The organism is Streptomyces sp. AB3(2024) (assembly GCF_041862025.1).
Lineage (GTDB): Bacteria > Actinomycetota > Actinomycetes > Streptomycetales > Streptomycetaceae > Streptomyces.
This window is the reverse complement of the sequence record NZ_JBGWAB010000067.1, coordinates 1-41,254: the sequence shown is the minus strand read 5'-3', so window position 1 is coordinate 41,254 and position 41,254 is coordinate 1. Positions and strand designations below refer to the sequence as shown.

General features: G+C 71.3%; 36 protein-coding genes, 5 pseudogenes and 1 riboswitch. Of the genes and pseudogenes, 25 read left to right on the top strand and 16 right to left on the bottom strand.

Going from position 1 to position 41,254, the window contains the following annotated elements; translation table 11 throughout:
• Nucleotides 1-250 precede the first annotated feature (250 nt).
• On the top strand, nucleotides 251-688 hold the full coding sequence (locus ACEPPI_RS24220) for a nucleotidyltransferase domain-containing protein (protein WP_373917354.1): 438 nt from the start codon (nucleotides 251-253) through the stop codon (nucleotides 686-688).
• A gap of 105 nt (nucleotides 689-793) precedes the next feature.
• Here the strand turns inward: ACEPPI_RS24220 and ACEPPI_RS24215 are convergent.
• Nucleotides 794-1,798, bottom strand: a pseudogene (locus ACEPPI_RS24215) (IS5 family transposase).
• A gap of 73 nt (nucleotides 1,799-1,871) precedes the next feature.
• Between ACEPPI_RS24215 and ACEPPI_RS24210 the strand changes: the two are divergent.
• Nucleotides 1,872-2,290 (top strand): annotated as a pseudogene (locus tag ACEPPI_RS24210) (alpha/beta fold hydrolase); the annotation flags it as partial.
• Between the two features lie 450 nt (nucleotides 2,291-2,740).
• Here the strand turns inward: ACEPPI_RS24210 and ACEPPI_RS24205 are convergent.
• A complete protein-coding gene (locus ACEPPI_RS24205) occupies nucleotides 2,741-3,880 on the bottom strand; it encodes a helix-turn-helix domain-containing protein (protein WP_373917353.1) in 1,140 nt (379 codons plus the stop codon).
• Between the two features lie 86 nt (nucleotides 3,881-3,966).
• On the opposite strand from ACEPPI_RS24205, the gene ACEPPI_RS24200 reads away from it, so the two are divergent.
• The 5 genes from ACEPPI_RS24200 to ACEPPI_RS24180 all read left to right on the top strand — a co-directional run bounded on the left by ACEPPI_RS24200 (nucleotide 3,967) and on the right by ACEPPI_RS24180 (nucleotide 8,546).
• On the top strand, nucleotides 3,967-5,022 hold the full coding sequence (locus ACEPPI_RS24200; RefSeq protein ID WP_373917352.1) for a ferredoxin reductase: 1,056 nt from the start codon (nucleotides 3,967-3,969) through the stop codon (nucleotides 5,020-5,022).
• A gap of 7 nt (nucleotides 5,023-5,029) precedes the next feature.
• Nucleotides 5,030-6,148, top strand: coding sequence for a fatty acid desaturase (locus ACEPPI_RS24195; protein ID WP_373917351.1), 1,119 nt, complete (start codon nucleotides 5,030-5,032; stop codon nucleotides 6,146-6,148).
• Nucleotides 6,149-6,445: 297 nt separating this feature from the next.
• Complete coding sequence (locus tag ACEPPI_RS24190) at nucleotides 6,446-7,390, top strand: 5'-nucleotidase (RefSeq protein WP_373917350.1); 945 nt, start codon at nucleotides 6,446-6,448, stop codon at nucleotides 7,388-7,390.
• Nucleotides 7,391-7,521: 131 nt separating this feature from the next.
• Nucleotides 7,522-8,055 carry a GNAT family N-acetyltransferase gene (locus ACEPPI_RS24185; protein WP_373917349.1) on the top strand — a complete coding sequence of 178 codons (534 nt, stop codon included), beginning with the start codon at nucleotides 7,522-7,524 and terminating at the stop codon, nucleotides 8,053-8,055.
• Complete coding sequence (locus ACEPPI_RS24180; protein ID WP_373917348.1) at nucleotides 8,055-8,546, top strand: GNAT family N-acetyltransferase; 492 nt, start codon at nucleotides 8,055-8,057, stop codon at nucleotides 8,544-8,546. The genes ACEPPI_RS24185 and ACEPPI_RS24180 overlap by 1 nt, the downstream gene beginning before the upstream one ends.
• A gap of 2 nt (nucleotides 8,547-8,548) precedes the next feature.
• On the opposite strand, the gene ACEPPI_RS24175 is transcribed toward ACEPPI_RS24180, so the two are convergent.
• The 4 genes from ACEPPI_RS24175 to ACEPPI_RS24160 form a co-directional block, all read right to left on the bottom strand.
• Nucleotides 8,549-9,100, bottom strand: a complete 552-nt coding sequence (locus tag ACEPPI_RS24175) for an alpha/beta hydrolase (RefSeq protein ID WP_373917347.1) — start codon at nucleotides 9,098-9,100, stop codon at nucleotides 8,549-8,551.
• Nucleotides 9,101-9,110: 10 nt separating this feature from the next.
• A complete protein-coding gene (locus ACEPPI_RS24170; RefSeq protein ID WP_373917346.1) occupies nucleotides 9,111-9,683 on the bottom strand; it encodes an MBL fold metallo-hydrolase in 573 nt (190 codons plus the stop codon).
• A 260-nt stretch (nucleotides 9,684-9,943) separates the two neighbouring features.
• Entirely contained in the window at nucleotides 9,944-10,081 is a 138-nt protein-coding gene (locus ACEPPI_RS24165; protein WP_373917357.1) for a helix-turn-helix transcriptional regulator, read from the bottom strand.
• 99 nt (nucleotides 10,082-10,180) lie between these two features.
• Nucleotides 10,181-10,681, bottom strand: a complete 501-nt coding sequence (locus ACEPPI_RS24160; RefSeq protein ID WP_373917356.1) for a carboxymuconolactone decarboxylase family protein — start codon at nucleotides 10,679-10,681, stop codon at nucleotides 10,181-10,183.
• A gap of 107 nt (nucleotides 10,682-10,788) precedes the next feature.
• On the opposite strand from ACEPPI_RS24160, the gene ACEPPI_RS24155 reads away from it, so the two are divergent.
• The 3 genes from ACEPPI_RS24155 to ACEPPI_RS24145 all read left to right on the top strand — a co-directional run bounded on the left by ACEPPI_RS24155 (nucleotide 10,789) and on the right by ACEPPI_RS24145 (nucleotide 12,735).
• Nucleotides 10,789-11,730, top strand: a complete 942-nt coding sequence (locus tag ACEPPI_RS24155) for a pirin family protein (RefSeq protein WP_373917345.1) — start codon at nucleotides 10,789-10,791, stop codon at nucleotides 11,728-11,730.
• 25 nt (nucleotides 11,731-11,755) lie between these two features.
• Complete coding sequence (locus tag ACEPPI_RS24150) at nucleotides 11,756-12,100, top strand: GNAT family N-acetyltransferase (protein ID WP_373917344.1); 345 nt, start codon at nucleotides 11,756-11,758, stop codon at nucleotides 12,098-12,100.
• Between the two features lie 62 nt (nucleotides 12,101-12,162).
• Nucleotides 12,163-12,735, top strand: coding sequence for an antibiotic biosynthesis monooxygenase (locus ACEPPI_RS24145; RefSeq protein ID WP_373917343.1), 573 nt, complete (start codon nucleotides 12,163-12,165; stop codon nucleotides 12,733-12,735).
• A 498-nt stretch (nucleotides 12,736-13,233) separates the two neighbouring features.
• Here ACEPPI_RS24145 and ACEPPI_RS24140 read toward each other — a convergent pair whose 3' ends face one another.
• Nucleotides 13,234-13,851, bottom strand: a complete 618-nt coding sequence (locus tag ACEPPI_RS24140) for a GNAT family N-acetyltransferase (protein WP_373917342.1) — start codon at nucleotides 13,849-13,851, stop codon at nucleotides 13,234-13,236.
• Between the two features lie 169 nt (nucleotides 13,852-14,020).
• Here ACEPPI_RS24140 and ACEPPI_RS24135 point away from each other — a divergent pair, with 169 nt between their 5' ends.
• Both ACEPPI_RS24135 and ACEPPI_RS24130 read left to right on the top strand, forming a co-directional pair.
• Entirely contained in the window at nucleotides 14,021-14,545 is a 525-nt protein-coding gene (locus tag ACEPPI_RS24135; protein WP_373917341.1) for a hypothetical protein, read from the top strand.
• Nucleotides 14,546-14,704: 159 nt separating this feature from the next.
• The gene (locus ACEPPI_RS24130) at nucleotides 14,705-14,995 is read left to right on the top strand and encodes a transposase (protein ID WP_373917340.1); all 291 of its coding nucleotides are present in this window, start codon (nucleotides 14,705-14,707) and stop codon (nucleotides 14,993-14,995) included.
• A gap of 33 nt (nucleotides 14,996-15,028) precedes the next feature.
• Here ACEPPI_RS24130 and ACEPPI_RS24125 read toward each other — a convergent pair whose 3' ends face one another.
• Nucleotides 15,029-15,280 carry a hypothetical protein gene (locus tag ACEPPI_RS24125; RefSeq protein WP_373917339.1) on the bottom strand — a complete coding sequence of 84 codons (252 nt, stop codon included), beginning with the start codon at nucleotides 15,278-15,280 and terminating at the stop codon, nucleotides 15,029-15,031.
• Between the two features lie 268 nt (nucleotides 15,281-15,548).
• On the opposite strand from ACEPPI_RS24125, the gene ACEPPI_RS24120 reads away from it, so the two are divergent.
• On the top strand, nucleotides 15,549-16,610 hold the full coding sequence (locus ACEPPI_RS24120) for a PucR family transcriptional regulator (RefSeq protein WP_373917338.1): 1,062 nt from the start codon (nucleotides 15,549-15,551) through the stop codon (nucleotides 16,608-16,610).
• Nucleotides 16,611-16,646: 36 nt separating this feature from the next.
• On the opposite strand, the gene ACEPPI_RS24115 is transcribed toward ACEPPI_RS24120, so the two are convergent.
• From ACEPPI_RS24115 to ACEPPI_RS24105, 3 genes are all read right to left on the bottom strand, one after another.
• The gene (locus ACEPPI_RS24115; RefSeq protein ID WP_373917337.1) at nucleotides 16,647-18,572 is read right to left on the bottom strand and encodes an ABC transporter permease; all 1,926 of its coding nucleotides are present in this window, start codon (nucleotides 18,570-18,572) and stop codon (nucleotides 16,647-16,649) included.
• A gap of 140 nt (nucleotides 18,573-18,712) precedes the next feature.
• Nucleotides 18,713-19,525, bottom strand: a complete 813-nt coding sequence (gene modA, locus ACEPPI_RS24110) for a molybdate ABC transporter substrate-binding protein (protein WP_373917336.1) — start codon at nucleotides 19,523-19,525, stop codon at nucleotides 18,713-18,715.
• An 87-nt stretch (nucleotides 19,526-19,612) separates the two neighbouring features.
• Complete coding sequence (locus ACEPPI_RS24105) at nucleotides 19,613-20,017, bottom strand: molybdopterin-binding protein (RefSeq protein ID WP_373917335.1); 405 nt, start codon at nucleotides 20,015-20,017, stop codon at nucleotides 19,613-19,615.
• Nucleotides 20,018-20,306: 289 nt separating this feature from the next.
• Here ACEPPI_RS24105 and ACEPPI_RS24100 point away from each other — a divergent pair.
• Nucleotides 20,307-20,504: pseudogene (locus tag ACEPPI_RS24100) on the top strand (molybdopterin-binding protein); the annotation flags it as partial.
• A 143-nt stretch (nucleotides 20,505-20,647) separates the two neighbouring features.
• Here the strand turns inward: ACEPPI_RS24100 and ACEPPI_RS24095 are convergent.
• Entirely contained in the window at nucleotides 20,648-21,070 is a 423-nt protein-coding gene (locus tag ACEPPI_RS24095; protein ID WP_373917334.1) for a MarR family winged helix-turn-helix transcriptional regulator, read from the bottom strand.
• Nucleotides 21,071-21,245: 175 nt separating this feature from the next.
• On the opposite strand from ACEPPI_RS24095, the gene eno reads away from it, so the two are divergent.
• Both eno and ACEPPI_RS24085 read left to right on the top strand, forming a co-directional pair.
• Nucleotides 21,246-22,553: a phosphopyruvate hydratase gene (gene eno / locus ACEPPI_RS24090; RefSeq protein WP_373917333.1), complete on the top strand. Its 1,308-nt coding sequence runs from the start codon at nucleotides 21,246-21,248 to the stop codon at nucleotides 22,551-22,553.
• A gap of 409 nt (nucleotides 22,554-22,962) precedes the next feature.
• On the top strand, nucleotides 22,963-27,192 hold the full coding sequence (locus ACEPPI_RS24085) for a molybdopterin-dependent oxidoreductase (protein WP_373917332.1): 4,230 nt from the start codon (nucleotides 22,963-22,965) through the stop codon (nucleotides 27,190-27,192).
• 82 nt (nucleotides 27,193-27,274) lie between these two features.
• Here ACEPPI_RS24085 and ACEPPI_RS24080 read toward each other — a convergent pair whose 3' ends face one another.
• Nucleotides 27,275-27,739: a flavodoxin family protein gene (locus ACEPPI_RS24080; protein WP_373917331.1), complete on the bottom strand. Its 465-nt coding sequence runs from the start codon at nucleotides 27,737-27,739 to the stop codon at nucleotides 27,275-27,277.
• A 242-nt stretch (nucleotides 27,740-27,981) separates the two neighbouring features.
• Here ACEPPI_RS24080 and ACEPPI_RS24075 point away from each other — a divergent pair, with 242 nt between their 5' ends.
• Nucleotides 27,982-30,099 carry a SpoIIE family protein phosphatase gene (locus ACEPPI_RS24075; RefSeq protein WP_373917330.1) on the top strand — a complete coding sequence of 706 codons (2,118 nt, stop codon included), beginning with the start codon at nucleotides 27,982-27,984 and terminating at the stop codon, nucleotides 30,097-30,099.
• Nucleotides 30,100-30,161: 62 nt separating this feature from the next.
• Nucleotides 30,162-30,398: riboswitch (cobalamin riboswitch) on the top strand.
• A gap of 131 nt (nucleotides 30,399-30,529) precedes the next feature.
• Nucleotides 30,530-30,958 (top strand): acyl-CoA thioesterase, encoded by a 429-nt coding sequence (locus ACEPPI_RS24070; protein ID WP_373917329.1) that lies wholly within the window; start codon nucleotides 30,530-30,532, stop codon nucleotides 30,956-30,958.
• A gap of 142 nt (nucleotides 30,959-31,100) precedes the next feature.
• Here the strand turns inward: ACEPPI_RS24070 and ACEPPI_RS24065 are convergent, their stop codons facing one another.
• A complete protein-coding gene (locus ACEPPI_RS24065) occupies nucleotides 31,101-32,261 on the bottom strand; it encodes an agmatine/peptidylarginine deiminase (protein ID WP_373917328.1) in 1,161 nt (386 codons plus the stop codon).
• A 157-nt stretch (nucleotides 32,262-32,418) separates the two neighbouring features.
• Here ACEPPI_RS24065 and ACEPPI_RS24060 point away from each other — a divergent pair, with 157 nt between their 5' ends.
• Nucleotides 32,419-33,066: a TetR/AcrR family transcriptional regulator gene (locus ACEPPI_RS24060; RefSeq protein ID WP_373917327.1), complete on the top strand. Its 648-nt coding sequence runs from the start codon at nucleotides 32,419-32,421 to the stop codon at nucleotides 33,064-33,066.
• Nucleotides 33,067-33,142: 76 nt separating this feature from the next.
• Here ACEPPI_RS24060 and ACEPPI_RS24055 read toward each other — a convergent pair.
• Nucleotides 33,143-33,604: pseudogene (locus ACEPPI_RS24055) on the bottom strand (ATP-binding cassette domain-containing protein); the annotation flags it as partial.
• A gap of 138 nt (nucleotides 33,605-33,742) precedes the next feature.
• Between ACEPPI_RS24055 and ACEPPI_RS24050 the strand changes: the two are divergent.
• Nucleotides 33,743-34,764 (top strand): annotated as a pseudogene (locus ACEPPI_RS24050) (IS110 family transposase).
• A 187-nt stretch (nucleotides 34,765-34,951) separates the two neighbouring features.
• On the opposite strand, the gene ACEPPI_RS24045 reads toward ACEPPI_RS24050, so the two are convergent.
• Nucleotides 34,952-36,610, bottom strand: coding sequence for a serine/threonine-protein kinase (locus ACEPPI_RS24045; protein ID WP_373917326.1), 1,659 nt, complete (start codon nucleotides 36,608-36,610; stop codon nucleotides 34,952-34,954).
• A gap of 111 nt (nucleotides 36,611-36,721) precedes the next feature.
• On the opposite strand from ACEPPI_RS24045, the gene ACEPPI_RS24040 reads away from it, so the two are divergent.
• The 5 genes from ACEPPI_RS24040 to ACEPPI_RS24020 all read left to right on the top strand — a co-directional run.
• Nucleotides 36,722-37,315 (top strand): TetR/AcrR family transcriptional regulator, encoded by a 594-nt coding sequence (locus ACEPPI_RS24040; RefSeq protein ID WP_373917325.1) that lies wholly within the window; start codon nucleotides 36,722-36,724, stop codon nucleotides 37,313-37,315.
• A 214-nt stretch (nucleotides 37,316-37,529) separates the two neighbouring features.
• Nucleotides 37,530-38,693: an agmatine deiminase family protein gene (locus tag ACEPPI_RS24035; RefSeq protein ID WP_373917324.1), complete on the top strand. Its 1,164-nt coding sequence runs from the start codon at nucleotides 37,530-37,532 to the stop codon at nucleotides 38,691-38,693.
• Nucleotides 38,694-39,100: 407 nt separating this feature from the next.
• Entirely contained in the window at nucleotides 39,101-40,336 is a 1,236-nt protein-coding gene (locus ACEPPI_RS24030) for a M4 family metallopeptidase (RefSeq protein ID WP_373917323.1), read from the top strand.
• Nucleotides 40,337-40,338: 2 nt separating this feature from the next.
• Nucleotides 40,339-40,635 carry a protealysin inhibitor emfourin gene (locus tag ACEPPI_RS24025; RefSeq protein WP_373917322.1) on the top strand — a complete coding sequence of 99 codons (297 nt, stop codon included), beginning with the start codon at nucleotides 40,339-40,341 and terminating at the stop codon, nucleotides 40,633-40,635.
• Nucleotides 40,636-40,800: 165 nt separating this feature from the next.
• Nucleotides 40,801-41,254, top strand: a 454-nt coding sequence (locus tag ACEPPI_RS24020; protein ID WP_373917321.1) for a three-helix bundle dimerization domain-containing protein, incomplete at its 3' end; no start/stop codon positions are given.

Below are 41,254 nucleotides of genomic sequence, written 5' to 3'. Positions count from 1 at the left end.
CGACGTCCTGGCGGAACTCTTCCGGATAGGGCTTTGGCACAGCGACATCCTTCCCACCTGCCCCACAGGGCAAGCCAGTTCAGATGTCACCCGATCGTGCGGCAGACCCTCTCGCTCACCCCGGCCGCCAGTGCGACGGCCCGAACACCGCCGTGACCCAGGACACGGGCCTCGGCGGCCATCAACAACCGACGCTGCCGCTCGTCCATATGCGGGAACAACACCGCGAACTTCACTCCGGTGCTGGGTCATGGGTGGCTGGGGAGTCGATGCGCTGCTCGGCGCGCAGACGCGAGAGCACCACGACCTGGACGTACTGGTGCTTGGTGAAGACCTACCTCTCCTCGACGAGGTATTCCGCGATCACGGCTTCGGAGTCCAGCGGGTGTGGGAGGCAGAAAACCGATGGGTCGAGGTGGACGGAAACACCAGGCCGACCGCCTTTGTAGCGGGAACAGCGGAGGGCGTGGAGTTGGACGTCCACGTGATCGAGGTGGAGGCGGGCGTCGTCGTCCCATTGTGTGACGTTCCCTGGCCGTTCGATGCGGGCTCTTTGGAAGGACGCGGTGTCATTGATGGTAGGCCGGTTGCCTGCGTGTCGGCACAGACTCAGGTGGCGATGCATCGTGGCTACGAACTTCCGGAAGCCCACGAGCGCGACGTGGCCCTGCTACGTCAACTCGACTGACCGGTGAGGAGCCGCTCATCGGCATGACAGTGCGCCTGAAGTCGCTGCCCGTGACACGGCGTGAGTTCGGCGGAAGTACGCTCCAGGGCGCGTATTCGATTGTGGTCAATGAGCGGTCCGGGTGAGGTCCTTGATCCAGATCATCGCGCCACGGAGGTGGAGGCCAGCGAGGTAGCTTTCCGGCGTCTTGTCATATCGGGTGACGATGCCTCGCCAGGCCTTCAACTTCTTGATCAGGCGCTCGACGGTGTTGCGCTCCTTGTAGAGCTCGGCGTCGTGGCTGACGGGCCGGCCGCCCCGGCGGCCCTTCTTCTTCCGGTTGGCGCTTTGGTCCTTCTTCTCCGGGATGACCGCCTTGATCCGGCGCTTGCGCAGGTGGGCGCGGTTGCCGCGTGACGAATAGGCCTTGTCCCCGGCTACCGCGTCCGGCCGGGTGCGGGGCCGGCCGACGGGCCCGCGGACCCGGACCCTCTTCAGCACGGGGATGAACTGCGGGCCTGTCCGCGGCCTGGCCCTCGGTCAGGATGAGAGCCAGCGGGCGGCACTTTCGGTCGCCGGCGCAATGGACCTTGCTGGTCTGCCCGCCCCGGGAGCGTCCGAGCAGGGCTGCCTTCAGCCGGAGCCTGCGCCGACGCCGGATGCGTCGCCGTTCTTCCCGTTTCGGGTCTCCTGAGGCGTCCCGCCCGTCTTGTTCCTCCGGGCCTCCCCCTTTTGTCGGGCCTTCTCCGCCTCCTCGGCGGCCTTCTCCAGTGCGGCCATGGTGTCGGAGTCGAGGTGCATCCCGGCCGCGTCGTGGTGAGCCCGCACGGTGGTGGAGTCCACGCTGACCAGGGACAAGTCCACCTCGCCGCGCTTCGCGGCCTCCGCGATCAAGCCCTCCATCAGGGCTTCGAAGACGCCGGCGTCCCTCCACTGCCGGAACCGATTGGAGACGGTCGACCACGCCCCGAACTCCATCGGCATCTCCCGCCACTGCCCGCCCGTCCGGAATCGCCAGATCACGCCCTCGAACTGCTGTCGCAGCCGCTCCGGGTACGGGCCGTAGTCGCCGATCGGCAAGTACGGCTCGATCAACGCCCACTCCGCATCCGTCAATTGCGCTCGCGTCACGCACCACGGTCTACCGGATCAGGGCCCGCCGCGAAGGTGAATCGCACAGATTGATCACGACCGAATACGTACCCTAGCCGGCCGCGAGCGTGACTACGTCGGCTGGTTCTTGAAGGTCAAAGCCCTGTCCCCGAACACCTTCGACGGCGCCGAGATCGACCATTACGCCGCCGCCATCGCGGCTGAGGGAGGGCTTTCAGCGTCTCTCGCCTACTACCGCGACGCCACGGAATCAGCGCGCAGGAATCATGACGCTCTCGAACGGGGGCACTTGACCGTCCCGGTCCTGGGAGTCTCCAGCTCCCATGGCTCGATCCCCGACATGGCCGCCTCCGTCAGTCCGTGGGCAGAGAACGCGACGGCGTCGTCATCCCGCAAGCCGGACACTTCATTCCCGACGAGCAGCCCGACGCAACCGTGGACGTGTTGACCGCGTTCATCGATCACGAGCGTGTCACCGCTCATGTGCGGCACGGTGGCCGCATCCAATAGTGAGCCCGCGCCCGATCACTCCCAGAACTTCCCGTCCCACCCCATCCCCTCTGTGCCAGGACCGCCCGGACCAAGATCCGGACCATTTCCGGACCAGTCCACGCCGGGGGGCCGCACCGACTGCCGTTTCCGCTGGTCAGCATGGGCGCAGCTGCTGTACCACCAGCAGACGAAGAACCTCCTCGTCTCATACTCGCCGAAGCGGCTCGGCTTCTTCCAGGAGCACGACAAACGGCGCCTGACCTGGGCCTTTACCCGTCAGGCGCCGTTGGCTCGACCCGCTCGACACGGGTGTCGATTCTTCCGGTTCCTCCCGGCCTCTGCCGCCCCTTTCCCACTCCGGACCGGCTGCTGCGGACCAGTCGCGGACCAGGCCCAGCTCACCGGGCGGGAGGCACGCCCTCGCTGACGCGGTCTCGCGAACTCGGTCGCGGACGGTCGAAGTACGCGTCAGCCGACCCGAAGACCGACCGCCAGCGTCAGCTCGAGGACCCGGTGTGGCGATGCGAGATCCGGAAACAGCTCCCGCAGCTGCGACATCCGGTACCGGACGGTCTGGGGATGTACGAACAACGCCGCCGCCACCTCGTCCCGCCTGCCTTGGTGAAGCAGCCACGCCCGCAACGTCTCCTCCAGCCGCCATGCGGTCGCGACGGGCAAGGTCCGCAACGGTGCGAGGGCTCGGGCCCGCAGGTCTGCGAACGCGTCCACGTCGGCGCTCAGCACCAGCTCGGGCAGGTGGTCCTCGGTGTCGCGGATATCGGAGGAGAGGGAGCGCGCGCGTGCGGCTCGTGCGTACGAGGCGGACGCACGGGTCCATGGCCGGGCCGGGCCGACCACGGCGGTGCGGTCGGTCAGCTGCCGCAAGAGATGTGACCGGTCGGCATCGGGGACGAGCAGCACACCGGAGGCGTCCGGCAGATCGTCGAGGACGAGGGTGCTCGGGTCGAGCGCGCGGTAGGCAGGCCGGGCCTGGGCGGCGGGCAGCAAGACGGCGGTCAGTGAAACCGGAGGCTGCCACCCAGCCCGTTGAACAGAGGCCATCAGCACGTCCGGGCTCGCGCCGGCGAGGAGGTCGCGGGCCAGGTGTTCCAGGTGGCGCTCGTGGTCCCGGCCCCGGGCGGCCAGTTCGTCGGCGTGGCCCGCGGCGCTCGCGGCGGAGAGCTCGTCGATGTAGGCGAAGGTCAGCTCGGCGAACTTGGCGACCTCGGCGGCGGGCAGACCCGCGGGTACGGCACCCGCTGCCAGGCATCGCCAGGCCACGCGGGCGCCGACGCGGTAGGCGCTGAGCAGGGCGTCCATCGAACGCCCGTCGCGCACCTCGCCGCGGCCCAGCTCGTAGGCTGCGTCACCGGCGTCGCCGCCTGTGGCGTTCCCGCTCGCGAGGTCCAGGTAGTTCCCCAGGGCGGTGCGGACGGCTCGGCGGATGGTGACGCCCATGCGGCCCGAAAGGGCGTTGGCGTAGGGAGGGACCTCGTCGATGATCGCCTGGACGACCTCGTCGGCGGTGGTCTTCAGCTCGGCCCGAAGTGCGGTGACCGTTGTCCGATCCAGGGCCAGTTCGGTAACCCTCCGGATTGGATGGCTCATATTTTATTCCCTGCGAACAATTCAGCCGACCAAATTTACGTCTTACGGTCAGGACTTTACGCCTTGCGGCGCATCAAGCTGGGGGCATGACGAGTGCAGCCCTCCGCAGTAGGGCGTGGAAACTGCTGGAGATGATCACGACGCCGCTGCTGCCGTCGGACTACCTCGACCTGGTCAGCCCGCTGCGTGCGGGCGCTGACCTGCGTGGGCGCATCGAGGCCGTGCACCCGGAGACGGGTGACGCCGCGACCATCGTGATCAGGCCGGGAAGGGGCTGGCGCGGTCACACGGCCGGTCAGTACGTGCGGATCGGGGTCGACGTCGACGGGAGGCGCCTGTGGCGTGCCTACTCCATCACCTCGCCGACGAACCGCCGGGACGGCCGCGTCACGATCACCGTGAAGGCGATCCCGGACGGCAAGGTCAGCAACCACCTGGTCCGCAGGGCGAAACCTGGCACGCTGGTCCAGCTCGACCAGCCGACCGGTGACTTCGTACTGCCGGAGGCCAAGCCCGCCAAGGTGCTCTACCTGACGGCCGGCAGCGGCATCACGCCTGTGATGGGCATGCTGCGTGACATCGAGTTCGACGACGTCGTCATGGTCCACTGCGCGCCACAGCCGCAAGACGTGATCTTCCGCAACGAACTGCACGACCTGGTCGCGGACGAGAAGCTGCGGCTCACCGAGGTGCACACCGACACAGACGGCGTGCTCGACATCGCCCGTCTCGACGAACTGGTACCCGACTGGGCCGAGCGCGAGACCTGGGCCTGCGGGCCCGCGGGCCTGCTCGACGCCGCCGAAGAGTTCTGGAGCGAACACGGCATCGAAGAGCGCCTGCACACCGAACGCTTCCGCCCCGGCATCGTCGTCGCCGGTGACGGCGGCGAGGTCACGTTCAGCGCCACCGGCAAGACCGTCGACGCGAACGGCGCCACGCCGTTGCTGGACGTCGGCGAGGAGGCCGGCGTGCTCATGCCGTCCGGGTGCCGTATGGGCATCTGCTTCGGCTGCGTCACGCCGCTCAAGGCGGGCGCCGTCCGCGACCTGCGCACCGGCGAGATCACCGAGGCCGAGCCGGGCGTCCTCATCCAGACCTGTGTGTCCGCCGCGGCGGGCCCCTGCGATATCGAACGGTAGGAGCACCTTGACCGCCATCGACCCCACCGCCCACCTGACCGCGGAGCAGATCGAGGAGCTCGGCCGCGAGCTGGACGCGATCCGCGATGAGGTGATCGCCGGCCGCGGCGAGAAGGACGCCGCCTACATCCGAAAGGTCATCTCGGCGCAGCGCAAGCTCGAGCTGGTCAGCAGGGGCGTGCTGCTGTTCTCGATCTTCCCGCCCGCTTGGCTGATCGGCACCGCCGGGCTGTCCGTGGCGAAGATCATGGACAACATGGAGATCGGCCACAACGTCCTGCACGGCCAGTGGGACTGGATGCGGGACCCGAAGATCCATTCCACCACCTGGGAGTGGGATCACGTCTCGCCGTCCGATCAGTGGAGGCATTCGCACAACGAGCTGCACCACACGTACACCAACGTGATCGGCAAGGACAACGACCTCGGCTATGGCATCATGCGCGTCGACGAGGACCAGAAGTGGCACCCGTTCCACCTCGGCCAGCCGCTGTGGAACTTCATCAACGCCTGCTTCTTCGAGTACGGCATCGCGGCGTACGACCTGGAGCTCGGCAAGAACCTGCACAAGCGCCGCCGCAAGAACCCGGAATTCCGCGCACGGGCCAAGGCCGTGGGCCGCAAGATCCGCAAGCAGGTGCTCAAGGACTACGTGATCCACCCGCTGCTGTCGGGCCCGTCATTCCTCACCACCCTCGCCGCCACGTTCACCGCGAACCTGGTCCGCAACATCTGGTCCCACTCCGTGATCATGTGCGGGCACTTCCCCGAAGGCGTGCAAGTCTTCGAGCGCCGGTCGATCAAGGGCGAGACGCGCGGCCAGTGGTACCTGCGCCAGATGATGGGCTCGGCGAACATCAGCGGCAGCAGGGTCATGCACTTCATGACCGGCAACCTGTCGCACCAGATCGAGCACCACCTGTTCCCGGACCTGCCGAGCAACCGGTACGCCGAGGTCGCGGTGAGGGTGCGCGCGCTGTTCGAGAAGTACGAGCTGGAGTACGTCACCGGGCCGCTGCCCAAGCAGGTGTTCTCCGCGTGGCACAAGGTCTTCCGGCTCTCGCTGCCGAACAAGAAGCCCAAGGTCGATGCGCCGGACCGCGAGCAGGAGCTCGTCGCTGCCTGATTCCCGGTATCGGACCTCACAGTCCCCGTGCGTATGACGGCGGTCGTTCCCACTCACCGCTGCGGGGCAGCCCCGGATTCCCTCTTGCGACACTTGGCGGACGGGGCGAACCAGTTGCACGCGCCAGACTGGGCCGTGCGCCCGCTGGGCGACGGCCACCGTCCATTGTTCGGACGAGCGAACGAGACGCGGCCGCCCGGAGCGCAGCTGGTTACCGAGCAGGGGGCACACATGTTTTCGACATATTCGAACAGGCGATAACCATCTCGATGTGCACGTGTGCCGGCAGGGGGCGAGATGAAGTACGACCTGTCCGACCGCGTCGTCATCGGGATCGCCTCCAGCGCCCTGTTCGACCTCGCCGACTGCGACGCGGTGTTCCGGGAACAGGGTGAGGACGCGTACCGGAGGTACCAGGAGGCCCACGTGGACGACGTCCTGGACAAGGGGGTGGCCTTCCCCTTCGTCCGGCGCCTGCTGTCGCTGAACGACCTCGCGGAGCCCCTCGATCCGCTGGTCGAGGTCATCATCCTGTCGCGCAATGACCCGGACACCGGGCTGCGCGTCATGCGTTCCATCGCGGCGCACGGCCTGCACATCAGTCGGGCCGTGTTCCGGCAAGGCCGGTCGTCACACCGCTTCATACCCGCTCTGAACATGTCCCTGTTCCTGTCGGCCAACGGTTCCGACGTTCGGGAAGCGGTGGCCGCCGGCCTGCCGGCGGGGCACGTACTCGAGACCGAGCGAGTCGATGACGACACCGACCGGGAACTCCGCATCGCCTTCGACTTCGACGGCGTACTGGCGGGCGACTCCTCTGAGCGGATCTACCGAACCGCCGGCCTCGACGGGTTCCGCGCGCACGAAGTCCTCAATGCGGCCACCCCTCACGACCCAGGTCCCTTGAAGGACTTCCTCGCGGGCATCAACCGCATCCAGCGCCGCGAAGAGGAAGAACGCCGCAAGGACCCCGCCTATCAGCCCCGCCTACGGGTGTCCCTGGTCACCGCCCGGGACGCCCCCGCACACGAACGTGCCGTGCGTAGCCTCAAGCAGTGGGGACTGCGCGTCAACGACGCCTTCTTCCTCGGCGGCATCGACAAGGCCGCCGTGATGGGCGCCCTCGACCCGCACATCTTCTTCGACGACCAGGTCTCCCACCTGACCGGCACGGCGCCGGCCACCCCAAGCGTTCACGTACCGTTCGGAGTCGTCAATGCACCCCTTCCGGGGCCTGAATGAGTGGCGTACTTCATCGCATTGCACCGGGGGAACGCCCCTGATAGAAGCAGCGGCCCAGGGTGGCCGTAAGGCGAGCGGAGGTCAGCATGCCCAACCGGTACGTGCGGCTCTCAAGTTTCGACCATCCTCGGATGCACGAACTGAGGCTGTCCGACGGGGTCATCACGCTGTCGCCGCTGCGCCTGGACGATGTGGAGGCGCATCTCGCGGGCGAGGACGAACTGCTGGTTCGCTGGCTCAACGGCGGTCCGGGCACCCGCGAGGGCGTTGAAGCCTACTTCCGGCACTGCGGGGAACAGTGGAGCACTGCCGGTCCGCTGCGCGCCTTCGGCATCCGGGTGGGCGACGGCGAGGTGCTCGCGGGAACGGTCGACCTCCGGTTCGCCGGAGAGGGTCTGGGTCCCGGCCAGGTGAATGTCGCCTACGGCCTCTATCCGTCCTGGAGGGGGCGCGGCCTGGCCACCCGCGCGGTCCTCCTGGCTTCGCGGTACGCGGCCGCCGAGGGCGGGAAGGAGGCGGTGATCCAGGTGGATCCGGACAATCCCGCATCCGCGGCAGTAGCGCGGCGAGCAGGGTTCACCCCCGGCGGGCAGCAACACGGCAATGACACCGCACGGTTCGACTGCTACGTCCGGGACCTGCGCGACACCTACCGGGGGTACTGATGACGATCGATGTCGTGCTGAGGCTGTCGGCCCGTGATCTGGTGCACGCCGACCTGGCGTCGTGCGGGTGGGCAGGCTCCGAGCACCACTTGGCCGGCGTCGGTGAGCAGCTGGAACGTGCGCGGACCGGTGAGGTCGACTATCTGGCGGTCTGTCCCGCAACGGACATCCCTGTGGCGAAGGGCGGCGTCGACTACCAGGTCAAGGAGGGCGTCGGCACTGTGTGGCAGCTGGCGGTCCACCCCGCCTTGCAGTCGTGCGGGATCGGCACCTTCCTCATGGAGGCCGCGGAACAGCGGATCCGGAACCGCGGTCTGCGGCAGGCCGAGCTGGCCGTGGAGGAGAGCAACCCCCGGGCGTGTGCGCTGTACCGGCGACTGGGGTATGTCGCGTACGACCGCCGGCCGGACGCGTGGAACGTGCAAGCCCCTGACGGATCGTTGCGCCGCTACGAAACGATGTGCACGTTGATGCGGAAGGACCTCTCGTAGGCTCAGCCGAGGCCGCCGCCCACCGATGCGCCTCGGACCTGTTCGGCGATCCAGGACGCCGCGAGTTCCGTCCAGGTGGCGGCATCGCCTGAGCTGCCCTCGGCGAGGCCGAGGCTGTGCGGGCCGTGGGCGAAGACGTGCGCGGTGTGCGGTACCTCGTGTGCTGCCAGTGCGGAGGCCGGCCGGTAGGTGTGCTCCGGCGGTACGTAGAGGTCCTCGGCGGTGTGCCTGAGGATCGCGTAGCAGAGGACCGCGAACTGGACGGACTCGCGCGGATCGTCGAAGGGTGCGAGTGCGGCCATGCCCGCGAGGTGCCCGCCGGCCGAGAAGCCGATCAGCCCGATGCGGTCCGCCCCCTGTTCGCGCCTGCGGCGGATCTCGGCCCGCAGGGCCAGGAGGGGTTCGGGGTGCCGCGCCTGGAGCGGGTAGCGGAAGACGCTCGCCGACAGGCCCAGTGCGGAGAGCCACGCGACGATCGGCTCCGCCTCGTGCGGGGCGTGCACGGCGTAGCCCCCGCCCGGCAGGACGATCAGATGTGTCGTCGAGGGGTGCATGTGACCGCTCCTAGAACCAGCCGCCCACGGCGGCGGCGATGGGGTCGGCCCCCGGCTCGCGCAGCGCGTAGAGCGTCTTCGCGCCGAGCCACAGGAGAGTCCTGCCGTAAGGGAGGTCGGGGTGGCGGTCGACCATCGTGTGGACGAACTCGGTCGCGGAGGAGCACTCCTGCAGCGCCGCCTCGGCGTCGTCGAGGTACCGGCGGGTCTCCGCGATCACGCGCGTGGCGTCGTCGTCGAGGTCCTTGTTCTTGTGGCCGGCGACGATGTGCCGGGGCGCGAGGGCCTCTACGGTGCTGATGGCGGCCCGCCAGACGTCCAGGCCGCCTCCGGCCGACTCTCCGATGTACATGTGGGCGCCGTTGTAGAGAACGTCGCCGGCGACCACCAGGCCGAGGTCGGGGACGTGCACGACGCTGGTCTGCCCGGTGTTGGTGTGGCCGACCTCGACCAGGTGCAGGGCGCACCCTTCGAGGGTGAGGGTGTTGTCGGGGACGGTGACGGCGGTGACCGGGGCGTCGGGGATCTGACCGGGCCAGAGCTTGCCCCAGGCGAAGGGCCGTGCTTCCACGTTGCCGTGCATGACGGCGATGGTGCCCGCGGTCGCCACGACGGGCGCGTCGAACCGGTCGTGGCGCTGCTGTCGGTGGTGCCGGTGGCCATGTGAATGCCCCGATGGGATGTCTTGCGACCACTGGTTCCGCAGGCCTGGTGAGGATGGCCCGAGGCCACCTCCCAAGTCGGTCTCGGAGATACGGGGACACTGTCACACCTGGAGGGCCTCCGGACCCTCACTCAAACACGTGAGACGGCGGCCGGTGGTCAGGCCGCACCGGCCGGGGCTCAGGACCTCCCGGGGCTGCGGCGGGCTCGGGCGCTCCGGCGCCACTGCCTGGGCGACTGCCCGCACTCCGCGCGGAAGGGCTTGTGCAGGTAGCGCGACGAGATGTGGTGCTCCTCGGCGAGCGAGCGCGGGGACAGTTCCGGTTCGCCGAGCCGGGTTCCCGCGGAGGCCTTGATCGGTGGTGCTGTGGCGGCTGCCGGTCCCGGGCGCGAGATGGGCGGCGTGCACGTAGGGGTTCAGCGGGCGGGTGTGGCGGGTGTCTCCCGTACCGGGTGCTTGCTGAGGATCGAGACACGGTTGAAGGCGTTGATCGTGATCGCCACCCAGATCACGGCCGAGATCTCGTCGTCCTCCAGGACGTCGCGCGCCAGCGCGTAGGCCCGTTCCTGGGCGAGGGCGTCGGCGGGGTGGGTGGTGGCCTCCGCGAGGGCGAGGGCGGCGCGTTCACGGGTGGTGAAGAGCTCGGTGTCCCGCCAGGCGGCGAGCACGCCCAGACGCCGGGTGGTCTCCCCGGCGCGCAACGCGGCCCGGGTGTGGACGTCGAGGCAGAAGGCGCAGCCGTTGAGCTGGGAGACCCGGAGGTTGACCAGCTCGACCAGGATCCGGTCCAGGCCGGCCTCGGCGGCCGTCGCGCGGACGGCGTCGGTGGTCTTGACCAGCGCCTGGTACGCGGCGGGGCTCTGCTTGTCGAGGTAGACCCGGCCGTCGGTCCGGGGAACCGCCGCGGTCTGTGCCATCTCGCTCACCCTGTGCTCCTTCGCCTGTTGTCGTGGGTTGCCTTCGGGACTATGATCACCCAAGTTCGTTGAAAGCGAAACTACTTTGCTGGGAGAGGGGTCGGGAGATGGATCACACGGAGGTCGGGGTCGAGGCCGAGGTCGAGGTCCTCACCGCTCGCGACGTCCCGCTGGGCGGACCGCGGGCGATGACCGTACGGCGCACCCTGCCGCAGCGGGCCCGGACGCTCATCGGGGCCTGGTGCTTCGCCGATCACTACGGCCCCGACCGGGTCGCCGACTCCGGCGGAATGGACGTCGCGCCCCACCCGCACACCGGGCTCCAGACCGTGAGCTGGCTGTTCAGCGGGGAGATCGAGCACCGCGACAGCCTGGGCACGCACGCCTTCGTACGGCCCGGCGAAATCAACCTCATGACCGGGGGCCACGGCATCAGCCACACGGAGGTCTCCACCCCCGGCACCACCGTGCTCCACGGCGTCCAGCTCTGGGTGGCCCTCCCCGGCGAACACCGCCACGCACCACGCGAGTTCCAGCACCACGCGCCCGCGCCGCTCCGCGTCGACGGCGCGCAGCTGCGGGTCTTCCTGGGCACCCTCGCCGGCGCCACCTCCCCCGTGCGCACCTTCACCCCGCTCCTCGGCGCCGAGGTCCTCATCGACGCCGGCGCCACCGTCACCCTCGACGTCGACCCGGGCTTCGAACACGGACTCCTCGTCGACGAGGGCGACGTCCGCCTCGGCCGAACTCCCCTGCGCCCCGAGGAACTCGGCTACACCGCCCCCGGCCGCAGCACCCTCACCCTCACCAACGACTCGGACCGCCCCGCCCGGACGGTGCTCCTGGGCGGCCCGCCCTTCGAGGAGGAGATCGTGATGTGGTGGAACTTCATCGGCCGCAGCCACCAGGACATCGCCCTGGCGCGGGGGGACTGGGAGCGCGCCTCCGACCGCTTCGGCACCGTCGACGGCTATCCCGGCGAGCGGCTGCCCGCCCCCGCCCTGCCCAACGCCGTCATCGCACCCCGCAAGAACCCCGCCCGCCACTGAATCCCGCACCGAAAGGACCTCCGCCATGAGCGAGCAGACCACCACCGCCCCCGTCGTCCGGCACGTCGACGAACGCCACCGCTATGAAATCCTCGTCGACGGCCACCGCGCCGGCCTGACCGCCTACCGCGACCGCGACGACCGGCGGGTCTTCTTCCACACCGAGATCGACGACGCCCACGCCGGCCAGGGACTCGCCTCGACCCTCGTCGAGCGGGCCCTCACCGACGTCCGCGCTTCCGGGATGCGGATCGTGCCCGTCTGCCCGTACGTCGCCAAGTTCGTCACCGGGCACCAGGAGTTCGCCGACATCACCGACCCCGTGACCCCCGAGGTCCTCACCTGGCTCGACGCCCGGCTGGGACGCTGAGCCCCCGCGCCGGAACAACGCGTAGAGTGTGCCCGGGCGCGGCGTGATCACAAGGAGTACGTGTGACCGCGGTCAGCCCTGAGCGCTCTACCGTCCCCGCCGACACCGGCGAGGTGACCCTTCTGATAGCCCGCCGGGTCGACCCCGGCCACGAAGCCGACTTCGAGCGGTGGGCGAAGGGCATCCTCGAAACCGCGGCAACCTTCCCCGGCCACCTGGGCTACGGCCTGTTCCGCTCCTCCGGCGGCGACGCCCCCTGGTACCTCGTCCACCGGTTCCGGGACGCGGAGGCCTGCAGCGCCTGGCAGGAGTCCCCCGAGCGGGCGGCCTGGTTCACCGACTGCAAGGGACACCACCACACCGAGATCGCCCGGCGCGCCCTGACCGGCATGGAGACCTGGTTCGCCAAACCGGGCTCGACAGGGCCGGCGCCGCCCCGGTGGAAGATGGCCATCAGCGCGACCCTGGCGATCTACCCGATCTCCGTACTCGGCGGCCTCCTCCTCATGCCGCACCTCACGGCACTCCCCCTCCTGCTCAACAGCCTGATCACAGCCGCCGTGTTCAACGTGCTGATGACGTACGTGGCGATGCCCGCCGTGAGCAGACTCCTGCGCGGCTGGCTCACGCCGTAACGCTCCTCGCCGGTGCGCTCAACACCTCATGCCCGCCGGATCGTTGCCCCCCGCGGGCAGGTCGGACCCGCGACACCAGGGGGCCGGTCCCGGCCGGGCCGCCCATCGCCGTGGGAGCGAGGAGTGATACGCATGCAGCCCCGACCGTTACGCGGCCGCAGCGAGCCGCTGGAACGCGCGCCGGCAGTGGTCCGCGCTGCGAACCCGCCACGGCTCCGGTGGAGTGGTGCTGGTCAGCAAAGCGGCAGGCATCGGGAAGACCGCACTGCTCGCGGAGGTGTACCGACAGGCCGAGCGGATGGTGGTCCACGAAGACCAACTGGTGATCCGGCCCCGCCCCGGCCTCCCGCAATCGGTCATGGCCACGCCGTTTGGCCAGCTCAGAGTCTCGGGCTGCGGTCCACGGCCCGGCCAACTCGGGGATCGGTGCACCCAGGTGTTCCTTGGAGGTCCCGCACAGGGCAGCATCAGAGCAGGCCGCGCGGGCCCAACCTGACTTCACCCTCCAGATGATCCCGCGCGGCTCTTCGCCTCCGGCACCAGGGCGGCTGCCGGAGCCTGACCACCGATACCCCGATCACTCAGGCCCGGGCCGGTGCACCATTCCCGGTCGAGGATGCTGAAGACTTCGGAGTCACGCCAGCCGTCCCGGATCCGCGCGGTGTGCCGGTGTCGGCCCTCGTGGGTCATGCCGAGCTTGCCCAGCACCCGGGCCGACGCGACGTTGCGAGGATCGCAGGTCGCATAGATCCGGTGCAGTCCCATCAGCCCAAACCCTCTGCCGAGAAGTTCCCCGCCGATGGCTGTGCCCACGCCTCGGCCCCACAGCCGAGGATGGACGAGATAGGAGATCTCGCCCTGGCGGTGGGCCAGGCTACGGACCTTCAACTCGCCGATGCCGACGAGTTCACCGTCGAGGCAGGCCGCATACACGAACCTCGTCTGCGGGGACTGCAACCGGGCATCCACCGCGCCTTGGACGAAGTCCCGCGTCTGTACCTCGGTGTTCGGCCCCCACGCCTGGTAGCGGCAAGCCTCCGGCAGGCTGGCGAAGGCATGTACAGCGTGGCAGTCACCGACAACGAGCTCGCGCATAGTCACCGAGGTTTCGTTCACGAGCCGATCTTCTCAGGCCGGCATCGCCGAATACCAGCACTCAAATCGCGGGGCTCCTACACGATCAAGATCGCGTCATTGTCGTGCGGCTACTCGTAAACCCCGGCGCGCCGGGGTTTACGGCGCTGAGTGCGGGTCGCGCGCAGCCGCGCAGGGCAGGCCCGATACGGTGCCGGAGGAGTTCGGCACCGCGATCGCCCGTCGGCTCGCCGGCCTGCCCGACGCATCACGCGACTTCGCCGAGGTGGTGGCGGTCAGCGGCCGCGCGCTGGCTGTACGGGAGGCACGGCAGCTGGTCGGGGAACCCGGCGGCTCAGGACGGGGTGGCCCGCTTGCCGCCGCGCTCGGTTCCGGGCTGGTAATCGTCGCCGACCGAACCGTGATGCCCCGCCACGACCTGGTGCGCGAGGCGGTGCTCGCGGCCATGCCCGACCGGACCGTACGTACCCTGCATCGCCGCTTCGCGGAGCACCACCCGGGTGCCGGGCAGGCCCTGCCGGCGGCGCCCCGCGCCCGGGCGGCGGCGACCCGCGGAGACGTTGCCGGCGCGCTGATCCTGATCACGGCCGCGGAGCAACCGGCCACCGCCGGCCCCCAGGACGCGGGCGACCTGGCCGTGCTCGCCTTCCGCACCATGCTCCCTGAGCAGACCGAACGGCTCGACGTCGGCCGGCGCTGCTTGTCCTTGCTCTGATGCTCCCTGGCCAACACCAGACTGACGGCCGGCGAGCCCGCGGCGCGCGAGGCCGGAGCAGCGCTCGAACGCGCCGGGGCATGCGCCGACAGGGACGCCCTCGTCCCTGAGGTTCCCCTCGTAGCGTGGAGTCCGTGACAGCAGGGGATGTTGGTTGTCATGGCGGAGAAGCGTCGCAAGTTCACGGCGGAGTTTCGTGAGGGGGCGGTACGGATCGTGACGGAGACCGGGAAGCCGGTCCCCGAGGTCGCGGAGGACCTGGGGATCAACGAGACGACGCTGGCGAGCTGGGTCTCGCGGGCAAAGCGGGCCGGGAAGGCGACCGTCGAGGACAGGGACGCGTTGATCGCGCGGCTGACGGCGGAGAACGCGGCGTTGAAGAAGGAGAACAAGGAGCTGGGCATGGAGCGCGATGTCCTCAAACGCTGCATGGTCCTGTGGGTGAAGTAGCTGCGGCGGACCCGGCCGCCGTGGCCGGGGTGATCAGCGACAACAGGACCGGGCACGGCATCCCGCACACCGCCTCGTGCCGCGCCCTCGGCGTGAGCGAACCGAGACGGAGACGGCGACCGGGACACCAGGCGCCCCCAGGGCGCCGGACCCGGCGTCGGATTCCCACGCGTCGTGCCCGACGACCCCGAACAGGACGACCAGCCAGTACACGACGACGACGGCCAGCGCGACGCTGAAGATCCCGGCGGGGAATCCCAGGGCGGCGTCGATGAACTCGTCCACCGGTCCCGCCCCTTCGCTCTCGACCGCATGCCGGGCCGGGCGCCGGGCGGGACCCGGCACCGGGCGGGACTGCGCACCCGGCACCGGGACCGTCCCCCGTGTCCCCCTGCAGCCATCCTGGCAAGGGGGCACGGCCCTCGGCACTGCCGGACACCAGCAGTCTTTACGGCATCTTGATGCCGAATGCAGGCTGGACGTGACGGTCTGCCAACCTTGACCGCTGTACGTCAAGAACGCGCAGGCAACGCATCAAGATGCAGGAGATTCCGTGGCAGGGCGGGAAATACCCGAGGACTATCTCGACGGCTTCGTCCGGATCCTCACCGAGGTCTGCGGGACCGGCCGTCGGCTCACGCGCGAAGAGCTGGAGTCGCGCCGGGCGGTGGGCGAGCGGGCCGCCGAGGCCGGTTTCGGGCTTCGGCCCCTGGTCCGCCAGTACCTCTCGACGACCCGTACCGCCTGTCCCGACCTGCCCCGCGCACCCGTCGACCGGGTACTCGCCGCCGTCGAGCAGGTGGTCGACGCACTCGCCGAAGGGCACGAGCGGGCGCAGTCGGCGGCCGTACGGAAGGAGGAGGCGGCCCGGAGGGAGTTCATCGACGACCTCCTGTACGGCCGCAGCGATCCCGGGCGTCTCGCCGAGCGCGCGGAGCGGTTCGGGCTGCTGCTCTCCCACACGCACGCGGTCGCGGTCGCCGAGGGGCCGCAGGCGTACGACGACGCCCACCCGGCGGTCCGGCGGGTCGAGCGGGCGCTGGTGGGACGGTTCGGGAACCGGCGCATCCTGCTCACCACCAAGGAGGGCCGCCTCATCTGCGTGGCTCCGGGCGACCAGGACGACGTCCTCATGTACTTCGCCGAGCAGACGCACGCGGGGACCGACGGCGGCCGGGTGGCCATCGGCCGCCCGCACGCGGGCGCGGGCGGGGTCGTCCACTCCTACGAGGAGGCGCTGAACGCGCTCGAACTGGCCGGCCGCATGAGCCTGGACGACCCGGTGCTGCGCGCCTCCGAACTGCTGGTGTACCCGGTCCTGACTCGGGACCGGCAGGCCATGGCCGATCTGGTGCTGAGCACGCTCGGGCCGTTGACGCGGGCGCGGGGCGGGGCCGGCCCGATGCTCGACACGCTGATCGCCTATTTCGACTCCGGCTGCAACGCGACCGAGGCGGCGCGGCGGCTGAGCCTGAGCGTGCGGGCGTTCACCTACCGCCTGGAGCGGATCCACCAGTTCACCGGCGCCGACCCGGCCGACCCGGCCCACCGCTACACGCTCCAGACCGCTGTCATCGGCGCCCGCCTCCTCGACTGGCCCGCCAAGGACCTGTGACCTCGCCGAGGGGCCGCCGGAGCCCCCGGCACGGGTTCAGAGTTCGACGAGGGTGATCTCCGTGGCCTTGAGGCCGGCCCAGATGTCGGTGCCGTCGGCGAGGGCGAGCTCGGTGGCGGCCTGGGGGGTGATCTCGGCGATGAGGTCCGGGGTCCGGTCCGAGGTGATCAGGATGCGCAGGCGGCTGCCGACGACGGTCATCTCGCGGACGGTGCCGGGCCACACGTTGCGGGGGCTGCCGGTGGGCTTGTCCCGGTGGAGGGAGACGGACTCGGGGGCGATGATCGCCAGTGCCCTGGCGCCCTCGGGGAGCGGGTCGGCGGCGACCAGGATGCCGCCCGTAGCGAGGGTGAGGCCCTCGCGGGTGGCGGTGCAGGGCCAGGCGTTGCGGCCGAGCATGCGGGCCACCCACGGGGAGCGGGGGTGGCGGGCGACCTCGGCGGGCGGGGCGTCCTGGAGGGTGCGGCCGTCGGCGAGGACGAGGACCCGGTCGGCGAGCGAGACGGCTTCGACCGGGTCGTGGGTGACGATGAGGCAGACCCCGCCGAAGCCGGCGAGGTGGCGGCGCAGGGTGTGGCGTACGTGGGCGCGGGTGGTCTGGTCGAGGGCTGCGAGGGGTTCGTCGAGGAGCAGCAGGCGGGGACGGGCCGCGAGGGCGCGGGCGAGGGCGACGCGCTGGGCCTGGCCGCCGGAGAGTTCGGCGGGCTTGCGGTGGGCGAGGTGGCCGACGCCGAGCCGGTCGAGCCAGCGGCGGGCCTCCGTGCGGGCCTCGGCCTTCGGCATGCCGTGTGCGCGGAGCCCGTAGGCGGTGTTGGCGAGGGCGTTCAGGTGCGGGAAGAGCGCGCCGTCCTGCGGGACCCAGGCGACCTGCCGTTTGTGCGGGGGCAGGGCGGTCACGTCGAGGTCGCCGAGCCTGAGTTCGGCGTGGGCGCGCGGGGTCAGGCCGAGGAGGGCCCGGAGCAAGGTGGTCTTGCCGGCGCCGTTCTCGCCGACGACGGCGATGGTGGTGCCCGGTTCGGCGTCCAGCGTGAGCTCGTTGAAGCCGGTCACCTCCGCGTGCAGCGACCAGGGCTCGCTCCGGTGCGGGGGGGCCGGCGGTTCGGTGGTGGCCAGGACCGCGGCGGCCGGCTCCGGCTTGGCGGTGGCGGCGCGGGGGCGGCCGATCGCGCCGGTCCAGCGGCCGCGCAGGGCGACGAGGACGCCCATGGCGATCGCCAGCAGGAGCAGGGAGACGGAGGTGGCGGCCTCGGGGGCGTCCTGGAGGAGCAGGTAGACCTGGAGCGGCAGGGTCTGGGTCTCGCCCGGCAGGTTTCCTGCGAAGGTGATCGTGGCACCGAACTCGCCGAGCGCGCGGGCCCACGCGAGGGCCGCTCCGGCGACGAGACCGGGGGCGACCATCGGGAGGGTGACGGTGAAGAACACCCGGACCGGGGAGGCGCCGAGGGAGGACGCGGTCTCCTCGTAGGTGGGCTTGAGACCCGCGAGGGTGCCCTCCAGGCTGATGATGAGGAACGGCATCGCGACGAAGGTCGCGGCGAGGACCGCGCCGGAGGTGTGGAACGGGAAGACGATCCCGAAGGTGTCCTCCAGCCAGGGGCCGAGCAGTCCGCGCCGTCCGAAGCCGAGGAGGAGGGCGACACCGCCGACGGTCGGGGGCAGCACCATCGGCAGCAGGACCAGGGACCGTACGAGGGTCTTGCCGGGAAACTCCACCCGGGCCAGCAGCCACGCCAGGGGCACGCCCAGGACCAGGGAGAGGCCGAGCGCGGCGAAGGAGACGATCAGCGACAGCTTGAGCGCTTCGACCACGCCCGGACTGGTCAGGTGCGTGACGAGTTCGCTCCACTGGGTGCGTACCAGGATGCCGACGAGGGGCAGCAGCAGGAACGCGATGGCCAGCAGCGCGGGCAGCGCCAGGGCGATGGAGGGGCGGGTGCCGGATATCCGGCGGCCACGGAGCATGCGGGGCGGTCCTCGGCGGGAGTCGGGGCGGGGCGCGGTGAGCGGCCTGGGGGCGGCGAGCGGCCTGGGGCTGGGGGCGCGGCGAGCCGTCTGGGGGCCACCCGCGGGGCGGCCCCCGTCCGGCGTGCCGGCCGGGCCGGCTACGGCTTCTGGAAGCCCGCGTCCTGGAGGTACTTCTGGCCCTCGGGACCGGAGAGCCACGTCACGAAGACATCGGCCGCGGCGGGGTTCTTCGAGCCCTTGAGGGAGGCGGCCGGGTAGGAGGCGACCGCGTTCTGGTCGTCGGGGATGTCCACGGCCACGACCTTGTCCTTGGCGGTGGCGGCGTCCGTCTTGTAGACCAGGCCGGCGTCGGCCTCGCCGAGCTCGACCTTGGACAGTACGGCCCGCACGTTGGGTTCCTGGGAGACCGGCTTCACGTCGATCTTCTGGGCGTCGAGGATCTGCTTCGAGTAGCGGCCGGCCGGGACCTCGGGTGCGGCGAGCACGACCTTGACCTTGGTGTCGGCGAGGTCCTTCAGGTTGTCGATCTTGTAGGGGTTCCCCTTGCCGGTGGCGATGACCAGACGGTTCCTGGCGATGACCTTCGGGTCGTTCGTGTCACCCTTCAGCCCGTCCATGGTCTTGGTGTCGGCCGTGACGAGTACGTCGGCGGGCGCGCCCTGCTTGACCTGCGCGGCCAGCTCCTGCGAACCGGCGAAGGAGAAGGTGACCTTCGTGCCCGGGTGCGTCTTCTCGTACTCGGCGCCCGCCGCCTTGAAGACGTCGGTGAGGGAGGCCGCGGCCAGGACCGTCAGGTTCGCCTTCGGGACCCCCGACGCGGAGCCGGCGGCGCTTGCGGAGCTCGTGGCGCCCTTGCCGTCGTTGCCGGAGCAGGCCGCCAGCACCGGGATCAGGAGCGCACCTGCGAGCAGGCCGGCGGCGGTGCGGCGGGTGATGTGGATTCGGGGCATGGTCGCGGTTTCTCCTGGGCTGAATGGGGACCGGCCCGCGAGCGGGGCGGGCCGGCACCGCACGGAAGGGACGGAGGGACTGCCCGGTCAGGTCCGGTCGATGTGCACGCTCGTGGATTTCACCCGGACCGTGGCCTGCATTCCGACCTCCAATCCCATTTCCTCGACGGCTTCCCGGGTCAGCAGGGAGACCAGCCGGTGGGGGCCCGCCTGGATTTCCGCCTGGGCCACCACGTCACCGAGTTTGACGGCCGTGATGATGCCGGGAAAGGAGTTCCGGACGGAGCTGTGGATCGACTCGTCGTCGTACTGGACGCGCTGTGCGAGACCGACGGCGAACGCCGCCGGGTCCCGTCCGTCGATGAGGCGGCGCCCCGCGCCTTCACCGCCCTCCCGGTGGGTGGGGACCTTGCCGGCGTCGGCCCAGCGGCGTGCGGTGTCGGGGCTCACACCGAGCAGACGTGCGGCCTGACCCACGGTGTAGTGCTGCATGTGCGACACGTTGGGGAGGGATAGTCCGCATCTGCAATGTGACCATGCCTCTGCCTATCAGAAGCAGATGCGACGAGGCGAGCCGAAATCCCCCGAACGAGTGGGGTCCGACGTCCCGAATTGTCATGACGTTCGACCGGGCCGAAAACGCCATGCCCTCTCGGCCATTCACCTGGCGTATGAGATGAGTCCCCGCACGGAGCTGCATTTCCGCGGCTAGCGTGACCCGTGTGACGGCCGACGGGTCGCTTTCCCCCGCCGATCAGAGTGAGGCGCTCCTTCCATGAGCCTGAGCATCCGCAACCAGATCGCGGGCCCCGTCACCGATGTCGCGACCGGCGGTGCCATGGGCTCCGTCAAGGTCTCCGTCGAGGGCGGTGAGCTGACCGCCGCGATCACCAAGGACGCCGTCGAGGCACTCGGCCTCGCCACCGGCTCCTCCGTCGTCGCCCTGATCAAGGCGACCGAGGTCTCCCTCTCCGTCTGATCACCCCGCACCCCGCGCCGGGGCCGGCCGCGGTCCGCCACGTCGTGCCGCACCTGTACGGGCATCCCCCTGGAAGCGGGTAGCGACCGGACGCGCCGGTGCCTTTCGGCCGGTACGGCGAAGGGGACGTCCCCGCCGGCGCTCTAGCGGGTGGCGAGCCGCTCCAGCAGGGCGGCGCTCCGGGCCAGCAGCGCCCGCTCGTCATCCGTGAGCTCGGCCTCGATGGCCTGGGCGAGCCAGCCGGCCCTGCGGCCGCGCTCGGCTTCGAGGGCGGTCCGGCCCGCGTCCGACAGCTCGACCAGCGACTTGCGGCCGTCCGTGGGGTGCGCCCGGCGCGTGATCAGGTCCTGTTCCATGAGCAGCCCCACCGCCCGGGCCATCGACTGGGGGCGTACGCGCTGATCGGCGGCGAGGTCGCTGGTGGTCATGGCGCCGTTGCGGTCGAGTGCACCGAGCACCGCGGCCTGGCCCAGCGGGATGCGGTCCTCGTTCTTGACGCGTCGGGTGAGTTTGCCCATCGCGGTGCGCAGTTCTGCGGCGATGGCGGCGGCTTCCGAGGTGGGCATACGGCACTTTACCCCGCTGTACAGCATGGCTGCGCACCTGACCTGCACAGCCATGCTGTACAGCAATGCTGTTCAGCAAAACTGCACAGCATTGCTGTACGGTTTGGGCTTGTCGGGCCCAGCGCCAGCGCTGTCGCAGCCGGGGCCCGGCACATGACAACGGGGAGGAACCACCATGTCCGCACAGGCAGCCGGGACCGTCGACGCCCGCATCGAGACCGTCACCGCACGCCGGATCATCGACAGCCGGGGCAACCCCACGGTCGAGGTCGACGTCGTCCTCGCGGACGGGTCCCTGGGGCGGGCGGCCGTCCCCTCCGGCGCCTCCACCGGCGCCCGGGAGGCCGTGGAACTGCGCGACGGAGACCCCGCGCGCTGGCACGGCAAGGGCGTCGACCGCGCGGTCGCCCACGTCAACGGGGAGATCGCGGCGTCCGTGCGCGGCCGGGACGCGGCGGACCAGGCGGGTCTCGACGCCGCGCTGGTCGACCTCGACGGCACCGCCACGAAGTCGCGGCTCGGCGCCAACGCGATCCTCGGCGTCTCCCTCGCCGCCGCCAAGGCCGCCGCGGCGGCCCACCGCCAGCCCCTCTACCGCTACCTCGGCGGCGCCGACGCCCACCTCCTGCCGCTGCCGATGATGAACATCGTCAACGGCGGCGCCCACGCCGACAATCCGCTGGACTTCCAGGAGTTCATGATCGCGCCCGTGGGCGCGGACACCTTCGCCGAAGCCGTCCGCATGGGCAGCGAGGTCTTCCACACCCTGCGCCGCGACCTGCTGGCCGCCGGGCACTCCACGGGCGTCGGCGACGAGGGCGGCTTCGCGCCCGCGCTGCGTACCGCCGAGGAGGCGCTCGACTTCGTGGTGGCCGCCATCGAGCGCACCGGCTACCGCCCGGGCACGGACATCGGCCTGATCATGGACCCGGCGTCGTCGGAGTTCTTCCGCGACGGGGTGTACGACTACGCCGGCGAGGGGGTGCGCCGCACCCCCTCCGAGAACGCCGACTACCTGGCCAAGCTCATCGACGCCTACCCGATCGTGTCCGTCGAGGACCCGATGGCGGAGAACGACCTGGACGGCTGGCGCGAGCTGACCGCCCGCGTCGGCGACCGCTGCCAGCTCACCGGCGACGACGTGTTCTGCACCAACGAGACGCTGCTGCGCGAGGGCATCCGCACCGGCGTCGGCAACTCGATCCTGGTGAAGGTCAACCAGATCGGGACCCTGACCGAGGCCCTGTCCGCGGTGGCCACGGCCCACGAGGCGGGCTGGACGGCTGTCATGTCGCACCGCTCGGGCGAGACGGAGGACACCACCATCGCGGATCTGGCGGTGGCGACCGGCTGCGGCCAGATCAAGACCGGCTCGCTCTCCCGCTCCGACCGCACGGCGAAGTACAACCAACTGATCCGGATCGAAGAGGAACTGGGCGACTCGGCACGCTACGCGGGCCGCTCCGCACTGCGCCGGGCGTGACCGGCCGGCGGACGTAGCGACCACGCGGGCCCCCGATCACGGTCGGGGGCCCGCGTGGTCGCAGAACGGGGAGGGCGTGAACGCCACCCCGCGTCCGTCGGCGTCCGGTTCGTGCCGCTCGGCGGGAAAGGCGTCCACGGTCAGGGTGCCCGTGCCCGCGTGCCACCGCACGCCGGACCGACGCCAGATCGTCCGCATCGAGCCGGAGCAGCAACATTTGGCCCACACCGTGGCGCTCACACCGGGGGAACGGGCGATGTGCGGGCCGGTTTACACACGGCACCCGCGGGGCGTGATCGCCCGGTAATGCGGTCTTCCTACGGTCTTGGCCGTGGGGATCTCCCCACTCCTGCCGCGGCTCACCCTGCTCGCGCGGGGCGAGGACGGTGGCCCTGGGAAGGGAGTCTCGGTGACGACGCCGGATGCGAAGGCGGAGAGCGTACGGACGGTCTGCTCGTACTGCGGAGTCGGCTGCGGCATCCTGCTCGGCATCGGCCGGGACCCCGCCACCGGCCGGCGGACCGCCGAGAAGGTCTCCGGGGACAAGAGCCACCCGACGAACTCCGGGCGGCTCTGCACGAAGGGCTCGACCAGCGCCGACATGATGGCCGCCGCCGGGCGGGCCACCACGGCGCTGGTCCGCGCCGAGCGCGGCGCCGAGCCCGTGGAGACGCACGTGGACTCGGCGATCACCGCCGTCGCCGGTCGGCTGCGTACGATCCTCGACGAGCACGGCCCCGACGCGCTGTCCTTCTACGTCTCCGGGCAGATGTCGCTGGAGGCGCAGTACCTGGCGAACAAGCTGGCGAAGGGGTTCGTGCGGACGAACCAGATCGAGTCCAACTCCCGCCTGTGCATGGCCAGCGCCGGCTCCGGCTACAAGCTCTCGCTGGGCGCGGACGGACCCCCCGGCTCCTACCGGGACTTCGACCGGGCCGACGCCTTCTTCGTGATCGGCGCGAACATGGCCGACTGCCATCCGATCCTGTTCCTGCGGATGATGGACCGGGTCAAGGCGTCCGGCGCGAAACTGATCGTCGTCGACCCGCGCCGCAACGCCACCGCGGAGAAGGCCGACCTGTTCCTGCAGATCGAACCGGGAACGGACCTGGCGCTGCTGAACGGGCTGCTGCACCTGCTGGTGGAGGACGGGCACACGGACGAGACGTTCATCGCCGAGTTCACGGACGGCTGGGAGGAGATGCCCGGCTTCCTGGCGGGCTACCCGCCGGCGAGGGTCGCCGAGATCACCGGGATACCGGAGGCGGACATCCGGCGGGCCGCGCGGTGGATCGGCGAGGCCGGCGAGTGGATGAGCTGCTGGACCATGGGGCTCAACCAGTCCACGCACGGCACCTGGAACACCAACGCCCTGGTCAACCTCCACCTCGCCACAGGGGCGATCTGCCGCCCCGGCTCCGGCCCCTTCTCGCTGACCGGCCAGCCGAACGCGATGGGCGGCCGGGAGATGGGCTACATGGGCCCGGGACTGCCCGGCCAGCGATCCGTCCTCGTGGACGAGGAGCGCGCCTTCGTCGAGGAGCTGTGGGGCATCGAGGCCGGAACGCTGCGCACCGAGGTGGGGCGCGGGACGGTGGAGATGTTCGAGCGGATGGCCGCCGGCGACATCAAGGCGTGCTGGATCATCTGCACCAACCCGGTCGCCTCGGTCGCCAACCGCAAGTCCGTCATCGCCGGCCTGGAGGCCGCCGACCTGGTCATCACGCAGGACGTGTTCGCCGAGACGGAGACGAACGCGTACGCCGACGTGGTGCTGCCCGCCACGCTGTGGGCGGAGTCCGACGGCGTCATGATCAACTCGGAGCGGAACCTCACCCTCGTCCAGGGCGTCGTCGATCCGCCCGGGCAGGCGCTGCCGGACTGGCAGCTGATCGCCCGCGTCGCCCGCGCGATGGGCTTCGCCGAAGCCTTCACCTACGCGAGCGCCGAGGAGGTCTTCGACGAGCTCAAGCGGGCCTGGAACCCGAAGACCGGCTGGGACCTGCGCGGCATCGGCTACCGGCGCCTGCGCGGGACCCCCGTCCAGTGGCCGGCCCCGTCCGAGGACGGCGACGACCGCAACCCGATCCGCTACCTCAACGACGGCGTCAGCCAGACCCTCCTGGAGCGCGCGGACGGGACCCGGCCCAGGCTGGCCTTCCCCACGGCCACCGGCCGCGCCCGGTTCTTCGGACGCCCTCACCTGCCCGCCTCCGAACTCCCCGACGACGAGCATCCGTTCGTGCTGAACACCGGCCGTCTACAGCACCAGTGGCACACCCTCACCAAGACCGGCAAGGTGGCCAGGCTCAACAAGCTGAACCCGGGCCCGTTCGTCGAGCTCCATCCCGAGGACGCCGCCGCGATGGGTGCCGAGGACGGGGACCCCATCGAGGTCGCCTCCCGGCGCGGTCGCGCCGTCCTGCCCGCCGTCGTCACCGATCGCGTACGCCCGGGGAACTGCTTCGCGCCGTTCCACTGGAACGACCTGTTCGGGGAGTACCTCAGCATCAACGCCGTCACCAACGACGCCGTCGACCCGGTCTCGTTCCAGCCCGAGTTCAAGGCCTGCGCCGTGGCGCTGCGCGTGGTGGCCGCCCGGGAGCCCGAGGAGGCCGTTGCCGTGCCCGCGCCTGCCACCCCGTCCGTCGCACCCGTCGCACCCGTCGCGCCCGTCGTGGCACAGCAGTCGCAGGCCGGAGGCGCGACCACGGCCGTGACCGCCCTCACCACCCTCTTCGGCCTCACCGACCTCACCGGACCGGCGCTGGAGGAGCCGGAGCGCACGTACCTCTCCGGATTCCTGTCGGGCGTCACCCTGGCACCGCCCGGCGGCGTCCCGGTACTGCCGGCGACCGCGCCCTTCGCCCCCGCGACGGCGCGGTGGGTGGACGGCGTGCTGGCCGGCATGTTCTCCCGCACGGACGCGCCCACCACGGCCTCCGCCCCCGCCTCCCCCGAAGTCGTCACGACCCGGAAGCTCATCGTGCTGTGGGCCTCGCAGACCGGTAACGCCGAGGAGTTCGCCGCCGGCGCGGCCGCCCGTCTCACCGAGACCGGGCATGCCCCGTCCCTGCTCTCCATGGCCGGCTTCACCCCCGCGCAGCTCACCACCGACAGCGATCTGCTGATCGTCACCAGCACCTTCGGCGACGGCGACAGTCCCGACAACGGCGCCGGCTTCTGGCAGGGGCTCGCCGCCCCCGATGCCGCCCGGCTGGAGGGCCTGCGCTACGCCGTGCTGGCGTTCGGCGACTCCAGCTACGACGACTTCTGCGGCCACGGCCGCCGCCTGGACGAACGCCTCGCGGAACTCGGTGCCACCCGCCTGCACCCCCGCACCGACTGCGAACCCGACTACGACGAAGCCACCGGGCAGTGGCTCGACCGGATCACCGCAGCCCTCGCCGCCCCGGCCGACCGGCAGCCCGCGCCGGTCGTCACCACAGGTGCGGCGGCGCCCCCTCCGGCGGGGTCCGTGGCCGCACCGGCCGCCGCGCGGCCCGCCGCGTCCGGCGGCTACTCCAAAGCCTCCCCGTTCGCGACCCTGCTGATCGGGAACCGGCTGCTCAGTCTGCCCGGATCACAAAAGGAGGTGCGGCAGTTCGCCTTCGACACCCGCGACGGCGAGCTCGCCTACGAGCCCGGAGACGCCCTCGGCGTATGGCCGGCCAACGGCGCGGGCCTCGTGGCCGAATGGCTCGCCCTCACCGGCCTCGACCCCGACGAGGGCATCGCCTTCCCCGACGGTGCGCACCTCCCCCTCCGCGAGGCACTGCGGACCCGCTTCGACATCGCCCGCGTCACCCCGGAACTCCTCAGGTTCGTCGCCGCCCGCACCGGAGAACGAGACCTCCAACGGCTGCTGCGCCCGGACAACAAGGGCGAGCTGGCCAAATGGAGCTGGGGACGGCAGGCCGCCGACGTCATCGGCGCCTTCCCCGTCCGGGCCTCCACCGCCGAGTGGACCGGCGTCCTCAAGCGGCTCCAGCCCCGCCTGTACTCGATCTCCTCCAGCCCGCTCGCGCACCCGGGGGAGGTCCGCCTGACGGTGTCCGTCGTCCGCTACACCAACGACGCGGGCCGGGACCGCATGGGCGTCTGCTCCACCTATCTGGCGGACTGCGCCGACGACGGCCCCGTACAGGTGTTCGTCCAGCGTTCGCCGCACTTCCGCCCGCCCGCCGGATCGGCCACACCCATGATCATGGTCGGCCCGGGCACCGGTGTCGCACCGTTCATCGGGTTCCTCGAAGACCGCCTGGCGAAGCGGCACACCGGCCCCAACTGGCTGTTCTTCGGCGAGCAGCGCGAGGCCACCGACTTCTACCACCGTGAGACGCTGGCGGCCTTCCGCTCCTCCGGCCACCTCGACCGGCTCGACGTCGCCTTCTCTCGCGATCAGCGCAACAAGATCTACGTACAGGACCGGATGCGCGAGCACGGCCCGCGTCTGTGGCGGTGGCTGCGGGACGGCGCGCACTTCTACGTCTGCGGCGACGCGGGCCGTATGGCCAAGGACGTGGACCGGGCCCTGCACGAGATCATCGCGGCGCACGGCGGCATGGACGAGGATTCGGCCGCCGCGTACGTCCGGCAGATGGCCGGCGACAAACGCTACGTCCGTGACGTCTACTGACCCGCCCCCCGTGCGTCCCCCGCCCCGCGACCGGACCTCGTTCGACGGGCGGGACGTACGTCAATGATCCCGATCGAGGACCTCACCCCCGGGTCCCGCCCCGCAGCCGTTCGGCGAACGCCCGCGCGGCGGCCAGGTCCCCGGCGTTCGGCCGCTGTTTGTTGATGCCGCCGACGAGCTTGAAGGGCGCCCACGTGTCGAACGCCCGGCAGGAGAAGCTCCCGTCCACCTCGAAGCCCTTGCCTTCGAGGAGCCGGACCAAGGGGCGGGTGAAAGGCGCGAACGGCTTCTCGGGGAGCCCGCTCGTGGCGAACACGAACGCCCGGCCCCGCCCGGCGGGAAGTGCCTCGACGAAGTCGGTCAGGCGGGGGTGGAGCCTGCCGTGGAAGACGCCCGAGCCGAATCCCACGAGGTCGGCACCGGCCGGCTCCGCCGGGCCGGCCTCCTCGGGGGAGACGACCTTCGCGCCCAGTACCAGGGCCATGGTGTCGGCGACACGACGCGTATTGCCGTGCGACACGGAGGCGCACACGATGACTGCCTTCATCCCGTCGATCCCTTCTCTGGCTTCTGCAGGGGGGACAAGGCAGCGGCGCCGGACGTGACACCCGCGCGATGTGACGGCGGCCACACCCTGACGGCGCCCCCTCCGGGGCCCGGTCCCGGTCGGCGGTGCCGCCGGTAAAGGATGTCGTCCCGGGTAGGCGGGAGGAGGATGGGGCCGACGGGCGAGCGGGGACCGGGTCGTCGGGTCCGAGACCTGCCGCAGCGGGCGAAGGAGGTCCGGTCATGGTCACGTCCGAGCCGTTGCGGGCCGGGCCCGGCCCCGTGGGAGTGGTTCCCTCCGAGGCCGGCGGCCTGCTGGACGTGCTGAGCGTGGCCGCGGTGGTCCTGGACGCCGAGGGGCGGATCACGCTCTGGAGCCCCCAGGCACAGGACCTCTTCGGCTGGTCGCCCGAGGACGCGCTGGGCCGCCACGCGGCCGGGCTGCTGGTCGCCGACGAGTACGTCGACCTGGTACTGGAGCTGTTCGCCAAGGTCATGGCGGGTGGCGGCGCCTGGGCGGGCGTCTTCCCCGTGCGCCACAAGGACGGCTCCTCGCGCCTGGTGGAGTTCCGCAACATGCGGTTGGAGGACGAACACGGCGGCGTGTACGCACTGGGGATCGCCTGCGACGAGACCGTCCTGCGGGGCGTGGAGCGCGACCTGGCGCTGTCCGTGCCGTTGGTGGCGCAGTCCCCGCTCGGGCTGGCGGTGCTGGACACGGGCCTGCGGTACGTCCTGGTCAACCCGATGCTGGAGCGGATCAACGGCCTGCCCGCCGAGAAGCTCCTGGGCCGTACGCCCCACGAGGCACTGCCGTTCCTGGACACGGACACGATCGAAGCCTCCATGCGCCAGGTCCTGGACACCGGCGTACCGCTGCTGGACCAGTACGGCATCGGGCGCACACCCGCGGACCCGGACCATGAGCATGCCTGGTCGGGCTCGTACTACCGGCTGGAGGACCCCGGCGGGCGGGTGATCGGTGTCGCCCTGGCGGTCGTGGACGTCACCGACAGCTACCGCGCGGCCCGGGAGGCCACCGAGGCCCGCAGGCGCCTCGGCCTCATCGCCCGGGCGTCGGTGACCGTCGGCACCACCCTGGACCTGGAGCGCACGGCCCGCGAGCTCGCCGACCTCGTCGTGGCCGACCTGGCCGACCTCGCCTCGGTCGACGTCCTCGACTCCGTGCTGGGGGGCGGCGTGGCGACGACGCCCGGACCCCGGACGGGGCAGGCGCTCTTCATGGCCCTCGCGGTGGCGACGTCCTACGGGACGGACGCCGTCCGCGCCGCGGACCCGGTGGGCGAGCGCACCACGTATCCGGCCGAGCGCCTGGTCACCCGCTGCGTGAGCACCGGGCGCCCCGTCCTGGTGCCGCGGATCACCGGGGCGGACCTGGCGCGCATCGCGCGCGACGAGGCCGCCGCGGACCTCCTCCGCCGGGAGGGCGCGCACTCCTACCTGGCCGTACCGCTGACCGCCCGCGGACAGGTCCTCGGCGCCGTCGGCCTCCTGCGCACCCGCAATCCGCTCCCCTTCGACCAGGACGATGTCACCCTGGCCGGCGAGCTGGCCACCCGCGCCGCCATCGCCATCGACAACGCCCGCTGGTACCAGCACGCCACCGACACCGCCCTGACCCTCCAGCGACATCTCCTCCCCCACCCCCCGCCGCGTGCCGCCGGTCTCCAGATCGCCTACCGCTACCAGCCCGCGGTGGCGGCCAGCGGGATCGGCGGCGACTGGTTCGACGCGATCCGTCAGCCCGGGGACAAGACCGCCCTCGTGGTCGGCGACGTGATGGGACACGGTGTCCACGCCGCCGCCACCATGGGTCAACTGCGCACGGCCACCCGTACCCTGGCGGACCTCGGTCTCGACCCGGCACGGGTCCTGCGCCACCTCGACCACATCACCGCCGAACTCGACGGGACCATGGCGACCTGTGTCTACGCCACCTGGGACCCGCACCGCTCGCGCTGCCGCGTCGCCCTCGCGGGCCACCCGCCCCCGGTCGTCGTCAGGTCGGGGCAGGCGCCGGCGCTGGCCGACCTTCCGGCCGGGGTGCCGCTCGGCGCGGGCGGCCTCGGCGACGCCGGGTTCACGTCCACCGTCCTCGACCTGCTGCCCGGTGACCGGCTGGTCCTCTACACCGACGGTCTCGTCGAAACCCGTGACGAGGCCCTGGACGACCGCCTCGACCTGCTCCTCAGCCTCCTCGCCGATCCGGATCTCCCCCCGGAGGCGACCTGCGACCGCCTCCTGGCCGCCCTGCGTCACCGTGACGCCACCGACGACGTAGCCCTCGTCATCGCGCGGGTACTCCCCCGTCCGCCCACCACCGGGGCGCGCCCGCACTGAACGGCGCTCCATCGGCGGTCGGTGGTGCCCCGGGCGCCGTGCGCGGGGCGCGGCGACGCCCCTAAGGTGTGAGGGCAGCTGGTTCGCCCCGTCCGCCAGGCGGGATGCGTCGCAAGAGGGAACCCGGTGGGAATCCGGGACTGCCCCGCAGCGGTGAGCGGGAACGACCGCCGTCATACGCACTGGGACCGGACAACGGTCCTGGGAAGCGACGGCCAGTAGGTGCCCGCCGGCGGAAGCAGGAGTGCCGGCAGGTGTGCCCGTGAGTCCGAAGACCTGCCGCTGCCCGTACGCGAAGACCGCGTACGGAGATCCCGATGGCCTCGTGGGCGGGCCGGCGGCAGCGGGCGCCTCGCGCGGCCCGCCGCTCCTGCGCGTCCGCGTCCGGCCCGTCGGGACCGCATCCGCACGACTCGCGAAGGAGAGTTCCGTGACCGCGGACATCACCACGGGCACCCGGGCCCACAAGTCATCTGCCGACTCCCGTGTCACCCTCGCCCACATCATGAGCGAGCACGACACCAACCTCTACGGGACCATCCACGGCGGTGTGGTCATGAAGCTGATCGACGACGCGGCCGCCGCCTCCGCGGGCCGCCATGCCGACGGTCCCGCCGTGACGGTGTCCGTGGACCGCATGACCTTCCTGGCCCCCGCCCGCGCGGGCGACCTCCTCACCGTCCACGCCACACTGGACCGCGCCGGCCGGACCTCCATGACCGTCGCCGTACGGGTCACCGCGGAACGCTGGAACGCGACGACCAGCCCGGCCACCGAAGTCGCCACCGCCCGCCTGACCTTCGTCGCCATCGACGCCGACGGGCGGCCGCGCCGGGTCCCGGGCCTGCTGGAGGGATAGCGGGGCGAGCCGGGCCCCGCGGCCCACCGCGATCCGCTCCGCCGGGACCTCGGTCTCCACGGCGGCCGCGCGGGCGCGTGAGCGCGGTGCCCGGCCGCGGGGTCGCGGGCCGGGCGCCGCGCTCCGTCGGGCGGTGGGGCCGTTACGGCACCGGCTGCTGCTGGGTGACGCAGTGGATGCCGCCGCCACCGGTGCCGAGGCGGTCGATGTTGAGCCGTTCGACGACGCGGCCCGGGAACAGGCGCGTCAGCGTGGCCCGGGCCGCCGCGTCGGCCTGGGTGTCGCCGAACTGGCCGCTGATGACGGCGCCGTTGCACACGTAGTAGTTGGCGTAGGAGGCGAGGAAGTCCCGGTTGGTGGAGCGGATCAGGTTGTAGTCGGGGCCCTGGAGCTTCTCGGCGGTCATGCGGGCACCGCCCGCGGTCGTCGCCCCGGACAGGACCTGGAACTGCTGGCGCGCGTCCTTGGCGTAGGCGTCGTTGTCCGAGGCCAACGGCATCTGGACGAGGGCCTTCCCGGGCGCGAGGAAGCGCGAGGTGGCGTCGACGTGGTCGTCCGTGATGTCCTGGCCGGTCACGCCGTCGAACCAGATCACCTTGGAGGCGCCGTAGGCGGCGCACAGCGCGGCTTCGATCTGCGCCTGCGACGCGTTGGGGTTGCGGTTGCGGTTCACCAGGCTGCTGCGGGTCGCCATCAGGGTGCCGGCGCCGTCCTGCTCGACCGCGCCGCCCTCCCCCACCAGGCCGGCGGCGGTGAACGGGACGCCGACGTAGGAGGCGATCCGCCCGGCGACCAGGGCGTCCTTGGAGTGGGTCTGCTTGTTGCCCCAGCCGTTGAAGTTCAGGCCGACCGCGTCCAGTCCGCCGGCGCCGTCGGTACGGAAGACCGGGCCGCTGTCGCGCATCCAGCAGTCGTCCACGGGGATGGTGGTGACGACGGTGACCGTCGAGCCGCACAGCTGGCGGGCCCTGGCGGCGCTGCCGGAGTTGGCGCACATGTAGACCGGCTCGTACTTGGCGATGGTGCGGGCGATGAGCGCGATGTCCGACTGGACCCCGCTGAGGCTGCCGCCCCAGATGGAGGTGCTGTCCGGCCAGGCCATCCAGGTACGGGTGTGGCGGACGTCCTCGATCGGCACGCTGAACGCTCCCGCCGCCGCGCGGGCGGGGCGGGGCGCCGCCGAGGCGCGCCCCTCGGCCGCGGTCAGCGCGGTGGCCGCGGCGGCGGCGGTGAGACCGGCGGCGGCGAGGAACTTGCGCCGGTCCATGCCCTGGGCGGGCGGCCGGAATGCGTGATCGCTCATGGGGTCTCCTTGGGGGATGCCAACTCCCCCGCCTGGCAGCGGGGTTGACCCGAAAGGTAAAACTGGCCAAGCGCTCGGTCAATACTTTGGACAAGGTCGTTCCGGAGGATCGGGAAAAGCCCCAGGTCGCGGCCTGGAGCCTCGTTAGAGTGACGCCATGGCACCTTCCGCACAGGGCTCTCCGGCCCCGACCACACCCCCCGCCCGCGCGGGACGACCCCGGGTCTCCGCGAAGGGCGAGCAGACCCGGGCACGGCTGATCGCCGCCGCACGGACCCTCCTCGCCGGAGGCATGAGCGAACGCTTCACCACCCGCAACGTGGCGGCGCTGTGCGGCGTGTCGCACGGGATGTGCCACTACCACTTCCAGGACCGGACCGATCTCGTCCTGGCGGTCATCGCGGACATCCGCCCGGAGTGGATCCACCCCCTGGAGGCGGCCGTCTCCGGGGAAGGCTCGTTCGAGCGGCGTTCCGAACGGGTGCTGGAGCTGCTGTCCCGGCCCGAGGGCGCGGAACTCTCCCACCTGCATTCGGCGTTGCACTGGCACGCCCTCAACGACGCGCGGGTCCGGGAGTCCCTGGAAGCCGAGTACTCCCGCTGGCGGGGCTGTTTCGTCACGCTGTTCGGGGTGTTGGCCGACGAGCGGGGCGGGGACGTCGACCCCCGCCCGCTGGGCGAGGCGGTGGCCGCGGCCGTGGACGGCCTGGCCGCCGCGGAGTCACTGGGCTCCGAGGTGGATCCCGGTCCGGTGCTGCGCGCGCTGATGCGTACGATCGCCGCCGGCGTCCGGCCCGGCGTCTGACCGGACCGGGCGCGGGGCCCGGCCGGGAGCCGGCCCGGCCGGGAGCCGGCCCGCTCCGCCCGGGTGGCCGACGCCCCTACAGCGCCCGTCGGGCCGCGGCGATGGCCTCCGGATCCCACCCCGGTCGGGGCACGGACTCCAGGAGCAGCCGGGTGTACGGGTGGCTCGGAGCCGCGAGCACCCCCTCGGTGCTCCCCTGTTCCACGACGGCCCCGTGCCGCATCACGACGATCTCGTCGGTCACGCACCGGACGACCCCGAGGTCGTGGGTGATGAAGAGGAAGCCGATCCCGGTCTGCTCCCGGATGTCGGCCAGCAGGTTGAGGATCTGCGCCTGGACGGAAACGTCGAGCGCGGCGACCGCCTCGTCCAGGATGAGCACGGCCGGTTCGACGGCGAGGGCCCGGGCGATGGCGACGCGCTGGCGCTGGCCGCCGGAGAGGTTGCGCGGGAGCGCGTCGGCCGCCCGGGTGCCCAGGCCCACCTGGTCGAGCAGTTCCCGTACCCGCGGGGTGTGATCGCGGCCGGGGAAGTGCAGGCCCTGATGAGAGACCCGGCCACCGTCCGGTCCGGCGCAATGCCGGGCAGTACGCGGGCGGCAGGTCTGCATAACGTGGATGCGCGAGCGCGGTGCCAACGCCGAGGCCAGCACGGTCAACCACCCTGGAGAGGTGCGATGTTAGACACCGGCGATGTGGGCGTCTTCCTGGGCATGGACGTCGGCAAGACAGCTCACCACGGCCACGGGCTGACCCCGGCGGGCAAGAAGGTCTTCGACAAACCGATGCCCAACAGCGAACCGAAACTGCGGGCCGTCTTCGACAAGCTCAAGGCCAAGTTCGGCACCGTGCTGGTGATCGTGGATCAGCCCGCCTCGATCGGGGCTCTGCCGCTGACCGTCGCCCGGGACGCGGGCTGCGAGGTCGCCTACCTGCCCGGACTCGCGATGCGGCGGATCGCCGACCTCTACCCGGGAGAGGCGAAAACCGATGCGAAGGACGCCGCGGTAATCGCGGACGCGGCCCGGACGATGCCGCACATCCTGCGTTCGCTGGAGCTGACCGACGAGATCACCGCCGAGCTCACGGTGCTGACCGGCTTCGACCAGGACCTCGCCGCAGAAGCCACCCGCACCAGCAACCGGATACGCGGCCTGCTGACTCAGTTCCACCCGTCGCTGGAGCGCGTGCTCGGGCCCCGACTGGACCACCCGGCCGTCACCTGGCTCCTCGAGCGCCACGGGTCCCCGGCCGCTTTGCGGAAAGCCGGCCGCCGCAGGCTCGTCGAACTCATCCGCCCGAAGGCGCCGCGGATGGCCGCGCGGCTGATCGACGAAATCTTCGACGCCCTCAACGAGCAGACCGTCATCGTTCCCGGCACGGGCACCCTCGACATCGTGATCCCGTCCCTGGCCGCCTCTCTCGCCGCGGTCCACGACCAGCGCCGAGCCCTGGAAGCGCAGATCAGCACCCTGCTGGAGGCCCACCCTCTTCACCCGGTCCTGACCTCGATGCCGGGAGTCGGGGTCAGGACCGCCGCCGTCCTGCTGGTCACCGTCGGAGACGGCACCAGTTTTCCCAGCGCCGCCCACCTCGCCTCCTCCGCCTTGCCCGCCAACGCGTCAGCGTCCTGTTCGCCATGCTCCGCGACGGCACCTTCTACGAGTCCAGAGTCCCCGCCGTCACCCTCACCGCATGACCATCCCAAACAGCCTCATACCCGGCACCGCGTCCTTGACGAAAGACATAGAGACACCCCCGGGAGGACACCGTCGGGGCCGAGGGCGGCCCGGCCGGTCGAGACCTTCATCCTGACCTTGACTGAAAATTCAGTCAAACCCTTGGAACGCATCGCTCCGGCATGCCGGCCCGGTTCGGCACGAATGTCAGTTCCGCAGGAACTGGTCCACGACGACCGTGACGGAGCCGTCCGCGGGCGCCTCGACCAGCCGCACGATCGCGATCTTGCTCCGGTCCGGGCTGCGCACGCAGAAGGGGCGCCGGTCCGCGAGGGCGTCGAAGGGCAGGGCGGCGACCGGCTTCGCCTCGATGCCGCGGACACAGTCGGCGGCCGTCAGCTCCCCGGTGCCGGACACGAAGGCGTCCGACTCCTCCGACGGCACGAAACCCCGGCCGTCGCGCGCGAGGTACCAGTCCACCGTCGTCTCCGCCGCGACCTTGCCCGAGGTCAGGTCGAACTCGTAGCCCGAGTCCGGGGCGGTGAGCTCCGCCTTCGCGTAGCCGGGACGGTATTCCGGGGCCGCGGCGGCCCCGGAACCGTCGGTCGCGTCCACCCCATCGTCGGCGGGACCGTCCAGGAAGTACACGGCGCCGGCGCACACCAGGAGGGTGGCGGCCACCGCCGGCAGCACCGTCCGTACGCGCCGCCGTCCGCGCCCCCGCGCACGCCTGCCGGATTCCGGCGTCGGCGCCGACACCGGAGACGGTGACGCGGCGGGCGGCGCGACCGGCGGGGCGGCGGGCGCGGGCGCGGCCAGGGCCGTCGGGGCATGGTTCACCGCCCCGTACGGGGCCGGGGCCCCCGGGGCGTGCCGGTCCGGGCCGGGACGGGTGTGGCCCCGGTCTCCCGGCCGGTCGTGCCCCGAGTGCGAGCGGCCCTCGCCCGACCGCTCTCCGATGTCGTCCAGGACCGGCCGGGGCAGCCAGCCCCCGGTGAACTCCGGCCGCGGCCCCACCGCGGGGTGGGCGTGCACGGCAGCGATCAGCGCGGCGGTGCCCGGCCGGTCCTCGGGGCGCTTGGCCAGGCACCACGCGACCAGGTCGTGCAGGTCACGCGGGATGCGCGTGAGGTCGGGATGTTCGTGGACCACCCGGTACAGGGCCCCGGACTCCGGCCCTTCGCCGAAGGGCGGGCTGCCGCTCGCCACGTACGTGGCCAGCGCTCCGAGGGCGAAGACGTCGGTGGCCCCCGTCACCTGCAGCCCCAGGGCCTGCTCGGGCGCCATGAAGGCGGCGGTGCCGATCCGCAGGCCCGCACCGGTGAGGGCGACGGCGTCGGCCGCGCGCGCGATGCCGAAGTCGATCACCCGGGGCCCGTCCCCCGCGATCAGCACGTTGGCGGGCTTGAGGTCCCGGTGGACGACACCCGCCCCGTGGATGGCCTGGAGCGCCTCGGCGATGCCGGCGACGAGCAGCAGGACCGTGCGGACCGGCAGCGGTCCGTGCCGGTGCACCACCTCGTGCAGGGACGGGCCCGGGACGTAGGTCGTGGCCAGCCACGGCGTGTGGTCGTCGACGCCGGAGTCGACCACCTGGGCCGTGAAGAGCCCGTGGATCCGGCGGGCGCTGGCGACCTCCTGGGCGAACCGTTCGCGGAACTCGGGATCCGCCGCGAACTCCCTGCGGACGGCTTTCAGGGCGATGGGGCGCCCGCCGGGCGTGTAGGCCAGGTAGACCACGCCCATGCCGCCGGAACCGAGACGGGCGTGGAGGCGGTAGCCGCCGATGTAGCGGGGGTCGTCGGCGGACAGTGCCGCGGACAGGGGGCCCGTGCCGGGTGGGGCGTCGGGATGGCGCTCAAGCATGGGCGGGCTCTTTCGATGCGGGCGGATGGCCTGCGCGCATCGTGCATGCTGACTAAACTTTCAGTCAATGTGCGACCATACGAGACGAACACGGCAGGGCGGGATCGGACTGTGACCGACAACAAGAGAGCCATCCTCACGGGCGCCGCGCGGGTCATCGCACGTCAGGGCGTCCGGGGGCTTCGCGTGGCCGACCTGGCGGCCGAGGCCGGGGTGTCCACCGGCCTGGTCTACTACCACTTCAAGGACCGGCCCGGCATCCTGCGGCACGCCCTCGCGTTCATCGGGGACCGCGCGGACCGCTACACCGTCACCACGGAGGGTTCCGGGGCGGCCCACCCGCCCGACCGGCGGACACTCCTGGAGCAGACCCTGCTGCTGGAGTTCCAGGACGTGCCCGAGGTTCGCGAGAACAGCACGGCGTGGGGCGAGCTGCGGGCCCACTCCGTCTTCGATCCGGAGCTCCGGGACGAACTCGCGGCGGCGGGAGCGGCCTGGGCGGCGGAAGTCGCCGGCCACCTCGCCGCCCTCTGCCCGCACGCGCCCACCGACGCCGTCACGACCGCCGCGGAGCGGCTGACCGCCCTCCTGGAGGGGCTCAGCGCCCGCTGGCTCAGCGGCCTGCTCCCGCTGGAGCACGCCCGCGGACTGCTGCGCGAAGCGATCCGAGTGGAAATCGGCCGTTTAGGTTCCCTCGGGGGGTAAATTGACTGAATTTCCAGTCAGTGCCACAATTGACTGAATTTCCAGTCAGTGCCACAGTGGCGGTACGAGGCCGCGTCACTCTTCGCGCCGACCGGCCGTTCGCGACGCGGATCGCGCACTCTTGTCCTTAAGGACTGTTTTGTCGGTCTATGTGACGACTGCGCCCCGCCCCAGCCGATGCGGCGCATCGGCCGGCCCATGATCGGAGTTCCCCGTGCCCTTCAGGCCCCCCACCCGCCGGACCGTCCTTCGCACCCTCGCCGGCATCGGTGCCGCGATCGCGGGCGCCTCGGCCTGTGGTCCCGCGGCGGGCGGAGCCCAGGCCGGCGCCGCCGGTGACTCCTCCCCTTCCCCCACCGCGGGCGGCAGGCGCCGTCTCGGCGCCGAATGGGAGAGCCACACCCGTACCTTCATGTCCTGGCCCGCGCTGTCCTCGGTCTGGCACGAGGACCTGCCCTACGTACGCGAGGACATCGCGCGGATCGCCCGTGCCGTCGGACAGTACGAGGCGGTCGTCATGATGGCCCGGCCCGAGCAGGTGGACGCGGCGCAGCGCGCCTGCGGCAAGGACGTCGAGGTGATCCCGCTGGCCGTCGACGACCTGTGGGCCCGCGACATCGTCCCCGTCTTCGTGGAACAGGGCGGCAAGGTCACCGGTGTCGATTTCAACTTCAACGGCTGGGGCAACAAGCAGGAGCACACGAACGACGCGGCGGTCAGCCGCAATCTGCTCCCGAAGTACGGGATCCCGCGCGTCCAGGCGCCCCTGGTCGCCGAAGGCGGCTCGTTCGAACCGGACGGCGAGGGCACCCTCCTGATCACCGAAAGTTCGATCGTCAACGACAACCGCAACAAGGGGAAGTCACGCGACACCATCGAGGCCGAGCTCAAGCAGACCCTGGGCCTCGAAAAGGTGATCTGGCTGGCCGGCGTGCGGGGCGAGGACATCACCGACGCCCACGTGGACAGCCTCGTGCGCTTCACCGCCCCCGGTGTCGTCCTGCTGGACCGCGCGCACCCCTCCACCCCGCCGGACTCCTGGTCCCGCTCCGCCGACCAGGCGAAGTCCGTCCTGTCCCAGGCGACGGACGCCCGCGGCCGGCGCTTCGAGGTCATCGACCTGCCCCAGCCCGACCTGGACAGGATCACGGGCCGGGGCGACGACTTCGTCTCCACCTACGCCAATTTCTACATCGCCAACGACGCGGTGTTCATGCCCAAGTTCGGCGACCGCCAGGCCGACGACCGGGCCCGCGGCATCCTGCGGGAGCACTTCCCCAAGCGGGACGTCGTGGCGATCCCGATCGACACCATCGCCTCGGGCGGCGGCGGCATCCACTGCTCCACCCACGACCAGCCCGGCAGGCCCGCGGCCTGACCGCCCGGCCTCCCGGCCACCTGCCCCGACGGCAGTCCGGAGCAACGGTCGTCCCTCGTGTTGCGTTTGCCGGTCGCTACGGACCGCAGGAGACTGGTGATGTCAGCGTGACTGCTCCGCCGGAAACCGGGTTGGTCGGCGCCGACGCTCCTCCCGCCGCTTCCACAGCGGCGGAAATCCGCGGTCCGTCCGCGATCGGCCATGTTGAACGTCGAAGTACCGTCCACAGGTTGACGGATTGATGATTGAACGTCGACATGGACACTCCTTCGGTCCCTTCCGTGGCCCCGGATCCGGTGCAGGCCCCCGTCACCCGGTCCGCGACGACCGGTGACCCGTGATCAGCCGAGCGCGCAGTCGCATTGATGAAGGCTCAACCGTCGGTCCTCTCTCTCAGGAGGTGTCCTATGAGCAGGACCCGACCCATCAACTGCATCGTTCCGCCGTACATCCTCGAAAAGCTCCTCAAGAGCGAGGACAGCGAGGTGCGCCGAGCCGCCCTGGACACCCTGCTGATCACCGCCCGCCTGCACGGTGAGCGGATGGTCCGGGCGGCCTTCGCGGGCGCGGACGCCCCCGGCAACGGACGGCGCACCGTCTTCGACTGCGAGCAGGAGGAATTCCTCTCCAACGCCGTCCTGGCCAGGACGGAGGACGGTCCGGAGTCCGCGGACCAGGCCGTCAACCGCGCGTTCGACGGACTCGGTATGACGCGCGATTTCTACAAGGAAGTGTTCCATCGCAATTCGATCGACGACAGGGGCATGCGCCTGAACGGATTCGTCCACTTCGGCTTCCAGGTCAACAACGCGTTCTGGGACGGACAGGAGATGCTCTTCGGCGACGGGGACGGCATGGAGTTCAGCAACCTCACCGGATCCTCCGAAGTGATCGGCCACGAGTTGACGCACGGAGTCACCGACCACACCGCGGGGCTCGTGTACCACGGCCAGTCCGGGGCACTGAACGAGTCGATGTCGGACGTCTTCGGATCGCTGGCCAAGCAGTGGTCGCTGAAGCAGTCGGCCGACGAGGCGGACTGGCTGATCGGGGCCGACATATGGACCCCGGGAATCGCCGGCGACGCCCTGCGGTCGATGAAGAACCCGGGGCACGCGTACAACAATCCCCAGTTCGGAAAGGACCCCCAACCCGACCGCATGAGCAGGCTCGTCCACCTGCCCGACACCAAGCCCGGAGACTTCGCCGGGGTGCACATCAACTCCGGAATTCCCAACAGGGCGTTCTTCCTGACGGCCTCACACATCGGCGGATTCGCATGGGAGGCCTCCGGCAGCATCTGGTACGAATCGCTCAAGGCCACCGGCGCCCATGACCAGTTCGAGGACTTCGCGAGCACCACGTTCCAGAAGGCCGGGGAACTGTTCGGCACCGGCAGCACCGAGCAGTCGGCGGTGCTGTCGGCATGGCAGGAAGTGGAAGTCCAGATCAGGGGCGTCCCGAACGGAGTGGCCCGGGTGCGCAGCTTCGCGGTCAGCGGGAACGGCCACGCGAGCGGCAACGGACACGGCGGAGCGGGCCAGGACGACGGCCTGGCAGCCCTGACCCGGCAGATCGGGACACTGACCGACAAGGTCACGGGGCTGGCGAGAGAGGTAACCGCGATGAAGAGCACCAGGTGAAGGTGTCCCTGGAGACATTCGGCGGGCTGGCGGCGGCGGCCAACCTCCGCCGCCCGCCTCTGGTACTGGACACGGTCACGCTGCCCGAGGACGTCTCGGCCGAGCTGGCCCGGCTGGTGGCGGCGGCCGTCTCGACGCCCGGGGAGGAGCCGGACGGCCGTGCCCGGGACGCGATGAGCTACACGATCACGGTGGAGGAGGGCGACCGCGCGACCGTCCTCGAACAGTCGGACGGCGCCATGACCCCCGCGTACGCGGCCCTGCTCACATGGCTCAGGAAACACTTCGCGCGGCAGTGACCCACGACCACCCGGGAGCCCCGCCGACCGGCGGGGCTCCCGGCCCGGGGGGCGATCTTGTCGGGGCGAGCACACAATGAGCGCTGAGGATCCTCCTCGTGTCGATGGCGGGACGCGTGCTTGCGCGGTCGGGAGGTCACGGGCCATGGAAGCGGTGCAGCGGCCATGACGGTCGAAGAACGGGCTCCCCGAGTCGGCGGGTACCCGACCGCCGAGGGCCGCAGCCGCCCCTGCGGGCCGGTGGAGAGCGCCGGCCCCGTGGCCCCGCCGGGCCTTCCTCCGCCCGGACCGCCGGACGAACCGATGACCGTACGGAACCTGGTGGCGCGATTGACGGCCTCCTACCCGACGGTGGACGCGGTCACCGTCGAGGCGGCGGTCAGGGCCGCGTACGACTCGTTCCACCGGGCCAGGGTCAGGGCCTACATTCCGATCCTGGCCGAACGCCGGTCCCGGAAGGCGCTCGACGCCGCCTGCCGCGCCGCCCCCGACGGGGCCGGGGGGGGGGGGGGGGGGGGGGGGGGGGGGGGGGGGGGGGGGGGGGGGGGGGGGGGGGGGGGGGGGGGGGGGGGGGGGGGGGGGGGGGGCGGGGGGGGGGCGGGCCCGCGGGAGACTCGTA

Bases quoted from the DNA above. Each gene is read 5' to 3' on its own strand.
- ACEPPI_RS24220 (WP_373917354.1), top strand. From the start codon at position 251: ATGGGTGGCTGGGGAGTCGATGCGCTGCTCGGCGCGCAGACGCGAGAG.
- ACEPPI_RS24205 (WP_373917353.1), bottom strand. From the start codon at position 3,880: ATGAGCCATCCAATCCGGAGGGTTACCGAACTGGCCCTGGATCGGACA.
- ACEPPI_RS24200 (WP_373917352.1), top strand. From the start codon at position 3,967: ATGACGAGTGCAGCCCTCCGCAGTAGGGCGTGGAAACTGCTGGAGATG.
- ACEPPI_RS24190 (WP_373917350.1), top strand. From the start codon at position 6,446: ATGAAGTACGACCTGTCCGACCGCGTCGTCATCGGGATCGCCTCCAGC.
- ACEPPI_RS24185 (WP_373917349.1), top strand. From the start codon at position 7,522: ATGCACGAACTGAGGCTGTCCGACGGGGTCATCACGCTGTCGCCGCTG.
- ACEPPI_RS24180 (WP_373917348.1), top strand. From the start codon at position 8,055: ATGACGATCGATGTCGTGCTGAGGCTGTCGGCCCGTGATCTGGTGCAC.
- ACEPPI_RS24175 (WP_373917347.1), bottom strand. From the start codon at position 9,100: ATGCACCCCTCGACGACACATCTGATCGTCCTGCCGGGCGGGGGCTAC.
- ACEPPI_RS24170 (WP_373917346.1), bottom strand. From the start codon at position 9,683: ATGCACGGCAACGTGGAAGCACGGCCCTTCGCCTGGGGCAAGCTCTGG.
- ACEPPI_RS24160 (WP_373917356.1), bottom strand. From the start codon at position 10,681: ATGGCACAGACCGCGGCGGTTCCCCGGACCGACGGCCGGGTCTACCTC.
- ACEPPI_RS24155 (WP_373917345.1), top strand. From the start codon at position 10,789: ATGGATCACACGGAGGTCGGGGTCGAGGCCGAGGTCGAGGTCCTCACC.
- ACEPPI_RS24150 (WP_373917344.1), top strand. From the start codon at position 11,756: ATGAGCGAGCAGACCACCACCGCCCCCGTCGTCCGGCACGTCGACGAA.
- ACEPPI_RS24130 (WP_373917340.1), top strand. From the start codon at position 14,705: ATGGCGGAGAAGCGTCGCAAGTTCACGGCGGAGTTTCGTGAGGGGGCG.
- ACEPPI_RS24115 (WP_373917337.1), bottom strand. From the start codon at position 18,572: ATGCTCCGTGGCCGCCGGATATCCGGCACCCGCCCCTCCATCGCCCTG.
- modA (WP_373917336.1), bottom strand. From the start codon at position 19,525: ATGCCCCGAATCCACATCACCCGCCGCACCGCCGCCGGCCTGCTCGCA.
- ACEPPI_RS24105 (WP_373917335.1), bottom strand. From the start codon at position 20,017: ATGCAGCACTACACCGTGGGTCAGGCCGCACGTCTGCTCGGTGTGAGC.
- ACEPPI_RS24095 (WP_373917334.1), bottom strand. From the start codon at position 21,070: ATGCCCACCTCGGAAGCCGCCGCCATCGCCGCAGAACTGCGCACCGCG.
- eno (WP_373917333.1), top strand. From the start codon at position 21,246: ATGTCCGCACAGGCAGCCGGGACCGTCGACGCCCGCATCGAGACCGTC.
- ACEPPI_RS24080 (WP_373917331.1), bottom strand. From the start codon at position 27,739: ATGAAGGCAGTCATCGTGTGCGCCTCCGTGTCGCACGGCAATACGCGT.
- ACEPPI_RS24075 (WP_373917330.1), top strand. From the start codon at position 27,982: ATGGTCACGTCCGAGCCGTTGCGGGCCGGGCCCGGCCCCGTGGGAGTG.
- ACEPPI_RS24065 (WP_373917328.1), bottom strand. From the start codon at position 32,261: ATGAGCGATCACGCATTCCGGCCGCCCGCCCAGGGCATGGACCGGCGC.
- ACEPPI_RS24060 (WP_373917327.1), top strand. From the start codon at position 32,419: ATGGCACCTTCCGCACAGGGCTCTCCGGCCCCGACCACACCCCCCGCC.
- ACEPPI_RS24045 (WP_373917326.1), bottom strand. From the start codon at position 36,610: ATGCTTGAGCGCCATCCCGACGCCCCACCCGGCACGGGCCCCCTGTCC.
- ACEPPI_RS24030 (WP_373917323.1), top strand. From the start codon at position 39,101: ATGAGCAGGACCCGACCCATCAACTGCATCGTTCCGCCGTACATCCTC.